Here is a 57671-nt window from a genome sequence, read left to right on the forward strand (position 1 = left end):
CAATAATTGGATTGGTGGTAATTAATGCGGATTCCGGATCAACTAAATCTTCTAATAAAAGGTTATCGTCTCCACCAGTTGTTGGTCTATATGCCCAGGTTCTAAAAAGGGTATAGCTACTATAAGTAGCCGTTTCTGGAGAAGATGATACATCTCCGAAATCTTTATCCAAAGAATAATTTATTCCTAAAAACAACTTCACATTTTTAGTATCATGATTAAGGTTTAAACGACCTTGTATCCTATCGTACCCTGTCTTTATGATTGCACCTTGCTGATTAGCATAAGAAACAGAACCAAGAAATCTGGTTTTGGCTCCTCCGGTTAGTGTTAAAGTTTGATTCTGATAAAAACCATTTCTGAACAGATGATCCTGCCAATTTACTCCAGGATAGTTTAAATAATCTTCAACAGTTTTTCCTTTTCCACTTAAGTATAAAATATTCGCTGCCTGACTATTTGCTTCTTCCTGGTACTTTACAAATTCATAGGGATTCATTAATTCAAGTCTATTATTAACTTGTTGAAAGCCAAAATTAGAAACATAGGAAATATTGGTTTTATTATCTCCTTCACTTTGTTTTGTTTCGATCACAATAACTCCATTAGCACCCCTAGAACCATAAATAGCTGTTGCTGATGCATCCTTTAAGATGTTCATCGATTTGATATCTTCAGGATTTAAACTTAATAACCCAGGATCTTCTAAAGGAAATCCATCCACAACATATAACGGGGCATTACTTTGGGTCAAAGAATTGCCCCCTCTAATGACTACATTTAATTCTGAGCCAGGTTGCCCATCGTTACTAGATACTCTGACTCCTGCAACACGGCCAGCCAAAGACTGATCTATAGATAATACAGGAGCTTTCTTAAGGTCAGATAATTTAACCTCTGCTACAGACCCGGTTAAATCGCCTCGTTTAACTTCACCGTATCCAATAACAACTACCTGATTTAATTCTTTAGCATCTTCTTTAAGCGTAACATTTAGAACAGTGTTACTCCCTACTTTCCTTTCTTGTGATTCAAAACCTAGAAAAGAAAAAACAATAATTGCTTCAGACGATTTTATATTTATCTTATAATTTCCACTAAAATCAGATGTTGTGCCTATTGAAGAACCCTTTATTCTAATGCTAACACCAGTAAGAGGCTCCCCTTTTTCATCTATTACCTTTCCTATTATTGTTGTGTTTTTCTGAATAATAGTTTCCTCAATCTTTCTTTTTACAGAAACTGTTGTAGCATTGATTTTATAAATTAATGGCTGGTTTTGAAAGCATTTTTCCAAGACGCTTTGAATAGATTCATCTTTAGCATAAACACTTATAGTTTTAGCATTTTTCAGGTCTTCAAGTTTATACACAAAGTCGTACCCTGTTTGCTTTCTAAGAATGCTAAAAACATCTATCAGGTTAGCATTTTTGATGTTTACATTAACTTTTTGAGCTTTAACAATAGCGTTTGATTGTAAAAACACCGCAAAAATAAAAAAGATTACTAGTTTCATTCTCAGGAAAAATCTATTAAACATGCTACTATTGCTGAACTGTAGCAATCCACATTTTTTTTTATACATTTGAATTGATTAGGCTTAAGAATTTATTAATTGTTAACTGCAATTGAAATCCATTACCTAATCAGGCTTTTAAAGCTTCTTATTTCGAGGGCATTCTCAGTGCCTTCGAAATTATTAGGTAACCGATAGTTTATAATATCAATTTGACATCACGATCACCCTCCTTCCTTCTATTTTAAATTTATAATCACCTAAATCTTCTATAGACATTAAAAGTTCTGATAGTTTTTTAGATCTTGAGAACGTCCCCGTTATTTTTCTGACATGAATATCACCAACATACTCAACATCAATATCATACCATCTTTTCAAATCATTAATAAAAGTTCTGATATCTATTTCATTAAAACTGAAATAGCCATTTTTCCAGGCAATTGCATCTTCCAGGTTAATCTTAGAAATCTCAAATTTATCTTTATCCTTTTTTAGTATAGATTGCTCACCGGGTTTTAACATTTTACTAAAAACAGGAGTTTTAACATTTATACTCCCTTCTAATAATGTAGTTTTAATAAGCTCTTCATTACTATAAGCTCTTACATTAAAGTGTGTTCCTAAAACTTCAACTACCTGATCCTTACTTACTACTTTAAATCGTTGTTGGATTTGATTTTCAGTATGCGTTTTTTTGACCTCAAAATAAGCTTCACCTTCAAGAACAACAACTCTCTCCTTACTATTGAATGCAAGTGGATATTTTAACTTTGAAGTAGAATTAAGCCAGACTTTACTTCCGTCGGGTAGATTAATGCAAAAACTTGATCCTACAGGTGTTTCTACAGTATTAAAAGAAGTAATATTTTTCGTATCAGCACCTGAATATGTATAAGCAATTTCACCATTTGATGATCTTTTGACTATGACTCCTGCTTCTTCTATTAGTTCATTGTCATTTGTATCACTTAAATTAACTTTATGACCATTAGATAATGTCAATATCACATCGGTCTTTAAATCAGTTTTTGCTAAAATCTTTTCCGGGGAGGGACTTTCTTCCTTCTTGTAAAAAAGAAAGGTAATTGTTAAAGATATCAATATTGCTGCAGCAGCGGAAAATATTCTTAGATACAGAATATTTTGTTTTTTATTAATTTGATTATTTATTCTTTTTAATACAAGCAGGTATTCATCATCCAACTCCTTAGGACTAATACTATTAATATCTTTATTAAAATCTAAGTAACCAGATTCAACAATAAACTTTTCTTCAGGAGTAGCCTCTCCTAAAATATACTTATCTAACAAACTTTTATTCTTTCCCATTGAAGCTTTAATTTGCGTTCATAATTCAATGACACGACAATAAGCTATAGGGGGTATAACTTTTTTAAAAAAAAATAGAAAAAATATAAGTACCTAATTTTACTCTAAGTATTCTCAAAGCATTTCTCACTTGTGTTCTAACTGTAAAATGACTAATGTTCAACTCACTAGCTATTTCACGATGAGACATTTCTAAGTTACGGCTCATTTCAAAAATAAGTCTCGTTTGTGCTGGAAGTTGAGAAATTTCCTTTTCTACAATTTTAATAAGTTCTTTTTCATGAAATCTTTGTTCTACTAAACTCTCACTATTCGCAGAATTTTTTTGTAAAGATTCGACAAATTGATCTCTCACTTTTGTATTTCTAAAATAGTTTAAAACTCTATTTCGAATGCTTGTATATAAATATGATGATAAACTGGTATGTATGCTCAACTCCTCCCGATTATTCCATAAATACATAAATAGATCTTGTAAAATATCTCTTACCTCTTCCTTATTGGCTAATTTTCGATATGCATGTGCATATAATAAAGCGAAATATCTCTTATAGATCTCGTTGAGGGCCGATTTCTTTCCCAATTTTAATTGACAAAGCAATTCATCATCACTTAATAGTTCATTTAACATAAATCAGCAACAATAATCTCAAAAGATATAGATAATATAAATATTTTACCCAAAGAATAAAATATCTAATTTAGCAATTATCTGCAAATAAACACTTTAAAATATTATCTGTAATGTATATAATATTATCATACTCATTGCCAAAAGAAAAATGACCAATATGATTTATAGTTATAATCCGTATATAGACATGTTTAAATCGTTTTTAGTATATTTGGCACCAAATGCAAGCCGTTCTACCGCTGGCCTGATTTAATTATCTTGAAAGAGGAAAGTCCGGGCAACACAGAGCATCTCGCTTCCTAACGGGAAGAGGTTCAGGAATGAATGCCTGAATTATGGAAAGTGCCACAGAAAACACACCGCCGATGGCTTTTGGGCACAGGTAAGGTTGAAAACGTGAGGTAAGAGCTCACGATCTTTCCGCGTAATCGGAAAGTTGGTAAACCCCGGGAGTTGAAAGACCAAATAGGCTAACGTATGTAGGACTGCTCGTTCGATGTTAGTGGGTAGGTCGTTAGAGATAAATGGTAACATTTATATTAGATTAATGGTAGAATCTCATCTTTTTGAGAACAGAACCCGGCTTACAGGCTTGCATTTTATAATTTTATAATGGGTTATTAATAATATAAATTATCTTAGTAACCACACAAATAATGATTAGCATACCTATGGCAAAATTATTGATAATTGACGATGAAAGAGCAATAAGAAATACACTTCGTGAAATTTTAGAATACGAAAATTACGAAGTTGAAGATATTGATAATGGCATCGAAGGATTAGAGCTAATTAAGAAGAAAAAATTTGACCTTGTACTATGCGATATTAAAATGAATCGTATGGATGGTATGGAAGTATTGGAACAGGCATTAGCTTACAGTCCTGATCTTCCCTTTATCATGATATCAGGTCATGGCACCGTAGAAACGGCTATTGAAGCCAGTAAAAAAGGTGCATTTGACTTCATCTCTAAACCACCAGACTTAAACCGTTTACTGATTACTGTAAGAAATGCACTCGATCGTGGAACCTTAGTTACAGAAACCAAAGTTTTAAAGAGAAAAGTAAGTAAAACAAGAGACATTCTTGGCAGTTCTGAAAACATTAATAAAATAAAAGAAACCATTGAGCGTGTAGCTCCTACTGAAGCAAGAGTATTAATCACTGGTGCAAATGGTAGTGGTAAGGAATTGGTTGCACGTTGGTTGCATGAAAAATCTCAACGTGCTGAAAGTCCACTTATTGAGGTAAACTGTGCCGCAATCCCATCTGAATTAATTGAAAGTGAATTATTTGGACATGAGAAAGGCTCCTTTACTTCTGCTGTAAAACAACGTATCGGAAAGTTTGAACTTGCTAATGGCGGTACTTTATTTTTGGATGAAATTGGTGATATGAGCTTATCCGCACAGGCAAAAGTATTGCGTGCTCTGCAAGAGCATAAAATTACCCGTGTAGGAGGTGAAAAGGAACTAGAAGTAAATGTTAGAGTTCTTGCTGCTACTAATAAAGACCTATTGAAAGAAATTGAAGCTGGTAATTTCCGTATGGACTTATATCACCGCTTAAATGTAATAAACATCCACGTTCCACATTTGACAGAACGCACTGAAGATATCCCCGAAATTGCACTAAACTTTCTTGAAGAAATTTGCCGTGATTATGGCATGCCTGTTAAAAAGATTAGTGATACAGCGATGTGTGCACTACAGGAATTACCTTGGACAGGAAATGTAAGGGAATTACATAATATGATTGAACGTTTAATTATTTTAAGTGATAAAACGATTACAGAAAATGACGTAATATCTTTTGCTAATCCAGGTGGTGGCACTAATATAGGGACTGCGATTTCAAGTAACGGACATGCCGGAACTAGTTCTAGTTCTGCAATTGATTATGAGAAATTCAATAATTTCCAAGATTATAAAGACCATGCTGAAAAAGAGTTTATCAAATTTAAGCTGGAAAAAAATAACTGGAATGTTTCTAAAACGGCTGATGATATTGAAATTCAACGAAGCCATTTATATAGTAAAATAGAAAAATTCGGTTTGAAAAGAGCTGTAGAATAATAAGGTAAACTTAAAAAAAAACGTCTCATAATTAAATTATGAGACGTTTTTTTTAAGCGTCAAACTTATCCAGAAGTTTGATTAGCGTAGCAAAGTCCTTAGGATAAGGGGCCTCGATTACAATATCTTTGCCATCCATTCCTTTAAAAATCACATGCCTGGCATGTAATGCAAAACGTTTCAAGATCGGTTGTTCTTCTTCATCCTTAGATAAACGATAACCCTTTTTCAAACTGGATAGAAATACTGGTTTACCTCTATACATATCGTCACCAGCGATTGCTGCACGTTGAGTAGCCAGATGGATTCTAATTTGATGCATTCGCCCTGTAATGGGTTTGCACTCAACCAAAGTATAATGCCTGTAATGTTTTATGGTATTAAAAATAGTTTCAGCACGTTTGCCCTCTTTTCGGTCTATCGTAACACTTTTATTTCCATCATTTAAAATCGGCAGATCAATAAACAAGTCCTTAAAGGTAAATTGTCCATCAATTACTGCGTGATAAGTTTTATCAACTTTACGTTTCTCAAACTGTATGGAAACTGAGCGATAAGCTTCAGGTGTTTTAGCAATAATAATTGCTCCCGAAGTTTCTTTATCCAAACGATGACACACTTGTGCATCTGGAGAATATTGCTTGGCTAAACGAAGAATGTTGACTTCACCTGAACCACCTCGTTCATCCAATGATGCTACAAATGGTGGTTTATTAACTACGATATAATCATCGTTTTCGAATAGTATAAGATCTTTAAAGGACGGATATTTCAATATGTTAAAAATTTCTTAGCTGCAAAAGTACTAAGAAAGTTCGAATTTATAGCCCACTCCTTTAACAGTAGCCACATAAGTTTCACCTAATTTCTCACGAAGCTTACGGATATGTACATCAATTGTCCGGTTAGTTACCACTACCGAGTCTTCCCAAATGTTCTTTAGAATAGACTCTCTTGTGTATACTTTACCTGGTTTAGAAGCAAGTAAATATAATAGCTCAAATTCCTTTTTAGCTAAAACAACTTTCTGTCCGCCTTGATAAACCAGGTAAGCCTCCCTATCAATAACTAAATCACCAATCTCTACTTTATTATCCGAAACCTCGTCTGCGCTTGAATTCCTTCTTAATATCGCGTTAATACGACTGACCAATGCACGTGGCTTAATTGGTTTAGCGATATAATCATCGGCACCTACGTTAAAACCAGCAATTTCAGAATACTCCTCACTGCGGGCAGTAAGAAATACCATAAATGTATTCTTAAACTCAGGAATAGCACGCATTAATCTGCAGGCCTCTATTCCGTCCATTTTTGGCATCATTATGTCCAGAATAATCAAATCCGGATGCACCTTTTTAGCAATATTAATACCTTCCAGCCCATTTCCCGCCAGATAAACCTGATACCCCTCTTTCTTCAAATTATACTCAATCAGCTCTAAAATATCTGGTTCATCATCTACAATAAGTATCTTCTGTTTTACGGTGCTCATAGTTTTAATTATTTGTTACGAAATTAGGTAATCAATTATAACATAGCGTTAAACCTAAGTTAACAAATTGTTAATAACCACAAAGTATTAACATGAATTTAGGGTTAGCGTAAAGTCTTATTTAAAAATGCATCTAACTCTTCACCACGAAGATTCTTAGCAATAATCTTGCCTGCAGGATCTATAATAAAAGAACTTGGAATTGCTTCAATAGAATATAACACAGCAGTCGGGCTATCAAAATCCTTTAAATCTCCAGCCTGTGCCCATTCCAGTTTGTCTGCTATAACTGCATTTTTCCATGCTACAGCGTCCTTATCAAGGGAGATACCCAGAATTGTGAAGTTCTTACCCTTATAAGCATGGTAAGCTTTAACTACATTAGGATTCTCCTGTCTGCAAGGCATACACCATGATGCCCAGAAATCAAGCATAACATATTTACCTTTAAAATCAGATAGTTTAATCGGTTTCCCATCTATACTGTTAATTGTAAACTCAGGAGCTGGTTGTCCGATTTGAACCGACTTAAGCTTGGCCATTTTCACCAAAAACTCAGTAACGGCCTTATTTTCATTAAAATTGCTTTTTATTTTATCTGAGTATTCCACCAATTCCTTTTCAAATTCAGAAGGATTCAGAAGGTTAGCAGCATAAAAACCGGCTAATGAAGTTGTGTTTTCTTGAACAAATTTCAGAACGGCTTTATTTAATCCATCAATTTCCTGAGTATAAGCAGGTCTCATTTTCTCCATAATGGCATCTCTCTGATCCGGATTTGCATTAACAGCCTCGTCGAACTGACTTTGTATATCAGAAATTTTCGAGATATATTGATTTTTAACCTTATTCAACTCACCTAATTTATCTGCTTCTGTTGCTCCTGAAATATTATAAGCTAATGTTTTATCAGTTAAATCAGCATCTATTTTGATTTGATCGCCATTTTGTGCAATAATCATATATTCATTATTACCAGATGCAATTCTGAAAAAATCAACCCCGGGAGTACTATACTGAAATTTAAATTCACCTTTTTCAGAGAAAACAGTAGAATCTAAAGGTAATGCCTGATCTTTTTGAATACCAAATAAATACACTTTGCTACCCGCAGCTGCATTTTTAAATTGTCCTTCAATTATAAAATTGTTCTTCTCTTTACATGCTGCAAATACTACACACAACAGCACTATATATCCTATTCTCTTTATCATATCTTCGTTATTTTAACTTTTCCTGTAACAATTCATTTATTTTCTGAGGATCAGCTTTACCTTTCGCCAGTTTCATTACTTCCCCTACAAATAGGCCCAAAACCCCTTTTTTCCCTTTTTTATAAGCTTCTACCTGAGGTTTGTATTTTGAAAGGACATCGCTTACAAAACCAGATAACTCATCTCCGTTTTCTTCAATCAACAGATTTAACTGTTTGGCTAAATCCAATACATTATCTGCCGGTGCTTTAAACAATTCAGGTAACAATTGCTGCAATGCAATCTGCTGACTGATTTTCTTATCATCCACCATATTGATCACATCAGATAATTGTTCAGGTATCACTTTAAATTCAGCTATCCCTATTTCTTGTTCGTTTAACAATGCTCTTATAGAACCTGTTAGCCAGTTTACAAGACTCTTTTTATTATTTACATAAGGAAGTGCATCATTAAAGTATCTTAACAAATCATGGTCTTCAGATAGCAAGGTTGCCTCAGAAGTGTTTACACCATAATCTACAACCAATTGTTTAGCTATTTCCTGAGGTAATGCAGGCATATCAAATTTCATTTGTGACAGCCATTCATCAGAAATATGCACTGGAGCTAAATCGGGGTCAGGAAAGTATCGGTAGTCATTTGCTTCTTCCTTACTTCTCATTGGAGCTGTAGTACCCTGATCAGCATCGAAAGTAAGTGTACTCTGAATAATATTTCCACCTGCTAAGATCAATTCTTTCTGACGGCCATATTCAAAATCAATAGCCCTGCGAACATTCCTTATACTGTTCAAGTTTTTCACTTCACAGCGAGTACCGAATTCAAGCACACCAAATTTACGGATTGAAATATTCGCGTCACAACGTAAGCTGCCTTCTTCCATATTTCCATCACTCACATCCAAATGACGAACCAGTTTTCTGATCTCTGTTAATAACAATGATGCTTCTTCTGCACTCCTGATATCAGGTTCAGTAACAATCTCAATAAGTGGAACACCAGCTCTGTTCAAGTCTACATAAGAGAATTTCTCGTCCTGATCATGTAAACTTTTACCAGCATCCTCTTCCAGGTGGATTCTATTTATACCAATGCGTTTTTCTTCACCATTACTTAAGGTTACATTGATAAAACCATTCTGACAGATCGGTTTGTTATCTTGTGTAATCTGATAGCCTTTTGGTAAATCAGCATAGAAATAATTCTTTCTATCAAAATAATTAAGCTGATTAATTGTGCAATTTAATGCTAAGCCCATTCTTACAGCTTTCGCAATTACTTCTTTATTTAACTTTGGTAAGGCACCAGGTAAGGCAACAGAAACAGCAGATATATGTTCGTTTGGCTTTGCACCAAAAGCCGCACTATCAGATGAAAATATTTTTGATTGTGTATTTAATTGTACGTGGATCTCTAAACCAGATACCAATTCGAATTCTGTTGGAGAAACTGCAGTTTTCGTACTCATTTATGGGCAGTATTTTTCTTAATTATTGATGTATTTGACATACAAACATAACTATTTATACTTTATAATAGAGGCTATGTAGTCATAATTATACCTCATATTTACATTCAAAAAATAAAGTATATTGACTTAAGTCTTGTCAACATACTTTATTTTTGGCCGCCATTACTAGAACTTCCCAGGTAGTTTAGTGGGCTTTGTATCATACACGAGATAATCTACAGTCACAAACTCGTAATCAGGATGCGGATTAGCAATTTCTATTTTCACTTTATGATCTCCCTTTGGCAGCTGATAACGCCAAAAAAGATCGGTACGGGCATGATTTGCTTTTGTTGGGAAATTAGCTCGTTCAACTTCTTTGCCATCTACATATAAAACTCCCTGTAATACATGAGGAACTGCATTAGCTTTCTTTTTATGAGCATAACCACGTATCACAAAACCGATTCCCTTCATATCAAACTCAAGTTTATCCTGAAAGACTTTAGCCAATGGTATTCTAGCTATTGGAAAATGTCCGGAAAAATTTTCTTCGAACCTAACTGCTACGGGTGCTGAATAGATAATACGAACCCGATCATTTTCAACTTTCCCACCATTTTTCTGGATATTCTTCAAAGCATGATTATATCCCATTTCGTATACTTTATTTAGTGAGATGTTAGTAAAGCTGAAGTTTCTATGTTCGGCTTTTTTAAGTGGAACAATCCATTTCTGGGGTATTTTATCATAACCTAAAACAACACCAAGTATTCCCCCGGCACTGGCTGGATTACAATCAGAATCCTGACCTGTACGTGTTGCGATTTCAAGTGTTTTGGTAAAATCTCCATTCCCATATAATAATCCAATTACAACATATGCAGCGTTTACTTTTGCATCAATATTTAAAGGATGGAAAACCATGCTTGAACAACCTATATCCTCGGCCCATTTTCGCTGTACTTCAAACCAGGTTCGTTTCCAATCGTTTGGATATAGTTTATGCCATTTTATGACATCGGCAATACATTGATAAAACTTGCTTTTTTGAGGAATAGATTTTAATGCTGTATTAACAATGTAGGAGATATCATCATTAACAAAGGCAAGGGCATACATGTTCGACATATATACACCACCATAATACCCATCTCCTGAATTCATGATATGACCAATTTTATCACTAATTGCAGAAGCTACATTAGGCATACCTGGACTCATCAATCCAATAAAATCAGATTCTATCTGAAAATCGATATCATCTGCATGTGGGTTATTTAACCAATGTCCCGCCTTACTTGCTGGTAATCCTTGCTGAATATTATAACGGCCTGCCTGATTAGCATGCCATAATTGATATTCAGAATCAGCAAGTGCTTTTGCAAATGAATCGGCAGGAGCATCCAGTCCCAAACGATCAAATACCTCAACAAAAGTCAGATCAACATATACATCATCATAAAGCCCTGGGAATACAGTCATCGCCTCGTTCACATAATCATCATGCCATTTAATAGCTTCATAATCCTGTATATAAGTTCCCTGATAAACAAACTCAGATGGCCAACCTAAAGTTACACCAATAGTTTGGCCGGCCCAACCACCTTTAATTTTATCTTTCAAAGCTGATTTGGAAAGTTTAATCTCTTTTGGCAGCATTTTCTGTGGCTTTTTTTGGGCAAAAGCAGGGCTGGTCGTACCAAATGCAATTGTTGCAATTGGTACGACAAGAAACTTAAAATACGTCATACTAATAAGGTTAAAGTTGTACTATTTGTCCTGTTTTAACGGATTCATCACAGGCAAATGCTATTTTTAAACTATTTATCGCATCATCTGTAGGATTTGTTAAATCGATATCTTCCAGAATTGCCTTTAAGAAATAGCTTTGCTCACGATTACACAATTCCTGATGATCAGGCTCATCTGTTAAATCAACCCAGCTGTCTGCTCTGCTAAATTTATCATCAGCATTCAGGTCAGCATAATGGACTTTTATTGATTCCGTTTTAGTATGAGCATCCACATTATCTGATTGTCCTGAAGCCCCGGCTTCTTTGGCTACAATTGATACAGCCCCTTTAGGTCCGATTACATCTTTAACAAAAAAGGCCGTCTCGCTCATCATTGGTCCCCAGCCTGCTTCGTACCAACCTACAGAACCATCCTCAAAACGAATTTGAAGTTGTCCATAGTTATAATTATCCACAGGAATATCATTCGTTAACCTTGCTCCTATAGCACTAACCTGCACGGGCTTAGAACGAGTCATCTGGCACATTACGTCAATATAATGCACACCACAATCTACAATAGGACTCAAGCTCTTCATCAGGTTACGATGTACTGTCCATTTTGCACCCTGACTTTGCTGATTTAAATTCATCCGCATCACCAGAGGCTTACCCATTTCAGTTGAAAGCTCTATAAATTTCTCCCAAGATGGGTGGTAGCGTAAAATATAACCAACAAGTAATTTCTTATTGTATTTTTTTGCGGCATCAGCAACACGTTGTGAGCCTTCAACAGAGTCTGCAAGTGGTTTTTCAATAAAAACATGAGCGCCATTTTCCATTGCTTTAATAGCGAAAGACTCATGCGTATCAGGATAAGTAGAGATGCAAACCGCATCAGGTTTTGTTGCAGCCAACGCATCGTTATAATCGCTGAATAATGGATAACCACCGCCTAGCTTTTCATTCAACAGTACTTTACTATTGCCTGTCGATACTATACCACATATTTCAAATCCGTCCATGTTATGATAGGCGGTAGCATGAGCTGCTCCCATGTTTCCACATCCTACTACTAAAACACGTACGGGCTTAATCATTTTAGTCATATATTCTTAATTTAATTGGTTGAATCAGTTGATTTAAGTTTATCCTTAAAAAGGATAGCAAAGGTAAGTAAAACAAATCCTGCAATATAGGCCGGCACGAGCCATACTTGCTGCCATTGATAGCTTGTTTCATCGTCAATTGTAGTTGAATAGCTTTCTGTAATAAAACCTGACACATAAGAACCAATCATCATACCTACTCCATAAGTAGCAAACGTGATTAATCCTTGTGCAGCATTCTTTATTGCAGAACCTGCTTTAGCATCTGTATAAATTTGTCCGGTCACAAAGAAAAAATCATAACAAATACCGTGTAAAATAATTCCGACATATAGCATCCACATATTAGGGCCTAGATCTCCATAAGCAAAAAGCAGATACCTCATTACCCATGCAAAAATACCAATAAGCAGCATTTTTTTAACTCCTAATCTGCGAAACAGAAATGGAATAGCCAACATAAAAAAGAATTCAGAAGCCTGTCCTAAAGTCATTTTTCCAGCTGTATTACTTACTCCAATATCATTTAAAAATGAATTGGTGAAACTGTAATAAAACGATAATGGGATGCATATCGCAATAGAAGAAATGAAAAACACAAAAAAAGACCTGTTCTTGAATAAAACAAGAGCGTCTAAACCAAGTATGGCTGTTAAACTATTGTCCGAATTAGTTTTTGGAGGTGTGTCGGGTAAAAAAAAGCTAAAAACTCCCAATAAAAATGAAGAAAAAGCTGCTATACGGAAAGTAAGCACCGAATTTTCTAATCCAAGAAGGCTAATCATCAGACCGGCGACAATCCATCCAACAGTACCAAAAACACGGATGGCCGGAAACTCTTTTCCAGGATTTTTAAGCTGGCCAAAAGAAATAGAATTCGAGAGTGCCATAGTTGGCATATACAAAAGTGTATACAACAAAATAAGCCACCAAAAGCTACCAAAATCTCCTAAAGTACTAATGTAATAAAGAGTGATTGCACCCATTAAGTGCAATACTCCTAAAACTTTTTGTGCAGCAAAAAATCTATCAGCGATCAAGCCCACAAAAAATGGAGATATAATTGCCGCAATAGATAAATTAGCATACGAGGATCCCACCTGTATAGCATCTGCTTTAAAATTTGTAAACAGGTAAGTCCCCATGGTTACATACCATGATCCCCATATAAAGTACTCCAGAAACATAAGGGAAGATAACCGCAATCTGATTGATTTATGCATAAATTTGGTTTAGTTTGATTGATCGTCATTCCAGAATTATTTGTTTGAAAAATAAATCCAGTCCAGGTTAAACATATTCCCTTTCAATCCTGGAGCAGTAAAAACAAAATATAAATTATGCATTCCCTTAGTGGCTGTCACAGGGGCTAAAAATTCTTTCCAAATCAATTTTTGGTCTGGAGAACCTGCTGCAGGCACAATAAGTGTACTCACCAAAGGACCGTCTTTACTTCCTAACCTAAGCTCAATATTTCCCCCGGTTCCATTTTGTTGTATTCTATATTTAATACGTTTAACGCCCGATAAATCAATTCCATTAAAGCTGATGTATTTTTTATCTGTCAGATTACTTATAAAAGCCATAAATTCAGTAGTACGTGTGACTATCCGAACATTTCCACTATCAAAATCATCTGCCTGAACTAAAGGATTACGCAATGAAATATTAGCCCTTCCATCTAAAGATTCTATTCCATTTGCCCCTAGATCACGATAGCTGGCATTTAAAAGATAGCTTCCTTCAATACCTTTTCCTATATGATCTTTTAAAGGAATTGCATTTTTTAATGGTAATTTCTTAGGTTTTGCAGATAGAGAAAGGATATAATTAACCATCTCTTTGGCATCCTCCTTTGCCAGGGCAGGATGAGCAGACATTGCTCTTTCACCCCAGCTACCACTTCCTCCTTCAATAATTTTTCCTGACAAAAAATTAACTGCATCCTTTTTACCTGTATAACGGGCAGAGATAGCCATGTAAGTTGGTCCAACTGATTCTTTATCCATAGAGTGACAAGCCTTACAATCAAGGTTCGCCAGCATTTGTGCTCCTTTAAGGTAACGATATGCGCCAGGATCCTGATTTCCAGCTAAAATTACTGCGACATCTTTTCCTTGTGGAATATATCCGAATGAGACTTTTACCTTACGTGGATCTATTATCTTGTCTTCCTTATCATGAACCTTTATGTTATAATCAAGAATCTGGTTATCCCAATAAAAGCTACGGTTTATAGAAGTCTGAATGGTTACTTCTGGTGGTGTATTTCCAACATGAATTTTAGTTTTCGCAGTACCCATACTTCCCTTATCATCCTTAACCATCAATTCTACATTAAAAATCCCTGTTTTCTCAAAAGTATATCTGGCGGTAGCTCCCTGAATTATTTTTCCATCTATTTTCCAGCTATAGCTCAGCTGATCATCTTTATCATAATCTTTTGATTTACTTCCAGACAGCAATACAGTATGTGGCGCAGCACCATAGACCTTATCAACTTCTATTTCAGCTACAGGCCTTCTGTTTCCTTCCTGATACTCTATACGTATTAGCCTGGCATTAGTGTTTTTAGAAAACCAGTTTGTTCCATATTCCAGCATATATATTGCACCATCTGGAGCAAACTGCATATCTGTAGGTGCAGAAAATTTAAGATGCTTTAAGAAAGGCTCCATGCTTTTGTAATTACCATTTTCATCAAAAGAAACGGCCATTATCCAACCTCTTATCCACTCGTAAATAAATAGCTTACCGCTATAATATTCAGATAATTTATATGGAGCATTGGGAAACATGTCGCTGTAATAAACAGGTCCCGCAGCAGCTGTAGCTCCACCACTACCTACCAGAGGGAAATTTTTAGAAGGAATTTTACCATACCAGATCATGGCTGGTTGTGCTGGTGGAAGTTCTTTTTCTCCAGTATTGTTAGGAGAGTTGTTAACCGGTTTTGCAGGGTCCTTTTTTTCTCCTGTCTTTTTTGTTGCAAAATCATACTTCGGGAATGCCTGATTATTTCCAAGGAAATATGGCCAGCCAAAATAACCTGGTCCTTTGGCCTGATTAATCTCATCAAAGCTCATGTATTCACCGCCTTCTCCAACAACCTTTGTATCCGGACCTACATCACCCCAATAAACGTAGCCATTTTTATGGTCTATACTAAACCGGTAAGGGTTACGAGAACCCATAGTATAAATTTCAGGAAGTCCTTTAGAGCCATCTTTCGGAAAAAGATTACCATCAGGAATTGAATAGCTACCATCTTGCTCTGGCTTAATCCTCAGAATCTTTCCTCTCAGATCGTTAGTATTTGCAGATGTAGCCTGATCATCGGATAATTCACGTCCTGGTCTTTCATCAACCGGAGTATGACCTTCAGTTTCTTCCGCATTGGTATTATCACCTGTTGATAGATAAAGGATGCCCTTAGCATCAAAGGCAAGATATCCTGCTGAATGACAACAATATTTACGTTGAGTTGGGATTTCCAATAAAACCTGCTCTGATTTAAGGTTGAGGTTTTCTCCTTTTAATTCAAACCTCGACAAGCGGCTGATAGCCTCTTCGCCGGCAACAGCATAGTAAAAATAAACCCAGTGGTTATCAGCAAATTTAGGATCAATTACAACACCTAGCAATCCATCTTCAATACCACTAAAGACACCAATATTGGCAATTGTTTTTACTTCCTTAGATTCATTATTATACAATTTAACTCCACCTTTTCTTTCAATAAAAAGAATATTCAAATTTGGTAAAATTGCCATTTCCATAGGTTCATCAAGTCCTTCTGCCAATACTATCCTGGTGTAGCGACTACTATCGGGCATTACCAGTGCCTTAGTCTTCTTGTCCTCTGATGGAGATGCTTTTATAATTGTATCAAGCAATCGACCTTCATTTTTTTTAGCGGAAATTTGACTGACCTGCCCAACATTTGTTGACTGCCGCTTTATAGCACAAGAGGCTATAAAAATAACAACAGCAAATATTAATAAATATTTTAGTTTCATTTATACTTAGTTGAATTTGTGTGTGTGTGTGTAAATTTAACAAGCCTCTAAACACTTGCCATCGCAATCGAAGCTCCATTACGTTTACGACTCATATCTGCTGCACGTATGAAGGTAAAGATCTCCATAGTCTCTGCCTCTGAAACTGGTGGTTTACCTGTTTCAAAGAATGATATGATCTCTCCAATTAGAGGAGCATAAGAGTTAAAGGGACCTAAAGGTGCAATTCCTTTTTCACCAAAGGCAGTACCGGCTATATTTGCTGCACCCTTTCTGATTGCTCTGACACTACCAATCCGGCCATCATTCCATACACCTGTTATAAAATCTGCTCCGTCTTTATGAATTCTGGTAACTGTTTTACAACCGGGGCCCATAACTGTAAATAACATTTCTATTCCATGAATTGCATACCATGCCATATCCATGTGATTAGGTTCTATTTCTCCTGGTGTATAAACATCAGCACCCAATACCTTACCGATTGAACCTCCTGTTACTTTCATTACATTCGTATCATAACGCAATGCAGAAGAACTAAAAATAGGTGCATTGTATTTTTTAGATGCCGCATATATTTTTTTTGCATCTTCCAATGTGGCGGCAATGGGCTTATCAATAAACATTCTTTTTCCTGCCTGCATTACTGGTAATGCTTGTTCATAATGCGGCCTGCCATCAACCGTTTCAAGCAATACAACATCAACCTTTCTAATCAGTTCTTCTATAGAATCTACTAACTCCACCCCCATCCCCTTTACGGCTGCTGTAATCCCAGGCTTTGCTTTTAATGCCTGAGGAATGTCTTTGGATCCTTGTGCATAAGCTGCTACAACTTTGTAGCCTGCCATTTCAGGTCCACCATTATTGATAAGTTTTGTGAATACCTCACTATGAGAAGTATCAAGGCCGATAATTCCAATTCGCTTATCAGATGCAGAAAATGTTGAAACATCGAAAGCCTTGGCTGAATTAAAGAATCCAATACCTGCCCCTGCCAACGCTGTAGTTTTGATAAAGGATCTACGATTAAAAGATTTCATATTATTAGTTTTTGTGTGTTTGCTTAAAGTTTGATAATTTTATTAATAATCACCTCGTTAAATTAAATATTTTTTTTTATTTAAGAACTAATTAACAAGTAAATAGGAAATTATACTGGAACTTTATCAATTATTATATTGAATTACTTCTTTCTTATATCCATCATTAAGGGTAAATGATCTGAAGCATAAGTTTCATCCCCCACACGATAATTGGAAACTTTAAACTTTTTAAATGCTTTCTTATTAAACATCAAATAATCAATAGTCTCCGTTGGCCTATCTGCCGGGAAAGTTGATTCGCAATCCACACAATTAAAAATCACCTCTTTTTCAAGTATATTAATTACCGGATTATTACGTCGCATATTTAAATCTGCGCCAAAAATCAATGGGTACTTTGAATTGTTTTTAATGATTTTGTTTAGCTCTTCTACCTGTAATTTTCGATCAATATCTGATAGATGATCCAGATGTGCAGACATAAAAACAGTTTCTTCTCCAAATATTTTAACACGTATCAAAGCTGCGGCGCGGATTTCACCTTTAGAATCCTTGGTGAGTGGCAATCGGAAGCTTTCCCCTTTTATAATGGGAAAACGAGACAATACCGCTACACCATAATCTCCTCCACTACGATCTACTGCTTTAGCGAAATGGTAATACATACCCGTCTTTTCAGCAAGCTCTTTTCCCTGATTTGAATGCTTCCCTGAACGTTCTGTATAAACATCTACCTCCTGTAAGGCGACTAAATCTGGCTTCATTCTATTGATCACATTAGCAATTGCCTGCAAATCCGTAAAACCCCAGCCTTTAGATGGTGGACTAGCAATACGAATATTATAACTCATCACCTTAATGGATTTATTTAATTGGACTTTTTCGGTTGAATTTTGTGCCGAACTGTTTAAACTAAAAAAAGTTAATACAGCACAAATGAAGTATCTATAGTTAAAAGATTTCATATTTTTTATTTACTCTATTATCATTTTGGTTTGGTTGGCTAATTCTAATGCAGGATAACCTTTAAAAAGCCATAATTCAGGAGTGTCTTTAAGGTTGCGAACCAATATTTCAAACTTTCCAACCGGCAGTTTAATAGCCTCAAGGATCACCATATTCCCATCAACTGTGATATTTTCAATATTCAATGAGATTAATTTTCCATCCTTACGAAACTGGTAATTACTTTTTCCTGCTGCTGAGTTGGAATCTATTCTTTTACTGAAAGAAAGAATGATAGTATCAGTGCCTTTTCTTATTGCTTTCTTCAAGACTGGTGGTTCTGTATACATATATCCACCAATATGATATTCATAAAAAGTAGTGGCACTGAACCCATGCTTTAAGGCGGCTTTTTCACAATCAGCTACCCATTTCCCAGATTTAATCATTTCTTTACCAGAACCGATATCTCCTTGCAGGCCGATCTTTAGATCAGGAGCGGCCTCCTTTATTTCGTCTACAAAGCTTTTGTAATACTTCATGTAATCTGGTGGCAATTGTGTTGAAGACTTTACCCAGTCTGGCCAGTGTGTTTGGATAAAATGTATATCTGGTTTAACCAATTTCACCATTGCAGCCCCATCCAAACCTTGATATTCGCGAAGTAAGCTAACAGAATTTTTGCCTCCATCAATACCCAGGCTCCAAGTAGCTACCTTTGCATCTGGTCTTACTTCACGTATACCACCTATACCATTTACTACTTCATTGAGGTATTCGTTTACTGCATTCACTCTGCAATCCATCCATTTTTTATAAATTTCTGGATTCTTTTTATAGTAATTAGCTGCTTCAGGATTATTAAAATCAGGCATATTCAACCCATACTCACTTTTAAATGCTAGCTGAGCATTAGGCCCCACATCTCCATAGGTACCTTTACTAATAGCATCCCATTCAGGAAAATAAGGTTCAGTAAGCTCTACTCCATCAAAAGGATAGCTAACCATCAAACGGGCAAGACTCTCTTTTTTCCATTTCACAAACGATTTATTAAATGGTGACAAAAAGATATAGCCATTTTTGCCATTTACAGAATTATTCAATTCCATCTTCCACGAGGGCCAATCTACAGGATAACCATTGGTTTCATAAGTCACACTACCTGAAGCTTGCAACCATACTTTCATTCCCCTTTTATGGAAAGCTTGGATCAAACCTACATTTACATTTGACTCATTTAGCACGAGATAACGAACTGTTTTATAACCAGCTAACACTATCTCATCTGCAATACTTTCATTACTCCGGTTTTTATAGTAAGCAAAATTAGCATCAACTTGTATTGACAATCCACTTAAAGTATCATTTAGTTGCTTTTCAACATCAATTCCAGCTTTAGGTTTCGGAACGTATTCCACTTTACAACCTAAACCCATGAACACAAATAATAGACTGCTAATAAAAAAATTAATCATTTTTAAATATTAATAATTTATAAAGTAAGTTGAATAGTTACATATGGAGTGTAGAATAGATCTAAAGCTTTCAACTCAGGTTCAAACACCGTTCTGTACATAAATGATCCATTAATCGGCATATCAACTAAGCGTACAGAAGATTGCTTCTTATCTATTACAACAACTTTTTTCAAGTCTCCTCTGGTATCCAAATACTCAAGATCAACTTGTTTTACAGCCGTATCTGCAGGCATCCACTCCACATCCACATCATTTCCATTTCGTTTAATTGAGCGATATGCTCTGGTTAGCATTGAGGATTTGAATCTTTCTCCATAGACTCTCCCTGATTTGGTCGATTTTACAGAAGAGTTACCCAATTTATCATACAAATAGATGTCAAAAAAATACGTGCCCTCTGCCATATTTGTCAACATAACTTTTACAAGATCTACTTCTGCAGTCTTTGTTACTGTATTTTCTATTGAATCCCTCCCGTTATTCCAAAACATTTTATACCTCGACACTTTCGGGTCTGACAGCAATAACCAGGTAACTTCTACCCGATTATTGCCTCCGTGAATTTTGATAGAATCTGCTTTAGCAATATATACTGTCTCACCTTTCTCAATAAATTGTCTATAGCTATCATCCATCTTTTTACAGGCCGAAAAATATATAGTAGAAAAAACAACCAGATACAATAGTGAAATCGTCTTAATTTTTATGTTCATTTTAGTAAATATTAATATCTATTATTATTGTTCTTGTCCCCACAGCGTCAATTCAGAAATCATCACATTGGTATTACCAGCCCAAGTTTTAAGCGTTTTAAAACGAATATATCGGTATGGTGAAGTATTCAATGGAAAGACAAAGTTTTCTCCCTCTTTGGCTACAGCTATATCTTCGTTACTAAGGGCTCCTAAAGCAGCACCAGACGGTTTTATAGATTCAAAACCGGAGAGCAAGGTCCAACTTTCCCAACTTCCATCTGTGGCGGGCGCATTGCTACCATAAATTTCAAATGTTTTCGGCGCACCACTTGCAAACATCCAGGCATTAGCATGAGATAGCTGATTCACTTTAATACGGCTAAACTTATATCTTTTCCCCAAGTCAATTGTAAACCAATTAGGTAACACAACAGTTGCCCCTGGCTTTTGATAAAAAATCTTAGCAGTCCCTCCATCCCACAGGTTATTGATTGCCCAAGTATCAAAATCTGGAATATAAGTATCTGAAGGTAGTGGATGGTGTTTCCATATGCCTTTATTTAAGCTTTCTTCGAAAAGTGGTGTCATTTTCACGCTTAACCTTTCTGATTGATTTTTCCATTTGTCTACAAGAAAAAATGCAAATTCAGTTGGCTTTGCTGGTAATCCTCTAACTGCATATTCTTTCTCTTTTGCATTGGTATAAAGTCTATCATATGTTACCCACTCTCCGTTTTCATTTTTATACTGTGTGTGCACAACAAATTCTTTTTGTAACTCATTGATAAGCTGAAGGCTAACCCCACCAAAAGTCTCTACTACTTTCAGTGTCGCAAAGGTGGTATGAACTGGTGCAATTAAAGCCTTAACTTTTACAGTTACTGGTTCAGATCTGTTCTCTGAGCGATTAACAGCATATAAAACAATCTCATGTTCATCCGTATCCGCAAACCCTTCCAACAAGATATTATTTGAATAAATACTCGACTTTACCATTCGTTTTTCTCCACCGTTAGTTGAAAATTCAGCAAGCACATATAATAAGTCTAAATCATCTGGTAAAGTATAAGTTACTTTAACCTCGCCATGCCCATTGTCTACCTTAACATTAGTTATGACACCTGGCTTATTACCACTTTTAATAAGTGGTTCAATTTCTTTTTCCTTGCATCCATAAATAAAGAGGCAAAAGACAAGAGATATTTGCAATAATAATTTCATAATTAACTTTATTTAGGTTTTACCATCCCGGACTTTGAACCAGGTTTTTATTTACAATAAGATCACGCTCACTTACTGGCCAGAAATAATCTTTAAGGTTAAAAACTTGGTTATAAATAACTTTTTCCCTGTAATAAGCGTCTGCAGTTTCCTGATCAACATCCCAACCAGTTATTGGCCTGTTTAAAGCCTCAGGTGCTTCTTTCCATCTACGGAGATCCCAAAAACGTTCTGCTTCAAAAGCTAGTTCAATAGACCGTTCTCTGTGGATGATTTCTCGCATACCTTCTGGATTAGAAATCTTTCCTGGTGTTCTGGAAAAGTTGGTCCAGGACTCCTGTACACCTTTTAATCCCGCTTTTGCTCTGATTAAGTCGAGGTACTGATAAACTTCAGCACTTGGCCCATTAATTTCATTCAAAGCTTCTGCATATAATAAATATAAATCTGACAACCGTAACATGACCCATGGCCAATTGGTAGTAGTATAATTGGTTGAGCTGGTTATAGCATTTGTGTAGTATGCATATTTTTTAGCATAATACCCCGTTACAGAATGCCAACTTTGACCTACTTTTCCACCAAACTGTCCTTTTTTAGTTTCTAACCAAAAGGCCTTATTATCGTCAAACTCCCCCAATCCATACCAAATTCCTCCATCAAAGCCTAACGATCCGTAAAATCTAGATTCACGATCGAAATTGAACTCTGCTGTAGTATATCCTTCTTTAATTTTGTATTTATCAGCAGCGATACTCTTTCTTAAATTAAAACGGTTATTATAATTCCAGGTAATATCCTCTTCTATAGGAACCCCATTACGACTATAATAAAGTGCAGCTATTTTTAATGGAACTCCAATAGTACCTGTAGAACCAGTAAAGGAAGCTTGCGCATTATTAAATCCTCTAGGAGTAGCCCAAGCTTGTAAATCTTTAGTAGATGCACCAGTATGTGCCCATATAATTTCTGTATTCCATTTATCTGTAATTACACGAGCATTCATCGCCAATTTAGTATCCTGAGAAATAGCTGCTGTTTGGTTATTACCCAGAAAATCGTACATTTTATAACCAAGTGAAGTACACATATCAATAGCTTCTTTACAAGCTATAGCCGCACGACGCCACTTTTCTTTGTCTATATTTCCGCTGAACAGTTTTGTCCCGTCCTTATTACTATATCCCGAATAATCAGGATTTCCGTTAAACAATGGACTGGCCATATAAACCAAGATTTTTGCCTTTAAGCCAAGAGCTATAGGTCTGGTAATTCTACCTAATTCAGTACCTTCATCTCTAACCTGTAAAGGCAAATCAGGGGCAGCTGCATCAAGTTGCGCAATGATATAATTAAATACCTCATCAGCTGGTTTTCTTGAGATTCTTACTTCTTCTACAGAAGCTGATACGGGAATATTTTTATCTTGAATTGGAATTGGCCCGTACATCCGTAATAGAGAAAAATGATAAAAGGCTTTCAGGAATTTTATTTCTGCGATCCATTGACTACGTTCATACTCCTCCATATCTGGCACTTTATGAATATATTCAAGAAATATATTACATTGACTTATACCTGTCCATAGTGATTGTGTAGGCGCACTTGGCTTATTGATAAAGTTACCATTACCATCTGCCTCCAGCGTACCTCTCCAATGATCAAGAATCGGTGTATTAATGTTCTGCATACCGATTCCGATGGTCCAGTTTGCCCAATAACTTGTTTTATCTGTGGCCACCCAAAGGTCGTCACCTCCAAACATGCCTGGGCTATGGTACATATTTCCCATTTTGGGAAGAAAAGAGTAGCAGGTGTATAGATACCGCTCTGCTGTTGATCGCATTCTAAAGGCATAATCCAATGTAGCAACGTTATCTGGAACTACATCAATATACTTTTTACAGGAGCCCAATATGGCGATGGCGGCAATTAAAACTAATATTCTAGTAAATTTCATCTTTCAGTTATTAAAATGTCACGTTTAAGCCAAGATTAAATACTTTCTGCAGTGGGTAACCTAAACCATTACCTCCCATCTCAATGTCCCATAATTTAAAATGGCTAAACAGAAGTAGATTTGTACCACTTGCATAAAACCGCATATTTTGCATCTTTAACCTTTTCGCAGTTTTTGTTGGAATTGAATAGCCTATTTCAGCTTGTTTAAGGCGAAGGAAACTACCATTATTGATCCACCAGGTACTTGGCTTTAAATTATTTGAATGTGTCTCTGTACTTAATCTTGGCCACAGTGCATAGGAATTTGGTTGTTCAGGAGAAAAATGATTGTCAGCAAATGCTTTCATGATCTGCTTTCCTCCCGAAAAAGGTTCCACTCTTGCTGGATCTATCCAAAAAGAACTGATAGCAGATCCCTGAAAAAAAGTGGAAATATCAAAGTTTTTAAACCCTAATGAAAAGCCAACACCATATACAATTTCGGGTACTGTAGGTAAACCAATTGGCACCATATCCAATTCGGTAATCTGTCCATCATTATTAACATCTTTATATTTAATATCACCAGCGACGTTTGGAGATCCGAAATTTTGTGCAGGTGAATTATTTACCTCATTATCATCTACGAATAATCGTTCGGCAATATATCCCCACTGTTGATTGATAGGATATCCCACCATCGATTTCCACCATTCTTTTTGATAAATAGGTTCTTCGAAAACTGTACGTTTATTAGTGGCATAGGTAAAGTTACCTCGCGACTGCAACCACATACCATTCTTAAAATTGTGAGAGTAGTCTATAGAAATATCCATTCCTTTAGCATTAGCCTCCCCTACGTTAGCGCTTATATCAGCAGTTAACCCCATTGTAGAAGGAATACTCGCCCTTTTCATCAGTATATTCCTTCGTTTTTCACTAAAAAAATCTGCCTGGATATTTACTTTATTAAATAAACCAAGCTCTAATGCCAAATTAGTTTTATAGGCTGTTTCCCATGTAATATCTGGATTCGAATAACGATCTACATTAATCCCATTTTTAACGCTGCTTCCCTCTCTTCCAAATGTAAAACCCCTATAGGAATTGGCCATATCTATATTAGAAAGATAAAAGAACCTATCGGAATCCAATCCGATAGCATCATTACCTACCAATCCATAAGTCGCTCTCAATCTCAAGTTATTTACCTTGTCTTTAAACGGCTGCCAAAACTTTTCATTGGAAATTGTCCAGGCTACACCTGCAGATGGGAAGAAACCAAAGCGTTTACTTTCATGAAACCTTTCAGAACCATTATAACCAAAATTAAACTCAGCGAAATAGCGGTTATCATAACCATAAGTTGTCCTTCCTGATAAACCTAAATTCCTTGAAGGTAAAGAAAGTTGTAAATTTCCTGCTCTGGCATTTGTACCAGAGCGCATGATATAAACCAATAAACCACTTAAAGAATGTTTATTTGAGAAAGTCCGATTGTAATTAAGTGCAGACTCCATGTAAAACACTGTACTTTGCTGCCTAAGATCGTCCAGCAATGTGAAGTCCAAAAACTCACGGCCTGAATCTTCATTAAACATCTCTACATTATAGTCGAGGGTTCTTTTATCATAATCTCTGATCTCGTAGAAAAACGGTTTATAAGATCTTGCAATATCATAACGCGAAATCCTATTTGTATTCATCATTGTTCTGAATGTTAAACCCTCTGTTAAAAAAGACAATTTTTGCTTCAACTCTAACTGAGCTAACATTAAGGAACGATTGTAATCTTTATAACCTTTTACCATATCAGCATAAGGATTTAAGAAACCTTTTTTAGAATCTCCTCCAAACATAATATGCTGCACAGAACTATGCTTTCCATCAGCTGGATAATATGGTAAAAAGTTAACAGGGTTACTACGAATCACTTTGTTAAACAATTCACTCCCCCCATCAATAGGTCCGGTATAATCATCAAAATTACCGTTCAATCTTACGATAAGTTCAGTAGTATTGCTAAGATCAATATTTACGTTTGCACGTAGTGTATAACTTTTTAGATCAATTCCATTGTTGAAATTATTGATTTTATCCATCTTTATTACACCATTGTCCTGTGCAAGTGAACCTGCCACATAATAACGCGCGACCTTACCGCCACCACTCACATTCAAATTATAACGTTGATTAAAAGCACGATCTTTAAAAAGCATTTTCTCCCAATTTACTGCAGGATAAATAATAGGACTTATACCTTCAGCTGTACCATCAATCTTTTCCTGAGTATAAAATGGATTTTCAAATGGATGTCTTGCATACTGTGCTTCATTGTATAGTTTCATAAATGTAACTGGGTCAGCAAATTCCACTTTCGACGTAGCCTGGGACATACTACCTTCGGCTCTGAAAGATATTGTAGCTACCCCCTCCTTACCTTGTTTGGTGGTAACGTAAATAACTCCGTTTGCACCTCTGGCACCATATAATGCTGTTGAGGTAGCATCTTTCATTATAGAGAAGCTTTCAATATCGTCTGGACGCAAACGCGCAAGTTCAGTTACTCCCAGCTCAACTCCATCTATTAATATCAAAGGGTTCACTTTTCCTGTTCCGAAAGATGTTACTCCACGAATAAAAAAATCTGCATTATCCTCTCCAGGCTCCCCACTTCTCTGGTAAGCTATAACCCCTGCGGCACGACCAGCCAGTGCTGTTGTAAGATTACTGGAGGGCACCTTTAAATCCGCTGGCTTGATAGAAGTAATGGAACCTACCATATCTGTTTTCTTTTGTGTCCCAAAAGCTACTACAACAACATCTTCTAAAGTATTTTTTGTAGGTACTAGTCTTACATTTAACACAGAGAGGCTCTTCACAGGCACTTCCTGTTTATCATACCCTACCATGCTGAAAACCAAGATTGCGTTGTCATCAGGAATTTTTAAACTAAACCTTCCATAGTTGTCTGTTGAAGTACCTACTGTTGACTTGTCTTTCAACTTAACCGACACACCTGGTATAGGTCCTACAGAATCTGAAACCACTCCTCTGATTTCTCTTTCCAGATTCCTGTTAATGGTAATTTCCCTGTTTTTTATAACAATGGTATTACCTACTATCTGATAATACAATGGTTGATCTTTAAAGCATTCATCCAGCGCATAGCTAAGTGTTACATTTTTTAAATCAAGATCTACTTTTCTAGTTTTATTCAATAGTGAATTCTCATACCAAAATAGGTATCCGCTTTGTTTTTTCACTTCCTGAAAAACTCTTTCCAAAGGGGCATTCTTAACTGAGAGCGTAATCTTCTGAGCATATCCAGATGCATTTACCTGCATACAGCCAATAACAATTACGATAAATAATGTTAATTTCATAACCAGAAAGAGTTTGATTAGGCCCCTGTTTTTTTCATTAGGGGGCCCACAAAGAGAATAAAAATCCATACTTTTGTTTTGTTAGGGTTTTAAGTGTTTGATAATCTGTCGTTAGATTTGTGAAATAAGTTAATCCCTACAACTGTTGTAAAAGACAGTAGAGCCGGTACTGTTAGCGCAATACCGGTTTTTTGTATTAACCTGAATAAGGGTTCGTAGTTATTCTTTCATATGTTAGTCGTTTGGTTTTTAGATAAGGTTGGTTAGACACTTTTATTAATTATTATGTTTATGTGTTTAGAATTCCTATCAGGGCATTACTGTAATTACATTCCCCTCCAATTTCAATTGTATATTACTTAGTTTAATAATTTTAATAAGTTCAGAAAGATTGGCTTTCCTTGATATTTCTCCAGTAAAAAGTCTTCTCGGAATATCCCCTTCATATTTCACTTCAACATCATACCACCTGGCCACTTGTCTCATGATAGTTCTGATATCTGCGTCTATAAATGAAGTTAAGCCATTTTTCCATGCCAAAACATCAGCAGCAGCCTCTACTACTTGTATACCTCCTTTTACCTTTGCTTGTTGACCTGGTTTTAGAATTCTACTTTCATTATTTTTAGTAACCTTAACCGAGCCTTCTAATAGAGTAGTATTAATACTTTCTTCATCTTTATAAGCCATTACATCAAAATGAGTCCCTAAAACCTCTACACTCATTTCATCCACATTCACTACAAATGATTTTGTCTTATCTTTTGAAACCTCGAAATAAGCTTCTCCCGTTAATGTCACATTTCGTTGCTTGGCCGAAAAATAGGTAGGAAATTTTATAGACGATGAGGCATTTAGCCAAACCTGAGTCCCATCAGGAAGCAACACCTGGTATTGACCACCTCTGGGAGTAGTGATGGTATTATAAGCGATAACCTGTTCCGTATTAGAGGGACTATTGGCTCCACGATCAATAATCCGGTAAATCAATTGCCCATCTTTTGCTTTTGTTATACTGATACCTTTCTCTTCTATAATTTTTCCATTATCAGTATCATTAAGTAAAACTTGAGAACCATCTGCAAGCGTCAATACAGCATTATTACCTCCTGGAGCAACATCATTTTCAAGTGCGATCTTATTTTTATTCTTTAAAGAATTTAGATTGTTACTATAAAAAACTGCACCTACCGCAGTAACAACCAAAGCAATACAAGCCGCAATAAGATACTTAAAGCTTGTCTTTTGATAAAAAGGAATTGCTTTAACAATTAACGCTGTATTGATCTTCTTAAGCAATTCATTTTTCGTTTCAGCTTCATTCCCCATGAGTTGCGTATTCCACTCTGAGTTGCCTTTAAATTGGTTAATATAGTTACTATATAAGGATAACTCCTGTTCATTAGCAAGACCACTTGCTACCTTATTTGCCAATTCTACGAACGCTTGTTTATCCATCTTTTTTAATATGCCTTTATATGTATGGCACTTAATAGAGTCTGAACACCTGTTTTATTTATAAATAAAATTAAAATAAAACACAAGACACTTATTTACAGCATAATAAAAATTGACGCCAACCTGTTTAGAGGAGTTCTAAGCTTTTTTAAAGCCCTTAAAATATGGTCATCTACAGTTTTTTCAGAAATCCCAAGTTTATCGGCAATTTGTTTATGAGTTAGGTTTTCATTCCTACTCAATTGGAATACTTCTTTACACTTTTTTGGAAGATCATTTACCAGATGAAAGATCATAATCTGAAGTTCTTTAACCTCCATTTCATTTTCCTGGAATGTATCTATATCAACCCGTTTTAATTCATCAAAGAAACTCTCACGTATTTTTCCACTTCGGATAAAGTTGGCGATCTTGTATTTCACTGAACTATATAAGTACCCTCTTATATTTGTTTTAATGTTTATCGTTTTCCGATGTTCCCAAAACCATAAAAATACAACCTGACAAATATCCATACTTTCATCTCTATCTCTAAGTAGATTAAAAGATGAAGTAAATAAGTATTTCCAATGCCTGTTATAGAGTTCATCGAATGCTTCGCGACTATCATAATCGCGAATCAACTCGATCAACTGTTCATCTGTAGTGCTTTTTAAATTATACTGGAACATGTCTTTATGTATTTATATTTTCTTTAAAACTGCTCTAGAAAATAATAGCTAAACTAATTATTCAATTACTAAGTAGTCTCTAAAGAACAATCATTTAAAAACAACAATTATATTTCCTTAACAACACAACCGTACTTCTTGATAAATCTTATAAATATACTCACCAATAATATGAAATATTTCCAAGAAACTTAACCTTAAACAAACAAAACTTAGAGTCGTAGTAAATTGTTAAACACTATATTTATAATCAATGGAAGCAATAATTACTGGAGCAACTGGGCTTATAGGGAACAACTTATTACATCAGTTACTAAACCATCCTTCTTATACTAAAGTAACAGCCATTGTTCGTACAGAAATCCCCATGCAACACCCCAAACTGAAACAACTGGTTGTTGATTTTGATCGAATTGAGAACCATCATGACCATATAAAAGGTGATGTTGTATTCTGTGCCTTAGGTACAACAAAAAGTAAAACTCCTGATCAGGAACAATACCGTAAAATTGATTACCAATATCCTCTGGATATTGCATTTATTGCACATCAAAATGGCATTCCACAATACCATTTGGTATCTTCTTTAGGAGCAAATGCAAATTCTTCTGTTTTTTATACAAAACTAAAGGGTGAAGTAGAACGTGATTTAAAAAGTATCCCTTTTAAAGCTATACATATTTACAGACCATCGCTATTGGATGGAGATCGTAAAGAATATCGTAGTACTGAGCGCTTTATGATTGGTTTGATGCACGTCTTAAATCCACTACTTATTGGAGGATTAAAAAAATACCGTAGTATTAAAATAGAAACAGTTGCTGCTGCAATGTTAAAGCAATCTCTAAAACAACTTGATGGTATCTATACTTATGACTCAGACCAGCTGGTTCAATTGGGAGAATAACAACTGTCAATATCTTCTTTATGTAACAAAATCACTAAATGTGTCGACTCTGCTCTCATTCATTTTGCTATATTAAATAATATCTATACGTTTGAAAAAGTATGAAACTGCGGAATAAACTTACAATCGGCTTATGTGCATTTTACCTGATGAGTATCATTGGGATTGCATTGAATATGCACTTTTGTGGTGGAACACTTTCTAAAGTCAGTTTTACTGAAACAGTTAAATGTAATTCTTGTAAAAAAGCAGAGAAAAAAGGGAAAGAAAGTGATTGTTGTAAGAATACTTCTATAGATGCAAAAGTTAAAGACAGTCATAAGGCTGAAGTAAAATTAAAACTAGCTCAGCTTTTTAGCACTGAATTATTTTTAGGCTCTTTGTTTACACCAGCATCTGGTTATGCATCATCCAACTTATCCAGTCATGCAGTAAATAAGGCCCCTCCGCTCTCTACAAAACTATCTCTTCATTTGTACAATTGCGTTTTCAGAATTTAGACCAGGAATAATTTATTGAATTGTTGCAGATCATTTCTGTAATGATTTGGCGTGTTTATTATGCGTCATCTTTTATTTACTGCCCTTCCCCATAAGGATCGGCAGTCTTCAATAATAAATTTAAATTATACCCCCATGAAAACGATTAAAAGTCTAATCATACTATCTATTGTATTATTTGCAGGCAAAGTTTCTGCACAACAAATTTCTTCAGCAGAACTCCAGGTTACCGGATTAACTTGCTCTATGTGCTCTCAAGCTACGGAAAAATCATTAAGAACACTGGACTTTATCGGTAATGTTGAGCCAGATCTGAACCGTAATATCTTTGTGCTGACTTTTAAACAAAATAAATCTGTGAATATTGACCAGATTAAAAAGAAAGTACAAGATGCCGGTTTCTCAATAGGGAACCTTGACGCAGTTTTTAATTTCAATAACACTAAAGTTGACGATAAAGGTCTAGCAATAGCCGGAACAAATGTTTACCAGTTCTTAAACACTAAAGATAAAACTTTAAATGGCCCTGTTAAAGCTACTGTAGTAGATAAAGATTTCATGTCTGGCTCAGCTTTTAAAAAGAGGTCAGCACAAGTTAAAATTGACTCATATAAAAGTGGCATGGGTACTGTAAATGGTAAAAAGACACGTATTTATCATTTAAATATCTAAGTATTTATATGAGATTTTTAAAATCATTATGGGTGCCTGTAGCAATTGCTATGGGTACTATAACCGTACAGGCCCAGGAATTGTATGTATTTTCTGAACCTGCGAGCAATATGGCTGCAAAATCTATTGGATTTAGATTAACAAACGAAGGTGTTTTTAGTCCTAATTTCTCCAGTCGACTGATCCCTGAATTAATGGTTGGCTTTAATAAAAACTTCATGGTACATGGTCAGGGATATTTTTCCGATATGGATGGCAAATATAGAACTGAAGGTGCTGGTTTATATGCCAAATATAGGTTTCTATCGATCGATGAGGCACAAAGTCATTTCAGAGCGGCAGTCTTTGCCAGAGCTAGTACCAGCAACAGGCCCACTTATTCTGAAGACATCAATCTTGAAGGAGATAATACCGGAATTCAAGCCGGGTTAGTCTTTACGCAATTGCTACATAAATTAGCTTTATCCAGTACTTTGAGTTATAGCAAAGCATTCGATAACGCAGGAGATAAAGTGATTAAGGGCATGCCCCAACCAGATCATATGCTGGGTTATAGCCTATCATCAGGTTACCTGCTTTTACCTTTTGTCTATAAAAATTATAATCAACCTAATCTGAATTTATACTTTGAAGTATTGGGAAAAACCAACCCTAAAAATGGCAAATCGTACGTCGATTTTGCTCCAGCTGTACAGGTCATCATCAATAGCCGTACAAGAATTGATCTAGGTTATCGATTTGAGATTGCAGGAAACCTGGAAAACAGATTTAATAAGAATATGTATATGGCCCGGGTAGAGTTTAATTTCTTTAATATGATTAAATAGAGAATTGTTTATATGCAAAAAAGAGGTTCAGATTATTCTGAACCTCTTTTTTATTCTTAACATTAAAAGATCGTTTTCACACCTAATGTAAACCATGCTCCTGGCATTGGCACTGCGCCAGCTTCAATATATTGTATATTAAATAGATTTGCACCATCAGCGTAAATACTATATTTCTTTTGTTTAAATGCTAATCTAGCATCCATCACCATATAATTTTTATAGCTAATTCGCTCACAATAGCGTGTAGTAAGCGTAAAAGACAGCTGTTCAATTAAATCTGCACTTAGTGTACTACTTAACTGATTTCTTAAACTCTCCAGTGCATAACGTGAAAAAACTGCAGTAGACATTGTTTTTTTAAATCTTGGGTCTAAACGAGTATAGGAAACACCTAGTCTGACATTACTTAATGTACTTTCTGAAGCAGCTAACAATTTATAATCTGCACTCAATGTGAAGCCTTTGGTATTTATCTGACTAAAGTTATGTGGTTGCCATGGATCTGTCTGCTGCGTTTTTACCCAATCTATAAAATTATCAATTCTACGCACAAAATAACTTGCATTTAAAGCTAAACGATCATTGTTAAATTTAAACCCTCCTTCTGCGTACTTAGATTTTTCAGTCTTTAACTGATCATTTCCAATATTAGTTGGCCCTTTATAATACAAATCTGTATAAGTTGGCAATCGTTGTCCAGTACCTACATTTGCAAACACACGCCAGTTACCATAAAAATTATAACCCACATCTAATCCAGGAAAAGCCTGCCAGCCATAATCAGAATTATAATTTGTATACACACCTGCATTCACCAATAAACGTTCTATTGGTTCAAATTTATACTCCCCAAACAATCCCGCATTATTACGGTTACGTTTTCCAAGATTAGTACTCTCAATACGTTCTGTTCTGGCTTCAAGCCCCACACCAAAAGTCCCTATGCTTGTCTGGATAGTATTATTCAACTCTGCGTCGAATACATTTGTGATATGATGGTTATGAAATTTATCAGGCGTTTGCTTTATATACAGATAGTCATCTACATTATTCCGGTAACTAATCCTGGGAACCATAGTCCAGTTTTCAGTTATTTTAGTAGTATAAGAGATTGCCGCTAGTGCTGTTTTAACTGTTTCTTCAGATTCTATATCACCTGGTGATGAATAAAAACCATTGGCACCAAAATTATTATGGATATATCCTGCCATTATATCAATCATATCTGTTTTTCCGACAGCATACTTACCTTGATAATAAACTTTTTGATTATTAAAAGCCGTATTATACCGATAACCATTACCAGCTTCTTGTCCAGCAGAAAACAGATGACTTGATCCTTTTAAAACAAGGTTCCCTCCCGCCTTAATACCGTAATTATAATATTTACTATTAGAAGCATTGTCTTTAAAACTACTTCCTGCAAATATATTCGCTGAAACACCCGTTTGCGTGGGTGTCCTGGTTACAATATTTATAGCCCCAGTCAAAGCATTAATACCATATACTCTTGATGCTGATCCACGTAATACTTCAATATGATCAATATCATCCATATTAATAGGCAGATTCATCATATTATGCCCTGTTTGAGGATCGGAAACTTTTATTCCATTAATCAATACAAGCGATTGATCAAAAGTACCACCATCAATACTAATATCAGCTTGTAAACCACCTGGTCCACGCTGCCTTACATCTACCCCGGAAACATAGCTTAACAATTCAGCAACTGACCTGACAGGAAGCGTTTTAATCTTCTCTTTATCAATTATCCATATATTTCTATTTTGCTTGGAAAACGGCAACTGCAATCTGTTTTCTTTAACAACTACTTCATTCAAGTGGTTAATGGTATCTCCTTTTGTTTTGAGATATGGCTGCTGTGCCATAGCAAAGCCAATTGAGGCCATTAAAAAAATTGAGAGCATTGAAATCCTTAAAAAGGAATACTGGCCAGTGGACAAAGTAATACGTTTTAAATACATTCTTTTTAATTTCGACGGGCAAAGATAGTATCAACCTTGATAAATAGTCAAAAAAAAAGCGGGGATTGATCATACCGATCCTTCCCCGCTCATCTAAATTAACGCTCTCACATATATAGACGCTTAATTAAACGTAATATTGTGTTGATCTCATTTTTTTATCAATCAACCTTTAATAAGGTTATGCTATATTTAGCATATGAAACCAAAACTAACCAAAACATTTTTAATTGCACTATTGTGCTTAAGCTGTACAATTTCTTTTGCACAGACAAAGAGTTTATTTAATGGGAAAGATTTAACCGGATGGCATAGTGATGTTCCTGCTAAAGATAAAGACCAAAATATCAGACCATCCTTTATTATTCGTGATGGCTTGCTGGTAAGTTTGGGTGATCCCCGCGGTCACCTTATTACAGATGCTGTTTATCAAAATTACAGGATTGAAATACAGTACCGCTTCTCGGCAAAACCTGGGAATTGTGGTGTATTAGTACATGCTTCAACTCCCAGAGCCCTTTATGGAATGTTCCCAAAATCAATAGAGGTGCAGATGATGAACCAGAACGCGGGTGATTTCTGGTGCATTGAAGAAGACATTATTGTCCCTGACATGGAGAAAAGACGGGGTGATAAAACGAAATGGGGCATTAATGGCGACAAATTACGCCGCATAAAGAAACTGACAAGTAACACCTTAGAAAATCCTGTAGGCGAATGGAATAAAATGATTGTTGAATGCCTTGACGACCAGGTAAAAGTTTGGGTCAATGGTAAACTGGCTAATCATGGAACCAACTGTACCGTTAGGAGTGGTCAAATAGCATTACAAGCAGAAGGTTCGGAAGTAGAATTTAGAAAAGTAGTTCTTAAACCAATTAAAAAATTAAGTAAAGACTAAAGTATCATTTTATGCCGTTGTTATATCAATATATTGTCTATACTTTTGTATATAAATCAAAGTAATATTGAAAAATGAACACCAATTCAACTTCTGATAAAAAGGTTGCTTTACTTAAATGGCTAAAAAAAATTGGCGTATGGGGATTTTTATTTTTCCTTGTTAAGGGCCTTGTTTGGCTTGCTGTGGGCTATTGGGTGATTAAATAACTTTAACTCTTCATTATAAAAAAATTACAAAACAATAAAAAACACAAATAATATTTTGATATCCAATAATTTACAATACCTTTGTTTTATATTTAAACAATAATATAATGCAACAAGGAACAGTAAAATTTTTCAATGAAACTAAAGGTTTTGGATTTATTATACCATCAAATGGTGATGCCGAAATTTTTGTTCATTCTTCAGGCTTAATTGATAGCATTCGTGAGAATGATTCTGTAAGCTATGACATCGAGCAAGGTAAAAAAGGCTTGAACGCAATTAATGTTAAGATTAGCTAATCAAAATATTTATAAATTGTAAAAACATCCACCCAAACAGGTGGATGTTTTTTTTTACTCTCCTATTGCATAGTGTTCCGTAAATTTGCAATTATTAAGCTAATAGCTTGATTATACTAATTTATTAAATATGGAAACTTTAAATCATAAAACAGCATTAATTACTGGTGCAGGTAAAGGCTTAGGCAAAGCAATTGCATTAGCATTGGCCACAGAAGGAGTTAATTTGGCATTATTAGCCAGAACCTCAAGCGATCTTGAAAAGGTTAGCGATCAGGCAAAACAAATCAACCCAGATATTAAAGTTGTATTTGCAACTGCAGATGTTGCAAATATTGAGGAAGTAAATGCAGCATGTGCAAAGATTACTGCAGAAATAGGTAAGATTGATATCCTTGTAAATAATGCAGGCATTGCTAAATTTGGTAAATTCCTTGATCTTGAAGTTAGTGAATGGGAAAACATGATCAAAACAAACTTATTTGGACCATACTACTTCATTAAACAAATATTACCACAAATGTTGGAACGTAAAAGTGGTGATATCGTAAATATTTCTTCCAGTGCAGGATTAAAAGGTGCTGCATTAACAAGCGCTTACAGTGCTTCAAAATTCGGTCTGATTGGTTTATCAGAATCATTAATGCAGGAAGCAAGAAAATCTAATATCCGTGTGTTTACACTTACTCCAAGTACAATCGCAACTGATTTAGCGATTGAAAATAAACTTACAGACGGCAATCCGGATTCGACATTACAACCTGAGGATTTTGCCGATCTTCTGGTAGCTCATTTAAAACTACCCGCACGTGCATTAGTTAAAGACGTTAGTCTTTGGTCTACAAACCCTTAAAATTAATAAGAAAAGCCGCAAATTGCGGCTTTTCTGCTATATCAACGATTATTATTAGCTAACCTTTAAAGGAGTTGTTGTTGTTTCATAAAATCTTGCTCTTCCTTGGTAATATGATCATCATCAATTGCAGGTGCAACATTAATTCCAGCTAACCTTAATTCGTCCATAATATCTACAAAGTTTTTATATCTGGATCCTGCCGTTGGTTTGATGATTATAAATAATCCTTTTTTTGGGTGATCAGGATTTGCAGCCTGGACTTTCAATTTATTTGCAAGGATAGCATGACGTACACGCTCAATGCCCTCCACTACAGGCCGACTCTTCCCCGATTCACCCATATACCAAGCTATTTTATTATTCTTTCCTAATAGAATAGTCATAGAACGAGAAGCTGGCACAGGCTCCTGTAAACCATCAACCTCATCAGGTTTTGAAATATCCATAGCAACCGGCTTAGATAATGAAGTTGTAAGCATAAAAAATGTAATCAGTAAAAATGCAAGATCAACCATAGCAGTTAAATCAACTTTCGGTACAGATCTTCTGTTTCGGGAAACACTTAATTCGGCCATAATCTTTAGTTTTAGTTTAAAAGATGATGACTGAACATATGGAATTCCATAAAGCAAAGTGGATTTAACTACCTTTTTTAGCCTGTTTAATAACAAGAGTTTTCATTGATAATAAATCCTCATTACCCGGATCGATGCCTAACCCCTCATCAAAAAGTTTTATGGCCATATCATACTGTTCTAATTGAAGATATACCCATCCAAACCCTCGGTAAACATCTGGGTTTTTAACATTGAGCAACCATGCCTGATTTAGCCTATACATAACAGTTTGCAAATCTCTTTGCTTCATATGCGTACATGCTTTCTTAAAATAATAATTAGAAGCTGAATCTGGACTTCCTGCATCAGCAATAGCGCTTTCTACAAACTCAGCATCGGCTTCCAATTGTTTTGAGGTTTTTACAGCGTGACCATACATTGGAAAGAGCCGTATATCATGTCTTGCAAGTACCAACCACTCTTCATAAGACATTTTTTCTTCGGTTACAAGATAACTTTCTGTATCCGATGATGTAGAAATACAAGAACTTAATATTGTAAACAACAATAATGAGGAGAGAGAGTGTTTCATAATAGAAAGCGATAGTAAGAGGTTAAAGTATTTTCACTGATTAAATGTACATATTTTTTATTTTATATAAAACATCCTGCTATTCATTATAATTTCCGAAGGCCATGTTATATTCGTAGTCAGAATTTAATTACAAAATATGAAGATAGTCATATTAACAGGGGCTGGTATTAGTGCAGAGAGTGGTTTAAAAACTTTTAGAGATGCTGACGGCCTGTGGGAGAATCACAAGATTGAAGATGTAGCAACTCCCGAAGCATGGAAACGCAATCCTCAATTGGTTCAACACTTTTATAATGAACGGCGTAAATCTGTATTAGAAGCAAGGCCAAATGAGGCACATAAAGCCTTAGTCAGATTAGAAGATAAATATAACGTTCAGATCATTACACAAAATATCGATGATCTGCATGAACGGGCGGGATCCAAGAATGTAATGCACTTGCATGGTGTAATCACTCGTTCCCAGTCAGATATTGACTCTGGACTAACTTATCCAATAGATGGATGGGAACTTAGCTTCAATGACTTATGTGAATACGGAAAGCCTTTAAGGCCTCATGTAGTGTGGTTTGGAGAAGCCGTTCCGAATATGCAACCTGCCATAAAGCTCTGTCAACAAGCAGATATTTTTGTTGTTATTGGAACTAGCTTACAAGTATATCCAGCCGCCGGACTAACAACATATGTACCACAGCAAGCTATTAAATATATCATTGACTTAAATGTACCTTATGTTGCAGGGGGAGATAAAACCAGGAAAATTGAACAACCTGCAACGATAGGAGTTTCAATGATGGTTGATGAACTCATGAAAAATTGTTTGTAGCTTTGTAAATACATTATTAAACTCCTCATGGCAGTATTACATAGAAAAGAAGAAAAAATTGAAGTTGTGCTTAGTAAACTTCCAAAAGATTATACCGATAAACAATTTGTAGATATGTTTATACAGTTGTATTCTAAAGATTGGGGAAAGATTAAAGCGAATTACATCAAACAATCACAGGATAAGGAACCTGGAACGGTTATTAATATGCCGAAGCCTGAGGTTTATTTAAAAAATATCCTTAAAGTTTATTTAGAAAACTCAAAATAAAACCATTTCAGGACATTTTATCTAATAACATTATAACAGAAAAGGGCCATTATTAAAAATATTGGCCCTTTTCTGTCAAGCAATAAGCATTAATTACAATTTTACTTTAACAGTGTCTCTGCTTTAATCAATACAGCATTTAAGCCGTCTTTATTCTTACCACCAGCAGTAGCATAAAAAGGTTGTCCACCTCCACCACCTTGAATGTCTTTTGCCAATTCTCTTACTATGTTTGAAGCATTTAATCCCTTCTCTTTAATCAGGTTTTCTGAGACCATTACTGTAATACCAGGTTTGTTATCAATCAAAGTAGTTAATACAAGAAACAAATCATCGACAAGATCTTTTAAAGCAAAAGCAAGATTTTTTACTGCGTCAGCATTTGGCAGATCAACATGAGTAGCAATCAGATTAACGCCATTAATGGTCTTAAGATGATGTACAATTTCATGTTTAAGATTAGCAGAATGCTCCAAAACAGCTTTTTCAGCATCCTTTTTAAGCTTGTTATTCTCTTCGATCAATGCTGCAACAGCTGATTTTAAATCTTTATTTCCTTTTAAAAGACTTCTTAATTCATTTAGCTCCCTATTCTGATCTAACACAAAAGCTTCTGCTTTATCAGCGGTAATTGCCTCAATACGTCTTACGCCTGCTGCTACAGCACTTTCAGAAATAATTTTGAAATACCCAATCTGCCCTGTTGCTTTGACATGTGTACCACCACAAAGTTCTTTAGAGTAATGATCATCAAAGGTAATGATACGAACCAGGTCGCCATACTTCTCGCCAAACAATGCGGTAACACCGCTAGAAATAGCCTGATCATAAGGTACATACCGCTGCTCTTTAAGTGGAATATTTTCTCTGACTTTCTGATTAACCAAATGCTCTATTTCTGCAAGTTCTTCTTCAGTAACTTTTGCAAAATGAGAGAAATCAAAACGTAAATAATCTGGATTCACTAATGATCCCTTTTGATTTACATGGCTCCCCAATACTTTTTTTAATGCGGCATGTAGCAAGTGAGTCGCGCTATGGTTATCCTGAGAAAGCAAACGCTTATTGGTATCAATAACAGCCCAGAATTGACTTTCTACATCTTCGGGTAATGTATCAGCATAATGTACAATTACACCATTCTCGTTCTTTGTATCAGTTATTTCAACAAAAAAGAGACGACTATGGTCTTCCAAACGTCCTGTATCACCAACTTGTCCACCACTCTCTGCATAAAACGGGGTCTTGCTCAATACAATTTGATATTGTTCTTTACCCTTTGCAATAACCTTTCTGTATTTAATGATTTCCGTTTCCGCTTCAAAATCATCATATCCTACAAATTCAACTTCAAGGTCAGGCTTAACAATTACCCAATCACCTGTATCTACAGCTGTAGCTGCTCTTGAGCGTTCCTTTTGTTTAAGTAACTCTTTATTATACCCATCCATATCAACCGTCCAGCGTTGCTCTCTGGCCATTAATTCTGTCAGGTCAATCGGGAACCCATAAGTATCTTGTAATTCAAAAGCAAACTCTCCAGAGATCACCATCTGGTCTTTCAATATACTATATACCCATTGATCATCAAACGGTTTTTCCAGTTCAATGGCATTTTCAGCCATCAACAATTCTCCTTGCTTTTTAGTATAATTATCAAAGCGTTGTATACCTGTAGCTAAAGTTCTTAAGAAAGAGATTTCTTCTTCCATTACAACTTTCTGTACAAAGTCCTTCTGCAATTCCAGCTCATCAAAAACACCTTTAAACTGTCCGGCTAAAACTGGTACAAGTTCATTTAAAAATGGTTCTTTTAAATTCAGAAAAGTATAAGCATAACGAACAGCGCGGCGTAAAATACGACGAATCACATAACCCGCTTTATTATTTGAGGGTAATTGTCCATCTGCAATCACAAAAGAAATAGCACGGATATGATCTGCCATTACACGCATAGCAATATCTGTTTTTTCATTTGCACCATACTGAACATTTGCCCTGACAGCAATAAATTGAATCAATGGCTGAAAAACATCTGTATCATAATTAGATGATTTACCTTGTAATACCCGCACAAGACGTTCAAACCCCATTCCTGTATCAACATGCTGAGCAGGCAAAGGTTGTAATGAACCATCTTTTAAGCGGTTAAACTGCATAAATACATTATTCCATATTTCTATCACCTGTGGATGATCAGCATTGACCAGGGTTTTGCCCTCTATAGCCTTACGCTCATTATCAGGTCTGCAATCCACATGAATTTCAGAACAAGGTCCACAAGGCCCTGTATCTCCCATTTCCCAGAAGTTATCTTTCTTATTACCTAGAATGATACGTTCTTCAGGTACATATTGTTTCCAAAGTTCAAAAGCTTCCGTATCTCTCGGTAAACCTTCTTTCTCATCCCCCATGAAAATGGATACATATAATTTATCCTTAGGAATTTTATAAACTTCAGTAAGCAGCTCCCAACTCCAGGCAATAGCTTCTTTCTTAAAATAATCGCCAAAACTCCAGTTACCCAACATTTCGAACATAGTATGGTGATAGGTGTCTATACCAACTTCCTCTAAATCGTTATGTTTACCAGAAACACGAAGACAGCGTTGTGTATCCGTAACTCTTGGATACTTAATTGGTGCTTCACCTAAAAACAAATCTTTAAACTGGTTCATCCCTGCATTGGTAAACATCAGTGTTGGATCATTTTTAACTACAATTGGTGCAGATGCAACAATATGGTGCTGTTTCGATTCGAAAAATTTTAAGTACGCCTGTCTGATTTCCTTAGCTGTCATCCTCTATTGATTTATTTTGAGCAAAATTAGCATATTATTAGATTATTTAAAGCTAATCTCCTCTTAAAAAGGTAGCCACCAAAAGTTTAAGTTTCAATGAAATATTTTTTTATTCTATCATTGATACTTGCATAAGTTTTCCTAAGTTTGAATACTTTAAATAAAACCCGTAATCAACTAATAATCAACACAAAATTATGCCTTATAAAGAAAGGGAGATCAATAAAATGTATTACACCATGGGAGAAGTGACAGAGATGTTCGGTGTAAACGCCTCTCAAATCCGTTTTTATGAGAAGGAGTTCGATGTATTGCAGCCCAAAAAAAATAAAAAAGGCAACAGGTTATTTACCCCTGAAGATATCGAGAACTTAAAAATCATCTTTCATCTTGTAGATGATAAAGGCTTTACCCTAAAAGGAGCTAAAGAACATTTAAAGAACAATAGCGGAGAAGTGAAGGAAAATCAAAAAATCATTGCTTCACTTGAAAAACTAAAGGATTTTTTGTTAAAACTCAACGAAGAGATCTAAATTAATCAGTAATATTTTTTTTATTCAGTAATATCTGCAGTGATTTGTCCAGTTTATACAAATCACAATGAGAATATTATGTTTACTTTTCTGGCTACCATTAAGCCTGCCGGCATCAGCACAGGATGATGAAAAAAACAGGGATATCCTGGAACATATTGCTGAGAACGTTACTGAAGATGCTGATATTTCAGAATTGACTGAACAATTGACAGCTTTTCGAAATCGTCCTATAAACCTGAATAAAACACATTCCGAAGAACTTAAAGCTCTGAGGCTTCTTTCCCCTATACAAATTGCGAATTTCTTTAGTTACCTTACCAAAAACAAACTCATAGATGTTTTGGAACTACAAGCAATTCCATCATTTGATATTGAGACGATCAACAGAATTTTGCCTTTTGTAACCTTATCAGACTTTCAACATTACGACAATCTGAATCCAAATAAGCTAATATACAATAGCAATCATGACTTAACTATTAGGTACACTCGTCTTCTTCAACAACAAAAGGGCTTTAAAAATTTAGCTGGCAGCCGATATTTAGGTTCACCTGAAAAATTACTATTAAAATACAGATACAATTTTCAGAACCTAATTTCTGCAGCCCTGGTTATGGAAAAAGATGCCGGAGAACATATTTTCAACAGAAAAAGCATTACAGACCACCTATCAGCCAACATATCATTTATAAAACTAGGAAAATTTAAAAAAATCGTAATTGGCGATTACAGCATGCAGTTTGGACAAGGGTTAACCTTATGGTCCGGTTTCGCTTATGGTAAAGGTCCAGATGTTACAAGTGTTGCCGCTAGAGACGTTGGTCTCAAAGCATATACTTCCGCTAATGAATCCGCCTTCTTTCGTGGTATAGCAAGCACTTTTGAGCTTAGAAAAAATATCCATATTAGTCCATTTATTTCGATCAGAAAACTAGACGCTAGCTTAAAAGCCGATATAGAAGGAAAATTTACACTATCCAACATTAACATTAGTGGCCTGCATCGAACACAAACAGAGCTTAAAAACCAAAAATCACTTGAGCAAAGGGTTTATGGCGGAGTTATTCAATACAGCAGCAACAATCTCGGCGTTGGCATCATTGGTTATCAATCCGATTACCAGCATGAATTTATCACCGGTTCACAACAATACAACAAGTATGGTTTTGTAGGTAAAAAACTTAAAAACACAGGCATTCATTACAATTATACTTTCCAGAATATCTATATATATGGAGAACTTGCCCATAGTATAGATTCGGGCTACGCTATCATTAATGGAGCTATGGCCAGTTTATCAGCTAAATTATCCGCTGTTATGCTTCACAGAAACTATAGCAAGGATTATCATAACTTTTTCAGCAAGTCTATAGGCGAAGGTTCTGAAACCAATAATGAAAGAGGTTGGTATGCTGGACTTAATTATTCCTTTTCAAGAAACCTTGCCTGGTCAATGTATGGAGATTACTTTGTGTTTCCTTGGTTAAAATATCGAATAAACTCCCCTTCCAAAGGTTATGAGATACTTAGCCGATTGAGTTATACTGTAGGAAAAACTTTCAAGGCTGCAATAAGACTTAAAACTGAGCAAAAACAACAAAACCCTGACGCAGGCAGTCCTCATAAGGAGTTGGTAAATGTTACAAAGCAAAACTACCGCTTAGAATGGAACTGGAAAATCAATCAAAAGTTTAACTTTCAACAAAGATCAGAAATCATTTATTATCAAAAGGATATAAAAACAAAGGAAACTGGATATATGATCTACCAGGATTTGGATTACACTCCCTTATCTTCCAAAATATCCGCCAATTTTCGCTTTGCATTTTTTAATACTCCTTCCTATAACAGCCGGATTTATGCTTACGAAAATGATGTTTTACACGGTGCTGGATCTGCTGTGTATGCTGGAAAAGGAATTCGAACTTTTGTAAATACAAGATACAAGATTTTAAAAAACATAGATATCTGGACCAGGCTAGCCTTATTTTTACACCCTTCATCAGTCACAATTGGCTCTGGTTTAGATCAAATAGCCGGAAACAAAAAGTCGGAAGTTAAATTACAGATCCGGTATCAATTATAGTGAACCGCCTTCAAATTATATACCAACATGAAATTGCATTCGTAAGGATATTGATTCCATTCATACTTGGCATTTTAAGTTATTATGGTTGTACAAATGACTGGGCTTTAAACCAGCTCATTCTTACAAATTCAGTTCTTTTCTTTTATTTATTTTTCCGAAAAAACGTTTACAAAAAACCTGGAAAAACTGGAGACAAGAGTTTAAATGGCTTCATACTTCATTTATTATTCTTCTTTTCAGGATCTTTATGTTCTACATTATATAACAACCATAATAATACTGATTACTATTTATTTAAAAAACAAAATTATCTAAAAATAAGAATTATAGATGAACCTAAAAATAAACAAAATATAATTCTGTTCACTGCTGAAACGAGCGAATCAATAAACGTAAACAACTATAAATCAAATCAAACCGAAAAAAAATACGATATTCAATCATCTTCAGGCAAAATCAAAGTAACTATCCTAAAAAACACTGACACAACTTTCTATTTGAAGTATGGTGATGAGCTCATAATTCCAGCAAAACCAACCGAAATAGAATCTCCTTTAAACCCATCTGAATTTAACTACAAAAGCTGGCTCGCAAGCCAAAACATATACCATCAATTTTTAATCAAACAAGAAGAATTGATTAAACTCAAGAGCAATGCTGGCAATAGCTTGATTAAGTTTACTTTTCAACTCAGAGAAAGACAAGTCCGATTTTACCGCAGCATAATTAAAAATGATGATGCGTTTGCAGTAGCTGCAACTTTAATATTGGGATATAGGACTGATTTAAGCTCAGAAATTTTAGAGATTTACTCTAAGACAGGTACCATTCATGCACTATCGGTGTCCGGTATGCATGTAGGACTAGTTTATTTCATACTAAACTATTTACTGTGGTTCATGAATAGAAAACAAAATTGGAAGATCATAAAAACCTTATTAATCCTGATTAGCATCTGGTTTTACACTTTACTAACTGGCTTCTCTCCTTCTGTTTTACGCGCATCTATAATGATATCAGTATTTATTATAGCAAAGTTATTAGCCAAAAACACAAACAGTTACAATATCATCGCTTTTTCCGCCTTTTGCATATTGCTATATAATCCATTCCTCGTTTGGGATGTAGGCTTCCAATTGTCATTCATGGCCGTATTGGGATTGATCTATCTACAACCTAAAATTGAAAAATGGTTACCAGTAAAACACTTCTGGTTATCTAAATTATGGAACCTAATAGCTATGTCTTTAGCAGCTCAGTTAGCAACTTACCCCTTTAGCGTATATTACTTTCATCAGTTCCCTATTTATTTCCTACTCAGTAATCTATTTATAACGATCCCTACAGCATTAATCATGTACATTGGCATCATTATACTTATTTTTAGATTAAACGCCCTAGGCCCTCTCTTTGAGTGGCTCATCAACTTCACCAACATGGGATTAGATCAGATTGCGAGCTTACCATTTTCAGGAATAAGCTCAATATGGCTAAACAAAATTGAGCTTATTTTACTATGCTTATCTGTTTTATTATTGACTATGGCATTGGCAGAGTTAAAAAAACAACTACTTTTATATTCAGTCATTCTATTTACAGGACTACAATGCTTAATTACCTATGATAAACTTCTGGCTCTACATCAAAAAAAAGTCATTCATTTTAAACTGCAAAAAAACTATGCAATTGCCATTGTAGCCGGCCAATGTGCTGTCTTATTTACAAACCTGGAACCCACAAGTAAAGCTTTTAATTACGCCGTTAAACCAGCATTAGATCAACATAGGATAAAACAGATTACATTCAGAAGCTCAAATATTACCAATGTTTTAAAAGACAATCATATCTTTGATTAAATAACTGAATTATTTGTATGACTGAACCACTGGTTTTGTACTCCGTTAGTCAGCGTATAGCTACGCTTTCTATTAATAGGCCGGAAAAACGGAATGCATTAAATCCCGAACTTGTTTCTCAGCTGACCGCTGCATTAAAAAAAGCTGAAAAGGATAACAACGTAAAAGTTATTATTTTAAGAGCCGAAGGCGGCACCTTTAGTGCAGGTGCAGATCTTGCCTATCTACAACAGCTACAACAAAATACTTATGAAGAAAACCTTGCTGATTCCGAAAATCTGAAAAACCTGTTTACAACAATATACTATTTGCCAAAGATTGTAATTGCACAGATTGAGGGGCATGCTATTGCAGGAGGCTGTGGATTGGCGACAGTATGTGACATCATATTTTCTGTGCCAGAAGCTAACTTTGGTTATACAGAAGTTAAGCTTGGTTTTGTACCTGCAATTGTTTCTTGTTTTCTGCTACGTAAAACAAGTGAGACAATTGCAAAGCGAATATTGCTTTCAGGCGCTCTATTGACTGCTCAGGAAGCTTTAAATTATGGATTAATCACATTTGTAACAAAGAGAGAAGAAATCACTCTTAATGTAAATAATTTTGCATTAAGTTTGTGTAATGAAGCTTCGGCAAATTCGTTAATGCTTACGAAGCAACTGATCGGACAGACCACTAATGCTGACCTGGATAAATGCCTCTCAGAAGCTGTACAAATCAATGCTAAAGTCAGGGAAACTGATGACTTCAAAAAAGGAATTGCTGCCTTTATCAGCAAGGAAAAAATTAACTGGTAAACTAAATTATTTAATAAAAATGTTTAAATCTATCAAAACAGGAGTTCTGGCTATTGTTTTAATTGGAACTGCAATTATTGCTAAAGCCCAAAAAGCTTTTGAAGCTGGAACAATCACCTATAGTGTTGAATACCAATTATCTGACGATCAGAAAAAAATTATTGATCCATCTGTACTTCCATCTGAAAGCAAAGTAGAATTTAACGGAAACTTAGCTAAAGTGCAAATTGACATGGGCATGGCTATGTTAAAGGTAATCAGTGACGCTTCAGTTAATAGCGCATTAGTTCTTGTAGATATACCTATGATCCAAAAACAATATGCAGCTAAGATGTCTAAAGAAGATATTGAAAAGCAACATAGCTCCATAAAGTATAGCGATTTCAAGGCTACAGGAGAGCAACAAAAGATTGGTGATTATAATACGGAGAAGTATACTTACAAAGACAATAATGGGACTGAGTATGAACTATGGGCTACAAAAGAAATTAAGTTGCCTTTAGGTGCAAACCCTCGTGGATTTACCGATTTGAAAGCTACTGCAGTTAAATTTATTAATATCCAGGATGGAGTAAAAACTTTAATGACTTTAAAAAAAGTATCAGATGGGAAAGTTGGTCCATTTTCTTTGGAAGTCCCTAAAGGATACGAATTAAAAACTATGGAAGAACTAAAAGCGATGAGAGGCGGTAACTAACCTTTTAAATAAAATGTTAAAAAGTCTGCTTTTTTTCCTTCGCTTCTTCATCTTCTGGCTGTTATTCTTTTTTATTGACCGCCTTATATTTATACTCATTTATCATGATAAGCTAACTACTGTACCATTTAAGGAAACTGCAGCTACCTTTTATCATGCTATACCTTTAGATCTATCCATGACGGCCTATATTACCGTTATTCCGCTTTTAAGCTATATATTCTGGTTATTAAATGGCAGAAAAGTAGTAGAGATAAAATGGATTTCAATTTATAACCTGGTCCTAGTATTTGTTTGCAGCGTATTATCTGTTGTCAATTTCAACATATACCGGGAATGGGGAAGTAAAGTAAATGCAAAGGCGACGAGTTTTGCATTTAATTCTCCAACAGAAGCTATGGCGTCTAGCGCTTCTTCCCCCATTGGCTTATCTATATCATTATTAATCTTACTATTTGTTATTGGCTTTTTTCTACAACGTTATGTGGTCTCCAGAAAACTGAGCTTTACTAAAAGTCCCATCTGGTTAAGAGCTATACTTTGTTTGTTTTTATTATTTGGAAACTTTTTACTTATTCGTGGAGGATTACGTGGGTCTCCCATTACTCAAAGTATGGGTTATTTTTCAAAAGAGCAATTACTGAACAATGCGTCAGTCAACACAGAATGGAACTTAATTTCCAGTGTTCTGGCATCTAAAATGACAAAAAACAACCCTTATCTATACCTGGATAGCAAAGAAGCTGAAAACAAAATCAAAGACTTATATACACCAGCTAAAGACAGCACTATTCATATTCTGAATACCAATCGACCTAATATAGTTCTCGTTATTATTGAAAGTTTTACTGCTGATTTAACAAAAACACTTGGTAATGAAGATGACATTACACCACACTTTGATACACTCATTAACAAAGGTGTCTTCTTCAGTCAGATTTATTCGGCTGGAAACCGAACAGATAAAGGACTAATTGGAACACTTGCAGGCTTTCCAACATTGGGGACCGGCAGTATTGTAAAATGGCCTGAAAAGATGCAAAAACTTCCTGCTATTTCACAATCGTTATTCAATAATGGATATAAAACCTCATTCTTTTATGGTGGGGAATCAGAGTTTGACAATTATAAGGCTTTTATTTTAAGCCATAATTATCAGAAACTAGTAGACAAGAACAACTTTGAAGGTAATCATATGAAAACCAGCTGGGGAAAATATGATGAGGTAGTATTTAACAGAATGCTTAATGAGTTGAATAGAGAAAAACAACCTTTCTTTTCCACTATACTGACTCTCACAAATCATGAGCCTTATTTCTTACCGGGAGTGCCGAAATTTGGGAAAGCAGATAACATAGCTAAATTTAAAAGCACATCTTATTATACAGATTCTTGTATCAACGCATTTCTAACAAATGCAAAGAAACAAACATGGTATAAAAATACTCTTTTTGTATTTGTAGCTGACCATGGGCATTCATTACCAAAAAACAATAGTGAAGTATTTTCTCCTCAACGTTACCATATTCCTCTTTTATTTTTTGGAGATGTGATTAAAGATGAATTTAAAGGCCGTAAATTTGATAATGTGGGTAGCCAGATTGATATCGCAGCAACTCTACTGAGTCAAATGAATATCCCTACTCAGCAATTTACATGGAGTAAAAACTTACTTAATCCATATAGCAAATCTTTTGCTTTTTTTAGTTGGGACAATGGAATGGGCTTTATAGACAATCAACAATGTGTTACATTTGATAATGTAGGCAAAATGGTACTATATAACAGCAATGATAAAAATATTGATCAGACTTCAATAACATTGAATTATGCCAAATCGTACCTGCAAACCGTATATCGTCAATTTATAGAATTTTAATAAAATGAATTTCAAAAACATCACTTTTAAATTGGTATTAATTGTACTAATTGGCTTTTATGGAAATGTGTTTGCTCAGAATAAATCTGATCTCAAGTGGACAAAAGATGGAAATGGTTACTACCAAATGATAAATGGTGAACTGGTATCTATTTCTATCCTTGAAAATGATCGCAAAACCATTGTGAGCCGTGAATTACTTTATAATAGCGACACTAATCTGGGTCGAATCACAGATTTCGAAATCTCTGAAGATGGTAGCAAAGTGCTATTTTATACCAACAGTAAAAAAGTCTGGCGTTACGAAACACGAGGAGATTACTTTGTGGCTGATTTAAAAGCCAATACTATTAATCAGGTAGGAAAAGGTAAACCAGCGTCTTCTTTAATGTTTGCTAAATTTTCACCAGATGGTAATAAAGTGGCTTATGTAAGTCAACATAATCTTTATGTAGATGACCTGCAAACTAAGATCAGCAAGGCGTTAACTACTGATGGTACGGACAGAATCATCAATGGAACGTTTGACTGGGTATACGAAGAAGAATTTGACTGCAGAGATGGTTTCAGATGGAGTCCTGATGGTCAATCTATTGCATATTGGCAAATTGACGCCAGAAAAATCAGAAACTTTCTAATGATTAATAATACTGATTCTATTTATGCCTTTACTATTCCTGTTGAATACCCTAAAGTAGGTCAAGACCCTTCTTCATGCAAAGTAGGAATAGTAAATATTACCACTGCTCAAACTAAATGGCTAGATATCCCAGGAGATCAGGTGCAAAATTACATACCTCGGATGGACTGGATTCCTAAAAGTAATGAAATAATTTTACAGCAATTGAACAGAGAGCAAAATGTAAGTAAACTTTATGTTGCCAATGCAACAACAGCCACGGTTGAAAATATTTATTCTGAAACTGATAAAGCATGGATTGATGCAACAAAAGATTGGCAATGGATAAATGAGGGTAAAGAATTTATCTGGTTAAGTGAAAAAGATGGTTGGCGACATACTTACCGAATCAGCAAAGATGGTAAGAAACAAACGCTGATTACTAAAGGAGATTTTGATGTGATTGAAAATTCCTTAATTGATGAAAAGAACAATCTGCTTTACTATATGGCATCACCTTTAAGTGCCACTCAAAAATACCTTTTTAAAACTAAGTTAAATGGAAGCGGGAAGCCGGAAATGGTTACTCCATCAATATTACCCGGCACACATACTTATGAGATTTCGCCAAACGCAGTATTCGCACGTCATACCTACACCAGTGCTTTAGTACCTCCTATTACTGAATGGATGCGCTTAACAACTTTAAATCCACTTACTATGGCTGGCAGCATCACTAATCAGCTTGGCAGAATAAAAGCACCTAAAAACAAAGTTGAATTCTTTAAAATCAAAACTGAAGATGGAATTGAATTGGATGGTTGGATGAAAAAACCTGATAATTTTGATCAAACCAAGAAGTATCCTGTAGTCTTCTATGTTTATGGAGAACCAGCCACACAAACTGTTAAAGACACCTATGGTGCTGGCAAAAACTGGCTGTATGCTGGCGATATGTCAAAAGATGGTTATGTTTATATTTCTATTGAAAACAGAGGTACACCTGCACCCAAAGGACGAGAATGGCGCAAAAGCATTTATAAGAATATAGGTGTACTGAATATACGGGATCAGGCAATGGCTGCTAAAAAGATTATAGAATGGCCATTTATTGATAAAAACAGAGTTGCAGTATGGGGATGGAGTGGTGGTGGTTCATCAACACTAAACCTGATGTTTCAATATCCTGAGATTTATAAAACAGGTATTGCTATTGCAGCTGTGGGTAATCAACTTACATACGATAATATCTACCAGGAACGTTACATGGGCTCTCCATTAATCACTAAAGAGGCTTATATCAAGGGCTCTCCTATTACTTATGCCAAAAACCTAAATGGTAATTTACTTTATATACATGGAACCGCTGATGACAATGTACATTATCAAAATGCAGAAATGCTCATTAATGAATTGATTAAAAATAGAAAGGTATTTCAAATGATGTCCTACCCTAATAGAAGTCATAGTATTAATGAAGGAGAAGGTACTTCAGAACATTTATCCCTTACCTACACTCGATTTTTACAACAGTATTGCCCACCAGGAGGAAAAAGTAAATAACGTATCAATCTTATTTTTCAAACATGATTTTTCTCGAGAATGAGTATTTAAAGGTTTCTTGAATAATACATATTATTTTGAGAACAATACCTATCAACTACCCAGACATGGTTTTGCAAGAGATCATGACTTTGAAGTGAACTACATCAGTGATACGGAGCTTGTATTAAAACTTAGTCATAATGATGAAACATTAAAGAAATATCCATTTCAGTTTGTTCTTCAATTGAGATACCGATTGCAAGGTTCTCAATTATCATGGACTTACAAAGTAAGTAAACCATCGAAAAAAAACTCTTTATGGTTTTATATTGGTGCACATCCGGCTTTCTCTGTCCCACTAAAAGATGATTTATTATATACAGATTATTTTTTGGAGTTTAACAAAGACCATTCATTAACATACCATACGATTCAAGATGATTTAATTACAAATAAAACAATCAATATTGAGTTAGCTGAAGGAAGGTTACCTTTGACACAAGAGCTTTTTTATGATGATGCATTGGTCTTTAAAATCATTAAAGAGCAATTGCATTACTTTAGGGACAAAAAAGAACAAATATGGTCTACATTTCAAATTTAATGACTTTCCATTTTTTGGCATATGGGCAGTAAAAAATGGAAATTTTATTTGCCCTGAGCCTTGGTGTGGAATTGCAGACAACACTGATCACGAGCAGGATCTTAAAAAGAAAGAAGGAATTATAGAGCTTCGATCGATGGAAAATTGGAATCGGAGCTGGGAAGTTGATTGTTTTTAAATTGGAAGCTGAATAGTAAACCTAGCTCCCTTATTCCTTCCCTCACTTTCAGCAAATATCTTACCTCCATGGGCTTCTACCAATATTTTTACAATGGAAAGCCCAAGGCCGGTTGAACTCTCATTAGCGGTAGGTTGTGCACTCAAGCGTGTAAAACGCTGGAACAACATTTTTTTATCTTCTATTGTTAAGCCAGGACCTTCATCTTCTATTACAATATATACATGATCTTTTGATACACCTACCTTTACGTATATATTGGTATTAAAAGGAGCATACTTAATGGCATTGTTAATCAGGTTATCTACAACTTCATTTAGCCGACCTTCATCTCCCCTAATGTAAGCATCTAATTGAGGAGCAAAGTGAATTTTTTGTCCCTTTCTATCTGCTAATGGTAAGTTCATTGCTACAACATTGCTGACCAGGGAAGAAATATTCAGTTTTACCATCAGCAACTTCAGCTCACCAGCTTCCATACTTCCAGATTGCAATAACTCATCTATAATTCGAACCATATTTAAACTAGCTATCTTAATCTGGTCACACATAGTATCAACTGTATCCGGATCATTCTTTTTTATTTTAATCAGATCTGCACGAACTGGTATGGTTGTAAGTGGACTTTTGAGATCATGTGCTGTAGTATTTAAAATATGGTTATGCCTTGCAACAGACAACTTAGAAATCAGTTTCAACTCAATCTGTTCCATTGCAATATCCCTCAAATCTCTTAAAACTTCCTGCTCTTCTTCAGTTAAGGTTCTTGGTTTTTTATCTATGATACAAAAGGCTCCCAAGTTAAAGCCTTCCTTGGTTTTAAGAGGGTACGCTGCATAAAATCTTAAACCAAAATCCCCAACAACTAATTTATGTCCTATCGTTCTAGGATCTTGCTTAGCATCTTCTACCTGATAGAAATCACCTTCAAATACAACAGTATCACACAAGCCATCCTCACGTTCCATCTGCTGTGTATCAAGGCCATATGAAGATTTGAACCAAACTCTATCTTTATCAACCAGGCTAATTATAGCTACCGGTACTTTCATTAGCTTAGCGGCAAGTTTAGTTAATTTGTCACAAGTATTATCTGGAGGGGTATCCAATATACCATACTTCCGTAATGCAAGAATCCGTTCTTCTTCAACAGAAGTCAATTCACGATCAGTGTATGTAGCCATGAGATCAATATATAGATGTAATTATAAATATAATGCACTTACACGTTAAATCAAATTAATAAATTATTTAATCACTACAGAAAGTTTACTGGATGTATGTGCATTAAAAACTCCTAGAGCATTATTACTGAAGTTTGAAACAGGATTGGAGGGGGATACCGGAGGGCCACCATTCCCGCTATTTTGCCCAAGACTATAAAAATAACGATAAACATTCCGATCTATACATTGAAATTCAACCTCAAGCTTATCTCCAACTACCAAATCATTAACATCATAAAATATAACATCAGAAACCTTATTACCATCGTTAAACCTATCTTCATTTACCTTATCGTCTTCAATTACACCTTTAACCTTTAAAATATAGCGATACTGATTATTTACACCTGCCGGATCATTATAATTTACAGCTAGATAATCGTTTTCCTCACCAAAAAAATTAAACTTCTTAAATGTAAGTGAATCAAGCGTTACCTTACTCGGCATTGTAGAATATGCCGTATAAGTCTCTCCATCCAAACGAACATCTAACTTATATCTTTTACCCGGAATACCTTTCATTTTAATTGTTTGATATACTCCAGGAGAGGTTTCTGTATAATTTATTGAACCGCCTTCGGGTGTTGTTAAAACTACTACAGCACCTCCTACACCATTAAATCTGTTCGGCTCCGTAAAATTATATGTCCTCGAGATCTTTACAATCTGATTTTCATTCAGATCATTTATACTAGCATCAATGACAACAACCGGCGTGGCATTATCCAATTTTAAATCTACTATTTTCTCACAACCAACCATTATACTTGTTGTAAGTAAAAGAACATATATAGTGTTTCTGATAAAATTCATATTACTTTAAAATCTTAATGATACTAAAATTTAAAATTCCAGGTTACTGACGGTATAATTCCAAAAAGAGTCGTTTGTACTGCCTGTGTCTTACTTGAATCATCCGGATCATCTTTAAAATCAATAGAAAAAGCATTCTTTCGGTTATATAGGTTGTATATACCAAATGACCAGCTCGACTGATTTTTTTTTCCAGGTTTCCCTTCAAGTGTTGCAGAAAAATCTAAACGATGATAAGCCGGAGTACGGTGGCCATTCTTTTCGGTATAATAGAAAACTGTCCGGTCGTTAATCTGGTATTTACCACTTGGATAGGTAACAGCATTCCCAGTATTGTAAACAAATACAGATGAAAAGGTCCAGCGTGGACTAGCTTTATAAATTCCTACCAGAGATAAGTCATGAGTCCTGTCTTGTTTTGCATAAAACCATTTACGGTTATTAATGGCATCAAACTGTCGCTCTGTGCGCGACCAGGTATAACCTATCCATCCATTAAATCTACCAAATCTCTTTTTAAAGAAAAGTTCAAGTCCATATGCCCGGCCATCACCATACAATAAATCAGATTCGACATTTCCATTACCTCTTAAATCCGTCCCACTACGATATTCTATCTGGTTTTGCATCCATTTATAGTAAATTTCGGCAGAAAACTCATAATTATCATCATTAAAGTTCCTGAAATATCCTGCTGCAATCTGATCTGCTATTTCAGGTTTTACATTATTACTATTCATAATGTATAAATCCGTAGGCGATGTAGAGGTAGAATTAGACATCAGGTGCACATTTTGAACATTTCGGGTATAGGCAGCCTTTAATGAACTGGTATTATTGATTTGATAACCCGCAGATACCCTAGGTTCAAGATTAAAATAGGTTTTTACAAATTCACCTGATTTATAAGGAATATTGCTAATGGTGTTTCCATCTGCATCATATGATTTAATATTTCCGGGGCCCATTAATGAAAAACTACTTAAACGTAATCCATAAACAAGGTTTATCTGGTCATTAATCGTCCACTCATCAGATAAATATGCAGCTAATTCAAGACCTTTCCGATCCTCGTAATTGGTTTCATTCACACTTGAACTTTCTGTTGCAGTAAGTTTTCCAGGCGCGATGGTATGATGTATAGCATTAACACCAAATTTCAAATTATGGTTATTGCTAAGACTATATTCAAAGTCTTGTTTCAGGTTAAAATCCTTTATGGAAGAATTAACTTCAAAGTTATTTTCCTCCATAAAATTTTGAATTATATAATTATAATTACTGTATATCAATGATGTATTTGAGAAAAGTCTATTATTATAAAGATGATTCCAGCGTAGTGTTACCGTTGCATTTCCCCAGTTAAATCCAAAAGTATCAGAAAGGCCTAGTTTATCACGACCAAAATAACCTGAAAGATAAAGCGTATTTTTCTCGTCCAGCTGATAGTTTGCTTTTGCATTAAGGTCGTAAAAATAGAGTGTATTACTATTTATAGCACTATCCGATGATAACTTTAGAAAAGCATCCATATAAGTTCTTCTTGCACTGACCATAAATGATCCTTTATCTTTTACTATAGGTCCCTCAACTTTAAGACGTGATGAAATTAGTCCTACCCCTCCCTCTGCAGTAAACTCTTTTCTATTTCCATCATTCATTTTAATATCTAATACTGATGCTAGTCTTCCTCCATACTGAGCAGGCATCCCTCCTTTATAAACACTAACATTTTTTATCGCATCTGAATTAAAGGTTGAGAAAAAACCTAACAGATGGGAAGCGTTATATACAGGTGCTTCATCCAATAGGATAAGATTCTGATCGGTTGATCCCCCCCTTACATAAAAGCCACTATTACCCTCTCCAGCAGGTTTTATGCCAGGTAGCAATTGCAAAGTCTTAAGTATATCACGTTCTCCAAGTAAAACAGGTACACTATTAATTTCTTTTACATTTATTTTCTGTAAGCCCATCTGTGGACTACTCACATTTTCATTTCTTTTTACACCCGAAATAACCACTTCATTTAGCTGATTATCCTCTTCTAATACAAAATTAAAGCGCTGGTCCTTGTTTACAACGATGTTCTTTTTTATAGTATTATAGCCTATAAAACTTATAGAAATCTCATAATTTCCCTTCGAAACATTTAAAGAATAAAAACCATAAGAGTTTGTCATTGTTGAGGCGATGTTATCGCCAGTTAATTTAACACTTGCGCCAATCAATGTTTCACCAGTTTTTGCATCACTTACAGTTCCATTGAGTGTTTGTTTATTCTGAGCAGATAAAATTTCAGTCTGAGCAAATAAAAAGAAAAGAATCAGTACAATCCTATAGGGGTTTGGCATAATTAAATCGTGAATTGTAAAAATAGAAAGATTTCTGGTACCTTACATATTATGAAGGAATTCTATTGGTCTTATCAACAAAAAAAATTTCGAGGTATCAATTGGATACCAGAAAGATTCAATAAGGTAATGGTCATTGTTCACGGAATTGGAGAACATATAGAACGGTATGATCACGTTGCAACATTTTTTATGGAGCAAGGTTTTGCTGTTACTGGTATTGATCACTATGGTCATGGTAAAAGTGATGGACCACGAGGGGCTTCCAAAGGCTTTGAATTCATGTTTGATTATATCCAGGAATTTTTACTTCACGTTAAAAAAGAGTTCAATAAACAATTGGTTATGTATGGCCACAGCATGGGTGGTGGTGTATTAACCGGATTTCTGTTAAAACGTCAACCAGATTTAATGGCCGCTGTCATTTCAGCCCCAGCACTTATTATAGGGACACGTCCGGGACCATTTCTTAAAGGAATACTAAAAGTAATTACTTCAATTACACCAAATATCCGTATTCCCCAAGGACTTGACATCAATAAAATATCTCACGATAAGACAGTAGTGGAAAGATTCAGAAATGATCCTTTACGCCACGGGAAATTAAGCTTTAGGCTTGCGAATGATATGATCCAAAATGGTAGTTGGTGTCTAAAACATGCTAACGACTTACATGTCAAAACACTGTTAATCCACGGCAATGCTGATGAATTTACTTCAGTAGAAGGCTCCAGACAGTTTGCAGCATCGGCGCCAAAATCTTTACTTACCTTTAAGGAATGGGATAATTTGTATCATGAAATGCATAATGAACCTGAAAGTAAGGAAGTATTAAGT

At 35.2% G+C, this 57671-nt stretch carries 46 protein-coding genes, 1 other RNA gene and 1 pseudogene (2 of these 48 only partly in view); 21 read left to right on the forward strand and 27 right to left on the reverse strand.

All coding sequences use genetic code 11. From position 1 onward, the window contains the following. The 3 genes from ABDJ41_RS16990 to ABDJ41_RS17000 form a co-directional block, all read right to left on the reverse strand. Positions 1-1516, reverse strand: the beginning of a protein-coding gene (locus tag ABDJ41_RS16990) for a TonB-dependent receptor (protein WP_349787276.1). 1853 nt of this gene lie to the left of the window's left edge; the window shows 1516 of its 3369 coding nt (coding positions 1-1516); it begins with the start codon at positions 1514-1516; its stop codon lies beyond the left edge, outside the window. A gap of 207 nt (positions 1517-1723) precedes the next feature. Then, positions 1724-2848: a FecR family protein gene (locus tag ABDJ41_RS16995; protein ID WP_349787277.1), complete on the reverse strand. Its 1125-nt coding sequence runs from the start codon at positions 2846-2848 to the stop codon at positions 1724-1726. A gap of 64 nt (positions 2849-2912) precedes the next feature. After that, on the reverse strand, positions 2913-3479 hold the full coding sequence (locus ABDJ41_RS17000) for an RNA polymerase sigma-70 factor (protein ID WP_349787278.1): 567 nt from the start codon (positions 3477-3479) through the stop codon (positions 2913-2915). Positions 3480-3702: 223 nt separating this feature from the next. Between ABDJ41_RS17000 and rnpB the strand changes: the two genes are divergently transcribed. Next, positions 3703-4085: RNase P RNA component class A (gene rnpB, locus ABDJ41_RS17005), an RNA gene on the forward strand. A 68-nt stretch (positions 4086-4153) separates the two neighbouring features. After that, the gene (locus ABDJ41_RS17010) at positions 4154-5560 is read left to right on the forward strand and encodes a sigma-54-dependent transcriptional regulator (protein ID WP_349787279.1); all 1407 of its coding nucleotides are present in this window, start codon (positions 4154-4156) and stop codon (positions 5558-5560) included. Between the two features lie 52 nt (positions 5561-5612). Here ABDJ41_RS17010 and ABDJ41_RS17015 read toward each other — a convergent pair whose 3' ends face one another. From ABDJ41_RS17015 to ABDJ41_RS17095, 17 genes are all read right to left on the reverse strand, one after another. Next, positions 5613-6335 carry an RluA family pseudouridine synthase gene (locus tag ABDJ41_RS17015; protein WP_349787280.1) on the reverse strand — a complete coding sequence of 241 codons (723 nt, stop codon included), beginning with the start codon at positions 6333-6335 and terminating at the stop codon, positions 5613-5615. A gap of 30 nt (positions 6336-6365) precedes the next feature. Next, positions 6366-7055 carry a response regulator transcription factor gene (locus ABDJ41_RS17020; RefSeq protein WP_349787281.1) on the reverse strand — a complete coding sequence of 230 codons (690 nt, stop codon included), beginning with the start codon at positions 7053-7055 and terminating at the stop codon, positions 6366-6368. Between the two features lie 104 nt (positions 7056-7159). Next, positions 7160-8269 carry a redoxin domain-containing protein gene (locus tag ABDJ41_RS17025; protein ID WP_349787282.1) on the reverse strand — a complete coding sequence of 370 codons (1110 nt, stop codon included), beginning with the start codon at positions 8267-8269 and terminating at the stop codon, positions 7160-7162. A gap of 7 nt (positions 8270-8276) precedes the next feature. Further along, positions 8277-9740 carry an Asp-tRNA(Asn)/Glu-tRNA(Gln) amidotransferase subunit GatB gene (gene gatB / locus ABDJ41_RS17030; protein ID WP_349787283.1) on the reverse strand — a complete coding sequence of 488 codons (1464 nt, stop codon included), beginning with the start codon at positions 9738-9740 and terminating at the stop codon, positions 8277-8279. 168 nt (positions 9741-9908) lie between these two features. After that, positions 9909-11474, reverse strand: a complete 1566-nt coding sequence (locus ABDJ41_RS17035; protein WP_349787284.1) for an ADP-ribosylglycohydrolase family protein — start codon at positions 11472-11474, stop codon at positions 9909-9911. A gap of 10 nt (positions 11475-11484) precedes the next feature. Further along, positions 11485-12567: a Gfo/Idh/MocA family protein gene (locus ABDJ41_RS17040; protein WP_349787285.1), complete on the reverse strand. Its 1083-nt coding sequence runs from the start codon at positions 12565-12567 to the stop codon at positions 11485-11487. A gap of 11 nt (positions 12568-12578) precedes the next feature. Beyond that, a complete protein-coding gene (locus ABDJ41_RS17045; protein ID WP_349787286.1) occupies positions 12579-13790 on the reverse strand; it encodes a nucleoside permease in 1212 nt (403 codons plus the stop codon). 36 nt (positions 13791-13826) lie between these two features. Beyond that, positions 13827-16586, reverse strand: a complete 2760-nt coding sequence (locus tag ABDJ41_RS17050) for a PQQ-dependent sugar dehydrogenase (RefSeq protein ID WP_349787287.1) — start codon at positions 16584-16586, stop codon at positions 13827-13829. A 47-nt stretch (positions 16587-16633) separates the two neighbouring features. Next, positions 16634-17629: a Gfo/Idh/MocA family protein gene (locus ABDJ41_RS17055; RefSeq protein ID WP_349787288.1), complete on the reverse strand. Its 996-nt coding sequence runs from the start codon at positions 17627-17629 to the stop codon at positions 16634-16636. Between the two features lie 143 nt (positions 17630-17772). Beyond that, positions 17773-18597 carry an endonuclease/exonuclease/phosphatase family protein gene (locus ABDJ41_RS17060; RefSeq protein WP_349787289.1) on the reverse strand — a complete coding sequence of 275 codons (825 nt, stop codon included), beginning with the start codon at positions 18595-18597 and terminating at the stop codon, positions 17773-17775. A gap of 9 nt (positions 18598-18606) precedes the next feature. Beyond that, the gene (locus ABDJ41_RS17065; protein WP_349787290.1) at positions 18607-20055 is read right to left on the reverse strand and encodes a hypothetical protein; all 1449 of its coding nucleotides are present in this window, start codon (positions 20053-20055) and stop codon (positions 18607-18609) included. A gap of 17 nt (positions 20056-20072) precedes the next feature. Continuing rightward, positions 20073-20771: a DUF4998 domain-containing protein gene (locus ABDJ41_RS17070; RefSeq protein WP_349787291.1), complete on the reverse strand. Its 699-nt coding sequence runs from the start codon at positions 20769-20771 to the stop codon at positions 20073-20075. Positions 20772-20795: 24 nt separating this feature from the next. Next, complete coding sequence (locus ABDJ41_RS17075; protein WP_349787292.1) at positions 20796-21974, reverse strand: DUF5000 domain-containing lipoprotein; 1179 nt, start codon at positions 21972-21974, stop codon at positions 20796-20798. 19 nt (positions 21975-21993) lie between these two features. After that, complete coding sequence (locus ABDJ41_RS17080; RefSeq protein WP_349787293.1) at positions 21994-23934, reverse strand: RagB/SusD family nutrient uptake outer membrane protein; 1941 nt, start codon at positions 23932-23934, stop codon at positions 21994-21996. A gap of 10 nt (positions 23935-23944) precedes the next feature. Then, positions 23945-27301 (reverse strand): TonB-dependent receptor, encoded by a 3357-nt coding sequence (locus ABDJ41_RS17085; RefSeq protein ID WP_349787294.1) that lies wholly within the window; start codon positions 27299-27301, stop codon positions 23945-23947. Between the two features lie 309 nt (positions 27302-27610). Then, the gene (locus ABDJ41_RS17090) at positions 27611-28759 is read right to left on the reverse strand and encodes a FecR family protein (protein ID WP_349787295.1); all 1149 of its coding nucleotides are present in this window, start codon (positions 28757-28759) and stop codon (positions 27611-27613) included. 95 nt (positions 28760-28854) lie between these two features. Further along, the gene (locus ABDJ41_RS17095) at positions 28855-29430 is read right to left on the reverse strand and encodes an RNA polymerase sigma-70 factor (protein ID WP_349787296.1); all 576 of its coding nucleotides are present in this window, start codon (positions 29428-29430) and stop codon (positions 28855-28857) included. A 253-nt stretch (positions 29431-29683) separates the two neighbouring features. On the opposite strand from ABDJ41_RS17095, the gene ABDJ41_RS17100 reads away from it, so the two are divergent. From ABDJ41_RS17100 to ABDJ41_RS17115, 4 genes are all read left to right on the forward strand, one after another. Continuing rightward, a complete protein-coding gene (locus ABDJ41_RS17100) occupies positions 29684-30337 on the forward strand; it encodes an oxidoreductase (protein ID WP_349787297.1) in 654 nt (217 codons plus the stop codon). A 101-nt stretch (positions 30338-30438) separates the two neighbouring features. Next, complete coding sequence (locus ABDJ41_RS17105) at positions 30439-30837, forward strand: HYC_CC_PP family protein (protein ID WP_349787298.1); 399 nt, start codon at positions 30439-30441, stop codon at positions 30835-30837. Positions 30838-30972: 135 nt separating this feature from the next. Then, the gene (locus ABDJ41_RS17110; protein ID WP_349787299.1) at positions 30973-31509 is read left to right on the forward strand and encodes a heavy-metal-associated domain-containing protein; all 537 of its coding nucleotides are present in this window, start codon (positions 30973-30975) and stop codon (positions 31507-31509) included. A gap of 8 nt (positions 31510-31517) precedes the next feature. After that, complete coding sequence (locus ABDJ41_RS17115; protein ID WP_349787300.1) at positions 31518-32336, forward strand: hypothetical protein; 819 nt, start codon at positions 31518-31520, stop codon at positions 32334-32336. A gap of 62 nt (positions 32337-32398) precedes the next feature. Here ABDJ41_RS17115 and ABDJ41_RS17120 read toward each other — a convergent pair whose 3' ends face one another. After that, complete coding sequence (locus ABDJ41_RS17120) at positions 32399-34270, reverse strand: TonB-dependent receptor plug domain-containing protein (protein WP_349787301.1); 1872 nt, start codon at positions 34268-34270, stop codon at positions 32399-32401. Positions 34271-34526: 256 nt separating this feature from the next. Between ABDJ41_RS17120 and ABDJ41_RS17125 the strand changes: the two genes are divergently transcribed. From ABDJ41_RS17125 to ABDJ41_RS17135, 3 genes are all read left to right on the forward strand, one after another. Beyond that, on the forward strand, positions 34527-35228 hold the full coding sequence (locus ABDJ41_RS17125; protein ID WP_349787302.1) for a 3-keto-disaccharide hydrolase: 702 nt from the start codon (positions 34527-34529) through the stop codon (positions 35226-35228). 316 nt (positions 35229-35544) lie between these two features. After that, entirely contained in the window at positions 35545-35736 is a 192-nt protein-coding gene (locus ABDJ41_RS17130) for a cold-shock protein (RefSeq protein ID WP_349787303.1), read from the forward strand. A gap of 130 nt (positions 35737-35866) precedes the next feature. Beyond that, positions 35867-36589, forward strand: a complete 723-nt coding sequence (locus tag ABDJ41_RS17135; RefSeq protein WP_349787304.1) for a 3-ketoacyl-ACP reductase — start codon at positions 35867-35869, stop codon at positions 36587-36589. Between the two features lie 65 nt (positions 36590-36654). Here ABDJ41_RS17135 and ABDJ41_RS17140 read toward each other — a convergent pair whose 3' ends face one another. Both ABDJ41_RS17140 and ABDJ41_RS17145 read right to left on the reverse strand, forming a co-directional pair. Next, positions 36655-37167, reverse strand: a complete 513-nt coding sequence (locus ABDJ41_RS17140) for an ExbD/TolR family protein (RefSeq protein WP_349787305.1) — start codon at positions 37165-37167, stop codon at positions 36655-36657. Positions 37168-37231: 64 nt separating this feature from the next. Continuing rightward, positions 37232-37741, reverse strand: a complete 510-nt coding sequence (locus tag ABDJ41_RS17145) for a tetratricopeptide repeat protein (protein ID WP_349787306.1) — start codon at positions 37739-37741, stop codon at positions 37232-37234. A 139-nt stretch (positions 37742-37880) separates the two neighbouring features. Between ABDJ41_RS17145 and ABDJ41_RS17150 the strand changes: the two genes are divergently transcribed. Next, on the forward strand, positions 37881-38570 hold the full coding sequence (locus tag ABDJ41_RS17150; protein WP_349787307.1) for an SIR2 family NAD-dependent protein deacylase: 690 nt from the start codon (positions 37881-37883) through the stop codon (positions 38568-38570). A gap of 27 nt (positions 38571-38597) precedes the next feature. Continuing rightward, complete coding sequence (locus ABDJ41_RS17155; protein ID WP_349787308.1) at positions 38598-38840, forward strand: hypothetical protein; 243 nt, start codon at positions 38598-38600, stop codon at positions 38838-38840. A 101-nt stretch (positions 38841-38941) separates the two neighbouring features. Here ABDJ41_RS17155 and alaS read toward each other — a convergent pair whose 3' ends face one another. Beyond that, positions 38942-41641 carry an alanine--tRNA ligase gene (alaS, locus tag ABDJ41_RS17160; RefSeq protein ID WP_349787309.1) on the reverse strand — a complete coding sequence of 900 codons (2700 nt, stop codon included), beginning with the start codon at positions 41639-41641 and terminating at the stop codon, positions 38942-38944. Between the two features lie 197 nt (positions 41642-41838). Between alaS and ABDJ41_RS17165 the strand changes: the two genes are divergently transcribed. The 9 genes and pseudogenes from ABDJ41_RS17165 (at position 41839) to ABDJ41_RS17200 (ending at position 52263) form a co-directional block, all read left to right on the forward strand. Next, positions 41839-42174: a MerR family transcriptional regulator gene (locus ABDJ41_RS17165; RefSeq protein ID WP_084239758.1), complete on the forward strand. Its 336-nt coding sequence runs from the start codon at positions 41839-41841 to the stop codon at positions 42172-42174. Between the two features lie 67 nt (positions 42175-42241). After that, the gene (locus ABDJ41_RS17170; RefSeq protein WP_349787310.1) at positions 42242-44263 is read left to right on the forward strand and encodes a ComEA family DNA-binding protein; all 2022 of its coding nucleotides are present in this window, start codon (positions 42242-42244) and stop codon (positions 44261-44263) included. Next, positions 44263-44892 (forward strand): annotated as a pseudogene (locus ABDJ41_RS23005) (ComEC/Rec2 family competence protein); the annotation flags it as partial. The gene ABDJ41_RS17170 and the pseudogene ABDJ41_RS23005, both read left to right, overlap by 1 nt. Before the next feature lie 9 nt (positions 44893-44901). Continuing rightward, positions 44902-46122 (forward strand): ComEC/Rec2 family competence protein, encoded by a 1221-nt coding sequence (locus ABDJ41_RS17175; RefSeq protein WP_349787311.1) that lies wholly within the window; start codon positions 44902-44904, stop codon positions 46120-46122. Positions 46123-46139: 17 nt separating this feature from the next. Beyond that, entirely contained in the window at positions 46140-46919 is a 780-nt protein-coding gene (locus ABDJ41_RS17180; RefSeq protein ID WP_349787312.1) for an enoyl-CoA hydratase/isomerase family protein, read from the forward strand. A gap of 19 nt (positions 46920-46938) precedes the next feature. Beyond that, positions 46939-47616, forward strand: coding sequence for a hypothetical protein (locus ABDJ41_RS17185; RefSeq protein ID WP_349787313.1), 678 nt, complete (start codon positions 46939-46941; stop codon positions 47614-47616). A 13-nt stretch (positions 47617-47629) separates the two neighbouring features. Further along, positions 47630-49495: an LTA synthase family protein gene (locus ABDJ41_RS17190; RefSeq protein ID WP_349787314.1), complete on the forward strand. Its 1866-nt coding sequence runs from the start codon at positions 47630-47632 to the stop codon at positions 49493-49495. Positions 49496-49499: 4 nt separating this feature from the next. After that, the gene (locus ABDJ41_RS17195; RefSeq protein ID WP_349787315.1) at positions 49500-51677 is read left to right on the forward strand and encodes a S9 family peptidase; all 2178 of its coding nucleotides are present in this window, start codon (positions 49500-49502) and stop codon (positions 51675-51677) included. A 58-nt stretch (positions 51678-51735) separates the two neighbouring features. Continuing rightward, entirely contained in the window at positions 51736-52263 is a 528-nt protein-coding gene (locus ABDJ41_RS17200; RefSeq protein ID WP_349787316.1) for an aldose epimerase family protein, read from the forward strand. Between the two features lie 174 nt (positions 52264-52437). Here the strand turns inward: ABDJ41_RS17200 and ABDJ41_RS17205 are convergent, their stop codons facing one another. From ABDJ41_RS17205 to ABDJ41_RS17215, 3 genes are all read right to left on the reverse strand, one after another. Further along, the gene (locus tag ABDJ41_RS17205) at positions 52438-53625 is read right to left on the reverse strand and encodes a GAF domain-containing sensor histidine kinase (protein ID WP_349787317.1); all 1188 of its coding nucleotides are present in this window, start codon (positions 53623-53625) and stop codon (positions 52438-52440) included. A 63-nt stretch (positions 53626-53688) separates the two neighbouring features. Continuing rightward, a complete protein-coding gene (locus ABDJ41_RS17210; RefSeq protein ID WP_349787318.1) occupies positions 53689-54480 on the reverse strand; it encodes a DUF4249 domain-containing protein in 792 nt (263 codons plus the stop codon). A gap of 23 nt (positions 54481-54503) precedes the next feature. Continuing rightward, positions 54504-56834 (reverse strand): TonB-dependent receptor, encoded by a 2331-nt coding sequence (locus ABDJ41_RS17215; RefSeq protein ID WP_349787319.1) that lies wholly within the window; start codon positions 56832-56834, stop codon positions 54504-54506. 51 nt (positions 56835-56885) lie between these two features. Between ABDJ41_RS17215 and ABDJ41_RS17220 the strand changes: the two genes are divergently transcribed. Then, on the forward strand, positions 56886-57671 hold the 5' portion of the coding sequence (locus ABDJ41_RS17220; RefSeq protein WP_349787320.1) for an alpha/beta hydrolase. It continues 36 nt past the right edge of the window; the window shows 786 of its 822 coding nt (coding positions 1-786); it begins with the start codon at positions 56886-56888; its stop codon lies beyond the right edge, outside the window.

Origin of the sequence: Pedobacter sp. ASV1-7 (assembly GCF_040203335.1) — a bacterium.
GTDB lineage: Bacteria > Bacteroidota > Bacteroidia > Sphingobacteriales > Sphingobacteriaceae > Pedobacter.

Excerpts from the sequence above, each read along its gene's own strand:
- ABDJ41_RS16995 (WP_349787277.1), bottom strand. The coding sequence starts at position 2,848 with ATGGGAAAGAATAAAAGTTTGTTAGATAAGTATATTTTAGGAGAGGCT.
- ABDJ41_RS17000 (WP_349787278.1), bottom strand. The coding sequence starts at position 3,479 with ATGTTAAATGAACTATTAAGTGATGATGAATTGCTTTGTCAATTAAAA.
- ABDJ41_RS17010 (WP_349787279.1), top strand. The coding sequence starts at position 4,154 with ATGGCAAAATTATTGATAATTGACGATGAAAGAGCAATAAGAAATACA.
- ABDJ41_RS17020 (WP_349787281.1), bottom strand. The coding sequence starts at position 7,055 with ATGAGCACCGTAAAACAGAAGATACTTATTGTAGATGATGAACCAGAT.
- ABDJ41_RS17025 (WP_349787282.1), bottom strand. The coding sequence starts at position 8,269 with ATGATAAAGAGAATAGGATATATAGTGCTGTTGTGTGTAGTATTTGCA.
- gatB (WP_349787283.1), bottom strand. The coding sequence starts at position 9,740 with ATGAGTACGAAAACTGCAGTTTCTCCAACAGAATTCGAATTGGTATCT.
- ABDJ41_RS17035 (WP_349787284.1), bottom strand. The coding sequence starts at position 11,474 with ATGACGTATTTTAAGTTTCTTGTCGTACCAATTGCAACAATTGCATTT.
- ABDJ41_RS17040 (WP_349787285.1), bottom strand. The coding sequence starts at position 12,567 with ATGACTAAAATGATTAAGCCCGTACGTGTTTTAGTAGTAGGATGTGGA.
- ABDJ41_RS17045 (WP_349787286.1), bottom strand. The coding sequence starts at position 13,790 with ATGCATAAATCAATCAGATTGCGGTTATCTTCCCTTATGTTTCTGGAG.
- ABDJ41_RS17050 (WP_349787287.1), bottom strand. The coding sequence starts at position 16,586 with ATGAAACTAAAATATTTATTAATATTTGCTGTTGTTATTTTTATAGCC.
- ABDJ41_RS17055 (WP_349787288.1), bottom strand. The coding sequence starts at position 17,629 with ATGAAATCTTTTAATCGTAGATCCTTTATCAAAACTACAGCGTTGGCA.
- ABDJ41_RS17060 (WP_349787289.1), bottom strand. The coding sequence starts at position 18,597 with ATGAAATCTTTTAACTATAGATACTTCATTTGTGCTGTATTAACTTTT.
- ABDJ41_RS17065 (WP_349787290.1), bottom strand. The coding sequence starts at position 20,055 with ATGATTAATTTTTTTATTAGCAGTCTATTATTTGTGTTCATGGGTTTA.
- ABDJ41_RS17070 (WP_349787291.1), bottom strand. The coding sequence starts at position 20,771 with ATGAACATAAAAATTAAGACGATTTCACTATTGTATCTGGTTGTTTTT.
- ABDJ41_RS17075 (WP_349787292.1), bottom strand. The coding sequence starts at position 21,974 with ATGAAATTATTATTGCAAATATCTCTTGTCTTTTGCCTCTTTATTTAT.
- ABDJ41_RS17080 (WP_349787293.1), bottom strand. The coding sequence starts at position 23,934 with ATGAAATTTACTAGAATATTAGTTTTAATTGCCGCCATCGCCATATTG.
- ABDJ41_RS17085 (WP_349787294.1), bottom strand. The coding sequence starts at position 27,301 with ATGAAATTAACATTATTTATCGTAATTGTTATTGGCTGTATGCAGGTA.
- ABDJ41_RS17090 (WP_349787295.1), bottom strand. The coding sequence starts at position 28,759 with ATGGATAAACAAGCGTTCGTAGAATTGGCAAATAAGGTAGCAAGTGGT.
- ABDJ41_RS17095 (WP_349787296.1), bottom strand. The coding sequence starts at position 29,430 with ATGTTCCAGTATAATTTAAAAAGCACTACAGATGAACAGTTGATCGAG.
- ABDJ41_RS17100 (WP_349787297.1), top strand. The coding sequence starts at position 29,684 with ATGGAAGCAATAATTACTGGAGCAACTGGGCTTATAGGGAACAACTTA.
- ABDJ41_RS17105 (WP_349787298.1), top strand. The coding sequence starts at position 30,439 with ATGAAACTGCGGAATAAACTTACAATCGGCTTATGTGCATTTTACCTG.
- ABDJ41_RS17110 (WP_349787299.1), top strand. The coding sequence starts at position 30,973 with ATGAAAACGATTAAAAGTCTAATCATACTATCTATTGTATTATTTGCA.
- ABDJ41_RS17115 (WP_349787300.1), top strand. The coding sequence starts at position 31,518 with ATGAGATTTTTAAAATCATTATGGGTGCCTGTAGCAATTGCTATGGGT.
- ABDJ41_RS17120 (WP_349787301.1), bottom strand. The coding sequence starts at position 34,270 with ATGCTCTCAATTTTTTTAATGGCCTCAATTGGCTTTGCTATGGCACAG.
- ABDJ41_RS17125 (WP_349787302.1), top strand. The coding sequence starts at position 34,527 with ATGAAACCAAAACTAACCAAAACATTTTTAATTGCACTATTGTGCTTA.
- ABDJ41_RS17130 (WP_349787303.1), top strand. The coding sequence starts at position 35,545 with ATGCAACAAGGAACAGTAAAATTTTTCAATGAAACTAAAGGTTTTGGA.
- ABDJ41_RS17135 (WP_349787304.1), top strand. The coding sequence starts at position 35,867 with ATGGAAACTTTAAATCATAAAACAGCATTAATTACTGGTGCAGGTAAA.
- ABDJ41_RS17140 (WP_349787305.1), bottom strand. The coding sequence starts at position 37,167 with ATGGCCGAATTAAGTGTTTCCCGAAACAGAAGATCTGTACCGAAAGTT.
- ABDJ41_RS17145 (WP_349787306.1), bottom strand. The coding sequence starts at position 37,741 with ATGAAACACTCTCTCTCCTCATTATTGTTGTTTACAATATTAAGTTCT.
- ABDJ41_RS17150 (WP_349787307.1), top strand. The coding sequence starts at position 37,881 with ATGAAGATAGTCATATTAACAGGGGCTGGTATTAGTGCAGAGAGTGGT.
- ABDJ41_RS17155 (WP_349787308.1), top strand. The coding sequence starts at position 38,598 with ATGGCAGTATTACATAGAAAAGAAGAAAAAATTGAAGTTGTGCTTAGT.
- alaS (WP_349787309.1), bottom strand. The coding sequence starts at position 41,641 with ATGACAGCTAAGGAAATCAGACAGGCGTACTTAAAATTTTTCGAATCG.
- ABDJ41_RS17165 (WP_084239758.1), top strand. The coding sequence starts at position 41,839 with ATGCCTTATAAAGAAAGGGAGATCAATAAAATGTATTACACCATGGGA.
- ABDJ41_RS17170 (WP_349787310.1), top strand. The coding sequence starts at position 42,242 with ATGAGAATATTATGTTTACTTTTCTGGCTACCATTAAGCCTGCCGGCA.
- ABDJ41_RS17180 (WP_349787312.1), top strand. The coding sequence starts at position 46,140 with ATGACTGAACCACTGGTTTTGTACTCCGTTAGTCAGCGTATAGCTACG.
- ABDJ41_RS17185 (WP_349787313.1), top strand. The coding sequence starts at position 46,939 with ATGTTTAAATCTATCAAAACAGGAGTTCTGGCTATTGTTTTAATTGGA.
- ABDJ41_RS17190 (WP_349787314.1), top strand. The coding sequence starts at position 47,630 with ATGTTAAAAAGTCTGCTTTTTTTCCTTCGCTTCTTCATCTTCTGGCTG.
- ABDJ41_RS17195 (WP_349787315.1), top strand. The coding sequence starts at position 49,500 with ATGAATTTCAAAAACATCACTTTTAAATTGGTATTAATTGTACTAATT.
- ABDJ41_RS17205 (WP_349787317.1), bottom strand. The coding sequence starts at position 53,625 with ATGGCTACATACACTGATCGTGAATTGACTTCTGTTGAAGAAGAACGG.
- ABDJ41_RS17210 (WP_349787318.1), bottom strand. The coding sequence starts at position 54,480 with ATGAATTTTATCAGAAACACTATATATGTTCTTTTACTTACAACAAGT.
- ABDJ41_RS17215 (WP_349787319.1), bottom strand. The coding sequence starts at position 56,834 with ATGCCAAACCCCTATAGGATTGTACTGATTCTTTTCTTTTTATTTGCT.